We start from the raw sequence: 56,374 nt of genomic DNA, 5'->3' as shown, positions 1-56,374 counted from the left end.
GAAAAAAACATATGAAAATGATAAAGTATCAAAATTTGATTGTAATCAACTGTTGACTTATCTGCAAAAGAATATTAAGTCTAGATACTCTATTTCAGTGGTAATATCAAATTATTTATCAAAATATAATATACCAATAGAAAATTTCAGAGTCATTAATAGAATATCAGGAAAATGTTGTGAAGCCTATCCTTTTCCAGGGTCAACATTTTCTGAAATATATCAGATGAATAGTGAATATGAAAATGAATACATTATTTTTAATGATTCCAAATTCAGATAATTTTTGGGAAAGAAATTTCCTTTATTTGTGTTAGATAATGAAGTGAAAGAGGATAATGGAAAAGAAATTGTGCAGGTTCACTTTATAGAAAAATTTACGTTTAAAAAGTATATTGAAGATGGAAGAAATGTGTTTGAGAAGACAATAGAGGCATTTCAAGAGGGTGATGAAACATTATTTCCTAAAGTAAGTCAAAAATTAAATTTCCATGTTCGTCCTAAAGCAATAAATGCAAGTGACACATTTGAGTTTTCTAATGGAAATAATATAACAAAAAGAACATTTTGGGCGAATAAAGATTTAATAAATGAACTTATTGCAAGTTATATTAATGAAGAAAATATATGAAAATATTAGTTCACATTTTAAATACAGGCTATTGAATATGACAACAGTAAATATTATTTAAATATCATATCATGTAATTTATAATATAGTTTATAAATGTTCCTTTAGTATGAGATGAACAATACTTATTTGTTATAGCAAATATATTTAATATGTTTATTTATTGGTTGTTTTTATGAATTTTTACATAAGGAAGTTTGGAATAAAATACTTTTTAATATTTGAGTTCATATTTACAAATATCCAAAATATTGGTGTGGATATGTTGTAGCTTACTATCAATGGATTTCACAAAAAAGTTTTAAGAAAATCTTTGATGTTGTTTCTGCCAGAGAAATAGTTGATATGTATTATTCATTGCATAAAGCAGTTATTCAAAAATTTTTGGATATTATGTCTTACATCTTTGATAAATATCATCAGCCAACGCATTTGCAGCAGATTAGAAAAGCACAAGTATTGTCACAGTTAAAACTTGCTTTGAAATCTGGAGTATCTTTAAATGTAATTCTAGTTTATGAACAAAGAGAAAAGGTTATTAACAACGCAAGTGTAGTGAATATTAAAAAATTAACCAATGCGTTACATTGCTATATTGCAGACTTGATAGAAGAACTACCATATGGACAATGAAGAGTTGGATTATAAAAACAAAGAAAGACAAGAAGTGATAGAAGATATTACAAAAATACAATGTGATGCCAGGTATTGTTATAGTAATTGCTATATATGAGACTTTTGTTATAAAAAAATATAAGATAAAAAATAAGGTGCATATGATTAGCACCTTTTTCATATAGATGATAGAATAGAAATGTAAAATAAATAGGAGGAATAAAAATATGAAATTGTACAAATGTATGCATTGTGGAAATGTAGTTGAAAAAGTATTAGATAAAGGAGTACCAGTTGTTTGTTGTGGTGAACCGATGGTAGAATTAGTTGCCAATACAACTGATGCAGCAACTGAAAAACATGTTCCTGTATTATCAATTGAAGGCGATGTTTTAACAGCTAAAGTTGGAGAAGTGGCTCATCCAATGACAGAAGAACATTTGATCACTGCAATCTTTGCAGTAGTTGGAAATAAAGTTTTACGTGCTGATTTAACAGCTGATGATGAACCAGTTGCAACTTTTGCATTAGGTGGTTATAAAGGAACTGTTGAAGTTTATGAATATTGTAATTTACATGGATTATGGAAAGCAGAAATTGAAGCTTAATTCATAAATTAAGGGGCAGATACAAATCTGTCCTTTTTATATGCAATAAAAAATTTATAAGTATTGTTATAGTATTCATTTCTTTTGCAAGTTTTCATTTTAAATAAAATATTCCTCATCATGTAAAATTTAAGTAACAGGTATTTTGTTATATTCTCTAATGGTTTTAAGAATAATGTCATGTATTTATTATATTTATGTTTCATGATTACCTTCTTTTGATTTAAATTATTATGATAATTCCTACAATAGCATCCTTTATTTTACAAAAATACTCTGAAGACTTTTATTAATAATAAATTGATTTCAATATTTTTATAGCAATTCTTGTAATATGATATGAGTATAGAAAGGTGGTAAGAATAGTTTTTATAAGAATACTGAACATTATTTAAATGCCTGTTATAAGGTACTTATGAATTTTCAAGATAAAAAAATTCAAAAATCTCTTCAAAGTATTCAAAAAGAACTACTGCAAGTTGAACAAAAACTTTTATGGAAAGATTATTGCGGATGCTTTTAATTGAAGTTATGATAGGAAATACTGATGAAAAAGAATTTGATAAGAAAATCTATAATTTGTTATAAAAGACTATTTCTAGTCTCAAAGAACTCAAAAAGATGGAGAAAACTAGGAATTAGAAATATCTGTTTTAGAAATAAAATTTCATAATCATATATTTAATAATGAAAAGTTAAGAATTCTTGATGGTGCTGGTTATGGTATATGGAAAGATATGCATTATCTGCTAGATATGTATTATGATAATGAACCAGAAGATTTTGAAGCGATTTTAGCAAGTCAAGGTATGGATTTTGAAGAATTTTGTGATGATGAAGAATTTGATATAGATGTATTCAATGAAATGATTTTAGAAGATTATTATGTTATAAGAATTACCTATGAAAATAATTTTGAAGATGATTTTGATGAATACTAACTATCATGAAAAGAAACCCATTATTTAAAATAGTGGGTTTTAGTCTTACTGTTCTTCCATAAAATCAATAATTTCATATTTAGATGGAGAGTTATCTAAATGATGAAAAGGAATATTTTGATAGAATTGTGATATATGATGATGATAGCGATCAAAGAGAGTTAAGAGATAGCCAAGATAAAGTTGTGGATCATGAGGCTCTTTTTTTATATTCTGCTGATAGAAATAATCACATTGTGTTTCTTGTCCTAATTGTTCATAACATTCTGCTTCAATGCTTAAAATTAAACTTAATATATGATGATTATTAGAGAAGTTAATCATTTCTTTTATATCTGAAATAATAGTAAGAAGTTCTTTCGTCTGATGGATATGATTTAAATCCTCATCTACTTCAATTAGCCAGTCCTCAAATAGATATTGAGCTTTTTCATTATTAAAAATATCTTGATAATCATGATAATGAAATGTTTGGATATGATTTTTGATATGTAACCAGAAACTTTGATGACAGTATAAAAGTGTTTCATGAGAACTCATGTTAATAGCGTGAAATGTATCTGTTAATTTTGTTGTTAAATCAATGTGTGGAATGTTTTGATTATTGTTTATAAGGCTATAAAGCTGATTTTTGTAGTCTTGGATATATGAATCCTTTTCGTTATTATTATGGAGTACCATTTCATAATAAACATCATTTATTTTTTCTAATGCTTGTTTATTGGCACCTAAAGCATAGTAAATCTCCGCAACGTATTCTGGATTGTGTGTTAGAATCTGTTGCTTAATGGTTAGAAATGTTTGTTCTTTATTCAGTTTTTTCATAGTTATATTCTCCTTCATGCAATAAAGATATTCGCAAAGGCCTTTGTTAATTCTATTATATAAAGCGCTTACATAAATCTCAAGGATATAGCCAGTATTTGTTTGATTTGCAAGGATAATGTCTAATATTTATAGTCACAATTTATAAAATAATGTCAAGAATTGCGAAGTATGTCTAACCTTGTCTGGATTTCTATTGCATATGAATAGTCAGATAATATGAAACATGATAATATAAAGAAAAGAATATCTCTATTATGAATGGGAAGAATTTGATTTAAGTATAAAATATGATGTAGTTTATATTAGTCATACTGAAAAGGAGAAACATATGAAAAGTTTAAAAGCAATGATTACAGGTCTTTTTTTAGTAGGGTGTACATCTTCTGTTACATATGAAACAATTTCAGCAAAAGATGCTAAAGAAATGATGGGAACACAAGATGTTGTTATTTTGGATGTAAGAGAAGAAAGTGAATATCAGCAAGGTCATATCAGAGAGGCTCAATTAATACCTTTATCACAGATTCAAGAAAACAATCAGGAACTTCCTGATAAAGATCAAACTGTATTGGTTTATTGTCGAAGTGGGAGTCGTAGTGCAAAAGCAGCACAAAAATTAGTTAAACTAGGCTATACACATGTATATGATTTTGGTGGAATTAACGATTGGCCATATGAAATAGAAAAATAAGAATAAAAATGTAATAAATACCCATAATGAAATGGGAGATGATAAAAATGCATTTTTATAAAAACAAAAATGATAACTTTTTTCTACAATTTGATGAAGAAGTTCAAGATAGTGAAGAATTACTTCATGTTCTTGTAGAAAAACATGAAGGCGATGAAACAAAACACCAACCAATTATCACAAAAGAAAAACAACAAGTGAAAGTAAAAGTTGGTGATGTCATGCATCCAATGACACAAGAACATCATATCTCTATGATTTTCTTAAAAACCAAACAAGGTGGACAATACAAAATGTTGTCATATTTAGATACACCTATTGTTACATTTGAACTGTCAGAAGATGATGAAGCATTAGAAGTCTATGGATATTGTAATCTTCATGGTTTATGGAAAGAAGTTGCTTAGAACATACTTTTACTTGTATGTTCTTTTTAATATGTTAAAATATGGAAGAGGAGGAATTAAGAATGAAAAAATTAAACATACAAGAGTTTGATGAAGTCTATGCATTGTTTGAAAAGGCATTTATACCAGCTGAATTAAGACCATATGAAAAAATGCTTCCTTTATTAGAAAAAGGTGAGTTTGATGTTTATGGTTATTATCAAAATAACAAATTAACTGGAGCATTGCTTATTTGGGAATTTGATGATTTTGTATATTTGGAAAACTTTGCTGTGGATGAATCTGTACGTGGACAAGGTATTGGAAGTATTCTTTTAGATGAAATGAAAACTTTATTTCCTCATAAACTTCTTATATTGGAAGTGGAAGAACCAACAGATGATATCTCAAAACGTCGCATTGGTTTCTATGAAAGAAATGGTTATGTTTTAAATCCTTTTCATTATATTCAGCCTACATTAAGGTCAAATGCAACAGAAGTGAATCTGATGTTGATGAGTTATCCGGAATCCATCAATGTTTATTCATTTGACCAAATAAAAAAACAAATATTTAGAGTTGTTTATCAACAAATGGTATAAGGAGTATTATGAAAGCATTAGAAGAAAAAATATTAAAAGAAGGTATTGTTAAAGAAGGAAATGTCTTGAAAGTAGATAGTTTTTTAAATCATCAAATAGATGTTTCTTTTCTAGAAAAAATGGGAGAAGAATTTAAAGAATTATTTAAAGATAAAAAAATCACAAAAATATTAACAATTGAAGCAAGTGGTATTGGTGTTGCTGTTATGGCATCAAGACATTTTGGTTATGTTCCTGTTGTTTTTGCAAAGAAAGCAAAAACATCAAATATATCAGATGAACTTTATCATACCCGTATAGATTCTTATACACATCAAAAAACAAACGATGTTGTTGTTTCAAAGCAATATTTAAATCAAGATGATCATGTTTTAATTATTGATGATTTCTTAGCGAATGGATGTGCTATTTTTGGTTTGATTGATTTGGTTCAACAAGCTGGTGGTGTTGTTGAAGGTGTTGGAATTGTGATTGAAAAAGGGTATCAAGAGGGTGGCCATAAAATAAGAGAAGCTGGATATCATTTAGAATCATTGGCAATCATTGAAAGTATGAATGACCAAACAAGTGAAATCACTTTTAGAAAGTAAAGAGGGATAAAATGTATTGTCCAAATTGTGGGAAAGAAATTAAAGAGGGTAGTCAATTTTGTAGTTTTTGTGGTAGTAAAATAGTTTTGCCAAGAAATCATTGTCCTAATTGTGGTGCAGAGATTGAAGGAAATATGGAGACATGTTTAACTTGTGGCTACCATATCATACCTGAAAGAAATAAACCGATAGTTTATAAATCAAAAGTTGTAGCAATTTTATTAGGCATCATTTTAGGTGGCTTAGGTGTTCATAATTTTTATTTAGGTTACTCATCTAAAGGATTTATACAAATAGTTTTATTCTTTATGGGAATTTTGACCTTTGGTCTTACAACATTTGTTTCTGTTGTTTGGGGTATTATTGATGCACTTTTGATATTAACAGGTTCAATTGAGAGAGACGGTGACGACAATCTCTTACAATAAAAGAAGTTTATGAATCTATATCCTATAGAATGGACACGAAATAAAAAAGCGTGTCATCTATAGGGTATTTTTGTATACTTAAAGAAAAGATGTGTTAAAAATGGGAAGAAATTATTTTACTGATGAACAAATAGATGAATTCAAAAAATAAGTATATGACTTCTTTTATTGATTAAATATGAAATCTATTGATAAAGAGATGAGAATATTGTATTCTTATGTATAACATATGTGATTGAAAAGGGGAGAATTTATGAGTAAAGTTGTTAAATTTGGTGGATCTTCTTTAGCAGATGCCAAGCAATTTAAAAAAGTATATCAAATTATTAAAGAAGATAAGGAAAGAAAATTTGTTGTACCAAGTGCACCAGGAAAAAGATTTAAAGAAGATACAAAAGTGACTGATTTATTATATAAGGCTTATCGTGCTCAAAACAAATCTGAATTCAATGCAACATTTGAAGAAATCAAAGAAAGATATCAAGATATTATTGATGGGTTAAAATTAAATATCTCTTTAGATGAAGATTTTGAAATCATGAAAAAAGCATTTGAAGATCAAATTGGTGAAGATTATGCAGCTAGCCGTGGAGAATATTTAAATGGGAAAGTTCTAGCTCATTATCTTGAATTTCAGTTTATAGATCCTAAAGATGTTATTTTTATTGATGAACATGGGAATTATGATATTGAAAAGACAGATCCTATTTTATCTGCTGCCTTAGCCAATGTTGAAAATGCAGTTATACCTGGATTCTATGGGTCATTAAATGATGGTTCGGGGATTATTAAAGCATTCTCACGTGGTGGTTCTGATGTTACTGGTTCAATTGTTGCTAAAAATGGAAAAGTAGATTTATACGAAAACTGGACTGATGTCTCTGGCTTTTTAATTGCTGATCCACGTATTGTGAAGGAGCCTGATGTGATTGAAACAATTACGTATAAAGAGTTAAGAGAATTATCTTATATGGGAGCTTCTGTTCTTCATGAAAATTCTGTTTTCCCAGTACGTAGTGAAGGGATCCCTATTAATATAAAAAATACAAATCATCCCGAAGATCCAGGAACTTTAATTGTTGAAAGCACATGTCATAAACCTGCCCATGTTATTACTGGGATTGCAGGAACAAAAGGTTTTGCAACTGTTATGATTGAAAAAGATATGATGAACTCTGAGATTGGATTTGGGCGTAAAGTATTAGAAGTTTTTGAAGCACATGATTTGTCTTTTGAACATATGCCTTCTGGTATTGATACAATGACAATTATTGTGAATACTGATGAATTTATTGATAAAGAACAAGATGTTTTGGCAGGACTCCATCGTGCAGTTCAACCAGATTCGATTGAACTTGAATCAGATTTGGCATTAATTGCTGTCGTTGGTCGTGGTATGAAAGCAAGTCGAGGAACAGCTGCGAGAGTGTTCAATGCCCTTGCTAAAGAAAATATTAACATCAAGATGATTGATCAGGGATCAAGTGAGTTAAATATTATTATTGGTGTTAGAAATTGTTATTTTGAACCAGCTATTAAAGCAATTTATAATGAATTTATTGATTAATCACCATATGGTGATTTTTCTTTTTGACAGAGTTTATTCATGATAAGATGCAAGTAAAACTTAAAGAGTAGAAATTAAATAGATTCGTTAAGATGTTAACTCTGTTCCCACTGATTTTAGGTATGAGAAGAAGGAATTTTGACTCGTCAATAAAGTGATTTCTTTTCATATATCTAAGTTTTTTATCTATAATAGAACAAAAGGTGTTATAATGCTATCAAGGAGGAGTTATATGAGAATACTAATGTTAGCACCTTTACAAAAAGAGAACTTTGAGAAGATTGAAATGAGTTTTTTGGAAGATGAATTTATTTATGGTGATGGGCATACTGTGACTCAGGATATGATAGATAACTGTGATGTGATTGTTGGAAATGTTGCTGATCATGTCAATTTGAATCGAGATAATATACAATTAATGATGTTACATAGTGCTGGGAGTGATGGCTATGTCAAAGCAGGTTTACTGCATCCTCACACAAAATTAACAAATGCGAGTGGTACGTATGGAAAAGCTATTGCTGAGCATACATTAGGTTTGATTCTTACATTAAATAAGAATATTAAGACTTATATCCATCATATGGATGAACACTTATGGCAGAGTGTTTCCACTGGAAAAGAGCTTTATCAGAGTACAGTTGCAATTATTGGATTAGGAGATTTAGGATATGAATTAGCAAAGCGTTTAAAAGCATTTGATTGTCATATTATAGGTGTTAAAAGAACTTTATCGCCGCTCCCTCCATGTATTGATGAACTGTATACAACAAGTCATATTGATGAAGTTTTACCGCAAGCTGATTTTGTTATTTTAGCATTACCGCAAACCAGAGAAACAATTCATATGTTTGATAAAAAACGTTTGTTATTGATGAAGAGTGATGCTGTTCTTATCAATATTGGCAGAGGAAGTGCAATATGTACAAATGATTTAATTGAAGTTTTGGAAACTGGACATTTTTATGGGGTTGGCTTAGATGTTGTTGAAGAAGAGCCATTAAATCAAGAACATGACTTATGGGATTTGAAGAATGTATTGATAACACCTCATGCTTCAGGTGGATATGCTTGGAAAAGTGCAAGAGATTATTTCACTGATCTTGTTATTCGTAATCTACAGCATTTTAAAAAAGGTGAGGAATTAGAGAATGAGGTTGATTTTGTAACGGGATATCGTAAGGTTATAAAGTATAAATAAGAGTGAAGGGGTTATCATAAAGATAACTTCTTTTTTCATATGCTTTGACAAATCAGAAAGAATGTATATAATGTTAGTATACCCCTTAGGGGTGGGAGGTATTGTTATGAAACGAAAGTATGATATTATTGGTATGACTTGTAGTGCGTGTAGTGCACATATTGATAAAGCCATTCGACATATTGATGGTATTCAAAGTGTGAATGTCAATCTTTTAAGCAATTTTATGGTTGTGGAGTTTGATGAAGACAAAGTCAATGATGCTTTGATTATGAAAACTGTTGAAGAGGCGGGTTATAAGGCTATGCCAGAGAAAACAGAGGTTCAACAGACAACTCAAAATGAGAGTATTGATGAGAAAAAGAAGTCATTGATTTTATCATTTGTATTCTTGATTCCACTATTCTATATTTCAATGGGACATATGATGGGAGCACCACTTCCAGATATTTTACTTGGACATGAAAATATGATGGTCTTTGCATTGACACAATTATTTTTAACATTACCCATCATGTATATCAATCGTGGTTATTTCCAAAGAGGATTCAAGTCATTATGGCATAAGAGTCCCAATATGGATACTTTGATTGCCATAGGTTCAGCTGCAGCAGCTATTTATAGTATTTATGCTATCTTTATGATGGGCTATGATTTAGGTCATGGCAATATGAATGAGGCTCATCAGTATATGATGCAACTTTATTTTGAGTCAGCTGGGATGATTTTAACATTAATATCATTGGGAAAATATTTAGAATCTCGTTCTAAAAAGAAAACATCAGAAGCGATAGAAAAATTAATGAATTTAATGCCTTCAACTGCAACTGTTTTGATAGATGGACAAGAAGTTGTTGTGGCCATTGAAGATGTCCAAATTGGAGATATTGTTATTGTGAAGTCAGGACAAAGCATTCCTGTTGATGGTGTGATTATAAAGGGACAGACATCGATTGATGAATCTATGATTACAGGTGAAAGTTTACCTGTTGATAAATCTGTTGATGATAAAGTTATTGGAGCAACAATGAATGTAGAAGGTTATATTCAGGTGAAGGTAACTCATACAAGTGGTGATACAACTCTTTCAAAAATTATTCAGCTGGTTGAAGATGCGAGTTCATCGAAAGCTCCGATTGCAAAATTAGCTGATCAAATTAGTGGTATCTTTGTTCCTATTGTCATGGTGATTTCGTTATTGACTTTTATTGGATGGATAACGCTTGGCGCTCAAACATTTCATTTTGCCTTAACATGTGCAATTGCTGTCTTGGTTATTTCTTGTCCATGTGCTTTAGGGCTTGCCACACCAACGGCTATTATGGTTGGAACTGGAAAAGGTGCTCAATTAGGGATACTCATCAAATCAGCAGAAAATTTAGAACTTTTATCAAAGGCTGATAGTATTGTTTTGGATAAAACAGGAACAATAACCAAAGGAAAACCTCAAGTAACGGATATCTATCCACAACATATAAGTGAAACAGAATTGTTGAAAACAGCAGCTGCTATTGAAAATGCATCACAACATCCGCTTGCTAAAGCCATTGTTGAATATGTTCAACAAATGGATTTGACATTTCAAACAGTTGATTCATTTGAAATGGTGCAAGGGCAAGGGTTAATAGGAAAACTCAATGGTAAGACTCTTTTGTCTGGAAACAAACGGATGATGGAAGAACATGGTATTGATTTATCAGATGTTTATGAAACATCACAAAAGTTGGCTAGTTTTGGAAAAACACCTCTTTACTATGCATTAGATGAACAATTGATAGGTATGATTGTTGTGAGTGATGTTTTAAAGGAAACAAGTCAGCAGGCTATTCAATCATTAAAAGATATGAATTTATCTGTTTATATGTTAACAGGAGATAATGCTTTGACAGCCAAAGCGATTGGTGATAAATTAGGAATAGAAGTTATTGCTGAAGTTTTGCCTCAAGATAAAGAAAAACATATCAGAGATTTACAAGCGCAGGGGCGTACTGTCATTATGGTTGGCGATGGAATTAATGATGCGCCAGCTTTGATGAGAGCTGATGTTGGAATTGCGATGACATCTGGTACTGATATTGCTATAGATTCAGCAGATTTGGTTTTAATGAAAAATGATTTACAAGATGTTGTTCATTCCATTGAACTCAGTCATGCTGTTATTAGAAATATTAAAGAGAATCTTTTCTGGGCGTTCTTCTATAATGTCATTGGAATTCCAATTGCAGCAGGACTATTTTATCCATTCTTTGGCTGGTTGTTAGATCCAATGTTTGGAGCAGCAGCCATGAGTTTAAGTTCAGTCTTTGTAGTTAGTAATGCTTTAAGATTAAGATTTTTTAAACCGAAACAAACGATCAGAAAAAAGGAGAGAAAGATGATGAAAAAAATGAATATTGAAGGAATGATGTGTGCTCATTGTCAAGCACATGTTGAAAAAGCATTAAATGGTATTGATGGTGTGAAAGCCACTGTTGATTTGAAAAACAATTGTGCAAATATCGAATTAGATCATGATGTTGAAGAAACAGTTTTAACAAAAGCAGTTGAAGATGCTGGATATAAAGTCGTAGGGTTTGAATAATGAAAGCTGATAAGTCACAAGTCACACGTTTGTTAAAAACCGCAAGAGGACAAATTGATGGTATTTTGAAGATGATTGAAGAAGATCGCTATTGTGTCGATGTTTCTAATCAAATCATGGCGACTCAAGCCATCTTAAAGCGTGCCAATAAAGAGATTATAGGGGCTCATATGAAACATTGTGTACATGATGCAATGGATTCTGAAGATGCTGATAAAAAAATTGAGGAAATGATAGGTGTTATTGATCAATTAATGAAATAGAGGCTGGGTTTAATACTCATCCTCTATTTTTTCAGTTTCATATAAGATGTCTTCTTCACGAATCATTTTGTCATAGATATCACTGCGATGTCCAATTGTCATGATATAAATGCGTTTGTTTTCATCATCAATTTCACAGATAATACGATAATTCCCAACACGGTATGACCAGTATCTTTGCAATTGACCAGATAAAGATTTTCCGTATTGACGAGGAACTATACAATTTTTAAGATTATGAATTATCCATGTATCTATCTTTTTTTGCTGATATGAATCTATTTTACTAAATTCCTTCTCTGCATTTTTTGTAAAAATACATTGATATTTCATAAATGATACATTTCCTGTATTTCTTCTAATGAATAAGTCACAGGATCTTTTAAAAATTCAGCATAAGCCTTATCTGCTAGTTTAGTCATTTCCTCATCTTCAATTGCTTCCCAAATTAAATGATGAATAAACCTTGTTATATCTTGCTTTTTTTCTTTACAAATTAATTTTAGTTTTTCTTCTTGAATCGTATCTAATATAATTGTTGTCATTATTTTCACCTCGCAAATATTATATCATTATCATTGCTAAAAGCAATAATAATTATCTTTTTATTATAAGCAAAAAGGTGTATAATAGAGAGACTATGGAGGTGTTAAAATGGAAAATGGAGTATTGATGCAATATTTTGAATGGTATTTAAGTCCAGAACCACATTTATGGACTTTATTAAAAAAAGATGCCTTGCATTTAAAAGAAATAGGAATAACAGCTGTTTGGATGCCTCCGGCTTTTAAAGGAATTGGTGGAATTCATGATGTAGGTTATGGCGTATATGATATTTATGATTTAGGTGAATTTGATCAAAAGGGAACCATTCGTACAAAGTATGGGACAAAAGAAGAATATAGAGATGCAATTTGTGCTTTACATGAAGTTGGTATACAGGCTTATGGAGATATTGTTCTCAATCATAAAATGGGTGCTGATGCAAATGAATTTGTAAAAGCTTATGAAGTCAATCAAAATAATAAAAATGAAGTGACAAGTGGTGAAGAAACAATCGAAGTTCCTACTGTTTTTACATTTCCAAAAAGACAACAAGTTTATAGTGATTTTACATGGAACTGGACATGTTTTGATGGAATAGATTATGATATTTTGTCAAAACGTCATGCAACCTTTTTATTTAAAGATAAACATTGGGATACTCAAGTAGATGGTGAAAATGGCAATTTTGATTATTTAATGGGAGCTGATATTGATTTTTCTAATCCTCATGTTGTTGCTGAATTAGAAGATTGGGCACAGTGGTATTTGGAAGTCACTGGACTTGATGGTTTTCGTTTAGATGCAGTGAAACATATCGGAGCCCATTTTTATAAAGACTTGATTCGTCAGTTGAGGCAACATTATCAAAAGGAACTCTTTACAGTTGGGGAATATTGGCATGGTGATGTCCGTCGCTTGTGCAATTATTTAAATGAAGTGGAGGGAGAAGTCTCTTTATTTGATGTGCCTTTACATTATCATTTCTATGAGGCTTCATATGCCAATGGGAATTATGATATGGCTAAGATTTTTGACGGAACATTGGTTCAGATAGCAAATGATAAAGCTGTGACTTTTGTTGATAATCATGATACTCAGCCATCTCAAGGATTACAATCATGGGTTGCTGATTGGTTTAAACCTCTTGCTTACGCTTTAATACTGTTAAGAAAAGATGGTTATCCTTGCATATTTTATGGTGATTATTATGGAATCCCATATAGTCAGATTTCTGGGAAATCAGAGTTGTTAGATTGTTTATTGTTTTTAAGAAAGAATTATGCCTTAGGATTACAACGAGATTATTTTGATGATAGCAGTATTATAGGTTGGGTTCGTGATGGTCTGCAAAAGAGTGGCTTAGTTTGCCTGATGAGCGATAGTGTTGGAGGCTGTAAAACTATGTATGTTGGTCTTCAATATGCTGGGACATATTGGTATGATGCGCTTGGGAATTATAAGGCACATATTCAAATTGATGGGCAGGGAAATGGTGTCTTTATAGTCAATGGTGGGAGTGTCAGTGTATATATTCAAGCAAATGAATAAATGTAATGAAGACCTTTTGAAGAAGGTCTTTTTCTTCTTCAAATAGTGTTTTTAGAAAATGAAAAAATTTTTTTAATAGAGAATGATAGAATAAGTTCCAATAAAGGAGATGGTAAATATGTTTAAAAAGGGGGTTATTTATACTATGCTATAGCATGTCAAGTTGCAGGACTATGGGTTTTTATTTAAAAATAAGGCTTTTGTTGTTTAAGTACTAACTGTAGATATTGTTGATGAAAGGTTTGTAAATAGTGCTTATGATATTTCTTCGATGTTGGCAAAAGGTCTTTTAGCCTTAATGCTTGTATATATTATCTATGGCGTTGTTATCGTAATTGCAACTCTCATTGTCTGTCGCTTTCAAATGTATGAACATAAATATAGATAAAAGACCAAGAGTGGGGAGAACTCCTGGTCTTCATTCTATTGAAGATTATAATTGAATAGATACATATAAAATTGTGATACATAATGTAAGCAAAAGACTGGCTTCAAATATAGCTGATATCACTTTGTTTTGACGTTGGCTGATGCCATGTTTCTTTGCTTCTTGAAGAAGCTGATATGTTGTAATCAGTGTTATAGCATTGAGAACACTTAATAATGAACCAACTAGGGAAAGTAGAGAAAAAGCAAGTGCTGCGAATGTGTATTCATTATATTGTTTGATTTGACGTTCCATATAACCACCTTCTTCACTTATATTATATAAAATAGAAAGAAAATAACTATCAAGAATGAATGAAAATTATGTTAAGATATGGTTAATAGAATAAAAAAATATAAACAAACAGTATATAACAGTTGACAACAGTTCTATACTGTTATATACTGTTTGTGAACAGAGGAGGAAAAATATGAAAATCATTATTAACAATTCGTCAATGGTACCTATATATGAGCAAATTATCGAACAAATCAAAGCCATGATCATTAATGGTATATTAAAAGAAAATGATATATTACCATCTGTTCGTTCTTTGTCTAAAGAACTAAAAATTAGTGCTCTAACAGTCAAGAAAGCGTACGATTATCTTGAAGAAGAAGGATTTACTGTGACTGTACATGGAAAAGGAACCTATGTTGGTGCAGCTAATCAGGAAATGTTAAAAGAAGAACAAAGAAAAGAAGTGGAATCTGATTTGGAGAAGGCCATCCAAAAAGGATTAAGAAGCGGAATGAGTAAAGAAGAAATGAAAGAATTATTTCATTTAATTATGGAGGAATAAATTATGCTAAAACTTACAAATGTAAAAAAGCATTATCAACAATTTACACTTGATTGTTCCCTTGAAGTCAAAAGTGGGTGTATTACAGGTTTGATTGGACAAAATGGAGCAGGGAAAAGTACAACATTTAAGGCTATCCTGAATTTGATTCAAAAGGATAGTGGAGTTATTGAATTGTTTGGAAAAGATGTTCAAAAACTTGATATGAAAGATAAAGAGAAAATTGGTGTTGTTTTATCTGATTCAGGATTTAGTGGTTATCTAACAATTGGAGATATTGTTCCTGTTTTATCAAATTTATATAAGAAATTTAATAAGGTTAAATTTTTAGAAAGATGTCAGCAATTTGGATTGCCAAAAGACAAAAAAATCAAAGAATTTTCAACAGGAATGCAAGCAAAATTAAAGGTTCTGGTGGCTCTGTCACATGATGCACAGTTTCTTATCTTAGATGAACCAACAGCTGGATTGGATGTTTTGGCAAGAGATGAACTGCTTGATGTTTTGAGGAAATATATGGAGGAAGATGAATCACGCTCTATTCTCATCAGTTCTCACATTTCTAGTGATTTAGAAGGATTATGTGATGATTTATATATGATTCATAATGGACATGTTATTATGCATGAAGAAACTGATGTTTTATTAAGTGATTATGCAATCTTAAAATTAGATCAAAATCAATATCAAAAACTAGACAGACAATATATATTAAGAATAAAGAAAGAACCATTTGGTTATAGTTGCTTAACAAATCAAAAGCAGTATTATCTTGATAATTATCCAAGTATTGTTGTTGAAAAAGGAAATATTGATGATGTTATTATGTTAATGATTAAGGGGGAAAAATAATGAAAGGATTATTAATCAAGGATTTAATGTTATTAAAAAATCAAAAGAGCTTTATATTTATGATTATAGTTTTCTCAGTTATGTTTCTTTTCATGAATTATAATCCTACTTTTATCGTGAGTTATTCGACTATTATTGGGTCCTTATTTGTAGTAAGTTCTATTAGCTATGATGAATATGACAATGGATATTCATTCTTGATGGCATTACCAGTTACACGTCGTCTCTATGTCAACTCTAAATATATATTGGCTATAATATTAGGGATTGGTTTTTGGTTTGTATCTACAGTTTTAACTTGTATTTATAATTATGCAACTCAGCCTGACATCAATATTCCTGAATTATTAATGACATGTACAATTATGTTAGGTTTGATGGCGTTATTTATTTCATTAATGGTACCAGTACAATTAAAGTTTGGGCAAAATAAAGGAAATATTGCATTGGTAGTGGTTGTAGGATGTTCTGTTGCAATTGGATTCATTCTCATTCAATTAGCTGAATTCTTAAATATTGATTTAGCACCTTTATTAGTTAATATTAATGCTTTAGGTCCTTCAGGATTAGCAGTTATTGTGATTGGAATTGGTATTGTACTTTTGCTTATATCATATATGTTAAGTTGCCATATCATGGACAAAAAAGAATTTTAAATAAGATAAAGATGTACCCTTTGAATGTACATCTTTTGTGTTATAATAGAGTTGCAAAGATAAAAACACATTGAGAATCCGTTGGTAGTCGGATCACTGCTTGCAGTCAGTAACCTTCCTCCTTGGTCGTCCATTCTTTGTGCATGATAAACAAAGGAGGACAAAATTATGGGTCAAATTTCATTATCTTTTCGTGTGTATTTTGATGATGGTGTTTGGGTAGGTCTTTTTGAGGAGACAAATCAAGGCTTTTTACAGGTGTGTAAAGTTATCCTTGGAACTGAACCACAGACTGAAGAGTTACTCCAAATGATTCAAAAGCAATATATACATTTGAAATGGAGTCCAAGTGTTGTTGTTAAAGCTAAAGAGCGTAAACAGAATCCTAAACGGTTACAAAGAATGGTTAAACATCAAATGCAAACATTGGGGTTAGGAACAAAATCGCAACAAGCTTTACAGTTACTTCATGAACAGATGAAGGAAACAAAAAAGCAAAAGACAAAAGATAATCAACTTTTTATCAAGCAAGAAAAATTTGCTATCCAACAACGCAAAAGAAAAGAAAAGCACAGGGGACATTAGTCCCCTTGTGATTTCTTATAAAGTCAAGAAAATAATGATGTAGCAATACTTTCCCTAATCAATTCATAAAGAAATGATTGAAATTAAACATCATTATTGTATAATAGAAGTACTTTAAAGGAAGTAAACACTTCCTTTTCTTATGAGAAAAGAGGGATTTTATGAGTATACTCAATGTCGAACATGTGAGTCATGATTTTGGTGGAAGAACAATATTAGAAGATGCAAGTTTTCGTTTGCTTAATGGAGAACATATTGGACTTGTTGGTGCTAATGGAGAAGGGAAAACAACTTTTTTAAATATTATTACTGGGAAATTAGCACCAGATGAAGGAAAAATAGAATGGTGTAAAAGAATAACTACTGGCTATTTAGATCAACATACAACTCTACAACCAGGTCAAACAATATATGAAGTCTTACAAAATGCATTTAGGCATTATTTTGATCTAGAACAAGAAATGCTATCAATATATGAAGAGATGGCAACTGCGGATGCAGATGCAATGACCAAACTGATGGAAGATGTAGGAGAAATACAAGAAATATTGGAACATGGTGGTTTTTATACAATTGATGTGAAAATCAAAGAGATTGCCAGTGGTTTAGGATTGAATGAAATTGGATTAGATAAGAAGGTAGATGAATTATCTGGAGGACAGCGTTCAAAGGTCTTGCTTACTAAATTGTTGTTAGAGAATCCTATGATTTTAATTCTTGATGAACCAACAAACTATTTAGATGAACATCATATTCAATGGTTAACAAACTTTCTTATTAATTATGAGAATGCTTTTATTTTGGTCAGTCATGATACAACATTCTTAAATAATGTCATTAATGTTATTTATCATTTAGATAATGGAGAATTAACAAGATATAAGGGCGATTATAATTATTACTTACAACAAGCTGAATTAAAGAAAAAACAACAAGAAAATGCCTATCAAAAACAACAAAAAGAGATTGCTGAATTAGAAGATTTTATAGCTAGAAACAAAGCCCGAGTAGCCACTCGTAATATGGCTCATTCAAGACAGAAGAAATTAGATAAAATGGATATTATCAATAAGCCTAAAGAAAAAATAAAACCTACTTTTTCTTTCTTGGAAGCCAGAACACCAGGGAAAGTTTTGTTTGAATGTCAAAATCTTGTGATTGGTTATGATTCACCTTTAACGCAACCTATGGATATGATTTTTGAACGTTCTCAAAAAGTCGCTATTAAAGGTGTTAATGGGTTAGGCAAAACAACTTTATTAAAAACATTAATTGGAATGCTGAAACCATATAGTGGTATCGTTATTCAAGATCTATTTGTTCAAATTGGTTTCTTCAAGCAAGAAGAGGCTGCTTTAAAGAGAACAGCGCTTGATTATATATGGGATGAGTTTCCTGATCGTACCAATGGTGAAATTCGAGGTATGTTAGCGAAATGTGGATTAACGACAGATCATATTGAATCTTTAATGATGGTTTTATCAGGTGGTGAAAATGCGAAAGCAAGATTATGCAAGATTATGAATCGCGAAGCCAATGTTCTGGTACTTGATGAACCTACCAATCATTTAGATGTGGATGCGAAAGAATCATTGCAACAAGCCTTAATTGCTTTTAAAGGGGCTGTTATTCTTGTGAGTCATGAACCTGAATTTTATCTTCCTATTGTTGATAAGGTTATTAACCTAGAGGAATGTTCAACAAAGATTGTTTAGAGATGATTTTCTCAAATCATCTTTTTAAATACAAAAAAAGAAGACCAACAATCTTCCTCTTTCATTAAGATTTTTTCTTTTTCTTAATAATAACAACAACGATGATAATCAAAACAAGCATCACCACAGCACAAATTCCAGCAGTTGGTAATAATTGCGGTTTAGCAAAAGCCTTTGTCCAGATTGCGATTTTTCTAATCAAAATAGCTAAGGCATATCCAGAAGTTCCTGCGCCTATAAGCGTTAAAAAAGCTTTGAACCATTTTGGAAATACTTCTGTAAAAAGAATAGCTGTTATTAAACAAATTAGTGCAATGAATGCACAAATAACAAAATGCATAGAGTAACCTCCTTTATATACAACATTTAAAATAACATATATTGGGCTATATTGCAATATAATTGTGTTGTCGAAATGAGATTAATTGTGTAAATTTATAGTTAAATATGGAATTTCAAATATGAATATGATAAACTATAAAAGCAAGAGAAAAGAGGTAGACTATGAGATTTCATCGTGGGAAAAGATATACATATTATAGTTCATATTCGAGTTCAAGAAAATCAAGAATTCGTTGGGATAGAATCGCTATCATAACAGCTGGAGTTGCCCTTATACTGGCAGCATTGATTTGGTTTAATTTTAGTCGTATTCAATTGTTAGTAAAAGGTTATTCATTTTCTCAACAAAATGATATTTTATCATTGAGTGGAGATGAAGTTGATGAGGTTTTATCACATGATAAAATGGAACATATTCAAGACTGGATTAAAGAAAGTGAAGAAGTTAAATATTATGATGAGTATGAACACTATTTGTCTTTACATAAAGATTTAAAAGTTAAGGCTGTTGTGACAACGGTCAATGATATTTTTAATAATTATGCCAATCAATTAAAGGCTTTAAGTTATACTGATAATCAGATTTGGGAAGTTTTAAAAACTGCTCGTATAGATGATTTAAAATATCTTATTAACAAATCATATAAATATGCACAAGTTCAACCTTATATGCAGGTGAAGGGTTTTGTCTTTACTGATATGGATAAATATATGAAGGTTTATGAAGATAAGAAGAATTATAATTATGCTGTATTATCAACAACATATCCATTTATTATTTCTAAGAATAAAGCTACAAAAATATATACGATTCAAGATCCAAAAAATATTTTGAATTTGGTTAAAAAAGGTTTTCAATTACCATCATCATATGAGCCAGATGATTTGGTGAAACCAGATATGCCAGTTGCACCTGATTGTGATAATCCATCTCTTCGTAAAGAGGCTGCTGATGCTTTAACGCAGATGTATAAAGATGCCAAAGACTTAGGATATAATTTGGTAGTGAATAGTGCATATCGTTCATATAGTGCTCAAAAGAAAACTTATGATGATTATTTTAAGAAATATGATGAAGTTACAGCAGCAAGCCTTGTTGCTGAACCTGGTGCAAGTGAACATCAGACTGGATTAGGTGTTGATTTAACAAGTCAAAGTGTTATTAGTGGAGAAAGATTGGTATTTGGTGATACTGATGAATACAAGTGGTGTGTTAAAAATTCCTATAAATATGGATTTATATTAAGGTTTGAGGAAGATAAAGCAGATATTACAGGGATTGGTAAAGAACCATGGCATTTTAGATATGTGGGCAAAGATGCAGCACAAAAAATATTCCAGAACAAATGGACATTAGAGGAATACTGTCTCTATGAAGGTATTATTCCATCAATTAAGGAGAATCAATAATCTAGGGGGAACCCTAGATTATTTTTAGGAGATTATATGAAAACATTAATCACAACATTAAATTCGAAGTTTATTCATACTTCATTATCATTACGTTTATTATATGTAGCAAGTTATCATGAACATGATGTTGATTTTAAGGAATATACAATTAAAGACTCTTTGGAACATATCGTTGAAGATATTTTGAGAATGCAGTGTCAGATTGTTGCTTTTTCTAGTTATATATGGAATATCGAATATATTCAAAAAATATGTGCTATGCTAAAGAGAAGGCAACCAAATATCATTATTATTTTAGGTGGTCCAGAAGTGACATATGAAGCAGACTATTTTTTAAAGAATTATCAAATTGATTATGTTATTTGTGGTGAGGGTGAGGTTGCTTTCCCAGCATTACTTAAGGCTATTGAAAATCATGAAAAGATAGATATAACAGGAGTTCAATATCTAGGGCATATAAGTGAAGATGTAGCCTGTGTGCCACTTTCTTATGTTGAAAGTTTAGATTCTCCCTATATCTTACCTCAAGATCAAGACAATATGTCAAAACGTATTCTCTATTTTGAATCAAGTCGAGGTTGTCCTTTTCAATGTCAATATTGCTTATCTTCATTAGAGAAAGGTTTACGTTTTTTTAGTGAAAGTTATTTAAAAAAACAATTGAAATTAATTTGTCAAAGTGGTGTTAAAACAGTAAAGTTTTTAGATCGTAGTTTTAATGCTGATGCTCATCATGCAATTATGATATTGGATTATATATTTAAACACTATCAATCAGGTCAACAATTTCAGTTTGAAATTAATGCTGATGTATTGAATCAAAAAATCATTGATTTTATTAGTGAAAATGCACCAAAAGGTTTGCTAAGATTTGAGATAGGAATTCAGTCTACCTATGAACCGACGAATCAAGCAGTGAAGAGAATGCAAAATTTTGAAAGGCTAAGTGAAGTTGTTCAACAATTGATGTCAGATGGGAAATGTGATCTGCATTTAGACCTTATTGCTGGGCTTCCTTATGAATCTTATGAACGCTTTGCAAAATCATTTGATGATGTGTTCGCATTTCGTGCAAAAGAACTTCAGTTAGGTTTCTTAAAACTGTTAAGAGGAACATCTTTAAGAAATGATGCTAATGAATATGGATATATTTATCAGAAAGAATCCCCTTATGAAATGATTGAAAACAAATGGCTATCTCAAACGGATGTCCATAACATTCATATTGCTGAGGATATGCTAGAAAAGTATTGGAATAGTGGACGCTTTGTCAGAACAATGAATGCTGTTATGGATGAACAGAAATCTGCGTTTTATTTCTTTTATCATCTTGGTTGTTTCTATGAAAAACAGGGATATAAGAAAATGGGGTATCAATTAGATGAGTTATTTTCATATTTGGATCGATATTTACAAAGGGAAGATTATCATGAATTACTCATTCAGGATTATTTATCACAATTCAAGGTAAAACCAAAGAAATGGTATCTTCCAACTTTAACACCCCAAGAAAGAAAAGAAGTGATAAAAGACTTGGTTGAAAGATACCAATTAGATAGAGAATTGTTATTTAGATATGCGATTGTTGAGAAGATAACTCAAGGTTATCTGGTGGTAATTTATAAAGACTATCAATGTAAGATGGATATTTATAAATAATATAAGTGATTATTAATCCAGCTATAAATGAAAAAATCATATCCTGCATTGTATCATGAACACCGGTTGTATAATGACGAGAAGCATCATAGTTAAAAAGCAAAAGTCCGCTGTATTCAAAGACTTCCCAAAGAAATGCAATTGCCGTTTCCACACAGTTCATCATAATCATCAGCAATGGTTTTTCTTTGATATACTTTTTAAGGATAATGTATGCAATAATCACAAAAATAGCTCCAGATAAAAAATGCATAAATTTATCATAATAGGGTAAATTGTAAAATCCGCAAGTTGTTCCTAAAACTTGAGTTAAATAAATATATGCCACATATTCAGTCTTATAAAGAATATGTGGAATCCAGTGGACAACGAGTAATAAAGCGATAGAAATAAAGAGACTGTACTGAAAAAATGTGAGAGTCCGAAAAATTAAAGTTAAAATTGTAAGTACTAATAGAGATTTATATAATGTTTTCATATTTATATTATAGATAATAAATGGAAAACTATTCATATGAAGGAGTGGAATTATGTTAACAATGGTTGAATATGTCCATCAAAGGATACAAACTTATCCTCAACAATTAATAGGTGTAGATATGACAATGGGAAATGGACATGATACTTTGTTTTTGTTACAACATTGTCAAAAAGTTTATGCGTTTGATATCCAAAGACAAGCAATAGAGAAAACTCAGAAGCTGATTGGTTATAATAGAGATGTACAGCTTATTTTGGATGGACATCAAAATATTGATTGTTATCTTGAGTCGTTTGATATTGGTATATTTAATTTGGGATATTTGCCATTAACTGATCATCATGTGACGACTCTTTTGAAAACTACAAAAATAGCTGTTGAAAAAGCAATAAGAATGATGAATGTTGCTTTGTTTATAGTTGTTTATCCTGGGCATCAGGAAGGTTATGAGGAGAGTCTATGGATTGATGATTATGTAAAACAATTAGATACTCATCAATATAATGTATCATGTTATTGTATGTTAAATAAAAAGAATTCTCCATATGTTATCGAAATAGAGAAAAAAGTCAAATAAACTTTTTTCTTTTTTTCTTTAAAAATCTGAGGATAGCACAAAATAAATAGAAAGATGAGGTGAAATTATGAGTCGACATAGAAATCGTTTGGTTGTACCACAAGCACGTGATGCGGTAGATCAAATGAAATATGAAATTGCTAATGAAGCAATGAATCAGTCACAGGGAGAAAATTTAGCTGAATTCAGTGGTTCAATTGGAGGAGAGATGACAAAAAGATTGGTTGCTTTGGGGGAACAACAACTAAAAAAACAAAAATAAAGGACACATTGTGTCCTTTATTAACAAAGTATATATTTGAAGTCTTCTTTATCAACAGAGTAGATGAGATCTTCAGGTGCATCTTTACAGAAATGGAAAACTTGGCCGTCTTCAATTTTTCCATTCCAAGTTGCCACAACAATAATATTTTCACTTAATTCTTTTAAGAAAGCCAAAAGGTCTATACTGCTGTCTTTTGCATAAAGAATCTTTTTATTATCTAATAATAAAACTTTTTGATGATAAGTTGACAAGAAATTTTGCATTTCACGCATAAGTTGATTATTAGGTGTATGAGTAAAAATCTTATCGAGATCAAGAATAGGAATACCAGTCTCTTCACTGTACTTTCTAATTAATTTAGATTTTCCACTGCCAGGTTGACCTATAATTAATAGTAACTTATGCTTAGCATCTTGTAATTCATCTACTTTTTTACTAATATCCATGGGTAGCATCTCCTTTTTATAATGTTTTGTTAAATTTATTATAACATTAATTGTAAGCGTTTTCTATCGATATGTGTAGAAAAATCAAAATTATAAAGAACGGGCACAAAGAATCATTAAACCAAGTAAAATGTATTCTTGGATATCTTCAACTTTGATAATATCAGGAACATACTGTGCAGGGACATATCTTTCTAATTCTTTTTTTAATTCATGAACTTGTGGAATTAAAACACAAGACAGAATAATAGCATCAGGACTAATAACACTGATAATAGACAGAATTGTCTTTGCAACGAGTTCAATTGCTCCTTCTGGAGTTTTATTGAGAATCAGTTTATCATTAGACAGATTCAAAGGAAGGTATTGAACTTCGCCAGCAAGATGTAATCTTCCTTTAATGAGCTGACCATTAATAATTGTACCTGCTCCAGCATAGAAACTGGTTGGTTGAAATAAAAATGTAATTGAAGAATAACGATCTTGAGATGCATAATAACCAACTGCTGCAGTGTTGACATCATTTGTAATAATGAAAGATTGCTGATATCTTTGTGTAAGTATGTTATATAAATCAATATCACCAAATCCATTTACATTTGATGAGGAAACAAATCCATCATTGATAATACCTGGAGTAGATATTCCAATCACATTTAAATCTTTATACTTTAAAAAGACAGTATCTAAAACATCGAAGATATCTTGAATAACAACATTACTTTTAATAATTTCATTATCTAATAAAATATCATTTTGTTCACCATATACACGATAAGCTATATGAACGCGATTACTATTTCTAAAAAGAGATAGAGTCAAAATTTTAACATCATTATGAACTGCCTTAAATAGAGAAATCGGAGCTGTTGGTTCAATTTGAGATGCTTTGCGTTGATCCATAGCATCTCGTATGATTCCTAAAGTTTTTCCGACATCATATTTAGCAAAGACTTGAGGAGGTATTTTAATAACAACTTGATCTTTTAAAATTTCTTGTACTTTGGCATGCATGTAAGAAATTTGAGGTGCTAGCATAATGACATCATAATCCCCACCAACGTTATATAGTTGATTGTAGCCAATGGCTGAAACCTCAAAATTAAGGTACAATAATTTTGCTGCTTCATTCATCTTTTCAGCAAAAAAAGATGTTGTCATACCACCACTGCAACTTAAAAGAATTTTAGTGATTGGGCGATGAATTAATTTATGTATACTTTCTAACATTTCATGAAATAATTCTATAGCATGTTTCATGGTTTTCATTTGGAAATGCAAATAGAATTCTATTTCATTTGTAAATGTATTGGTAACACTTAATTCAATAATATTCATTGTATTAAATGTAACTTCGCTATAACTATAGTTTGTTTCAATGACAATAATATTTGCATTGTGTGAGTCTAAACGAATCTTGTAATTGGCTTGATCTTGCATTAGTATCCATTCCTTAAATATCATTGTATGAATATCTCTTAAAAACTCATCCATAAAATCACCTCTTATAGATTATTATAAGATGAATATATGCTTTTTCAATCGAATTTACTGTTTTGGAAAAACTTTTTCATTGAATATAGAAATCAAAGATAAAAATTGAGAAAAGATCTTCATTTCATTGAGAATGATTGATAATTTTGAATATGAAGAGTATGTCTTTGAGTGGAGAGATCTTCACTCCTATTTGAGGTTACATTAATATATGCAACCTCATATGATATGATTTGTTTATGGAATGAAGATGAATGTGCCTGGTGTAAGATATATGATAAGGAGATGCATGATATAAGAAGCTATTTATCAAAGTCAATGAAGTCTAGAATTGAATATGAAGCCAAAATAGTGAAAGTAGAAATGTTGGGACATTGCTTAGAAAATAAAAAGCGAGTTAGACTCAGGATTAAACTACAAGCTTATGAAGGATGAATATTTAATAGTTCATATAGAGGAACTAAAGATGGATTTAAGGAGAATCATGTGTATATAGTTGATAGAATTTTATTTGATATATACGATTAAGTAACTCATTAACCATTAAGGATGTGTAGATACTTTGATAATAGTAATCAGCCTTTATATCGTAAAGGAAAACATCAAAATATATGGATTCTAAAGAAAAACTAAAAATAATAGTAGGTGATGACTCTGCTTTTAAGGATATATTTGGTCATCTCTTATTATTAAAAATATTCATAACAATTTAGAAGTTTTGTTACAGATATGCTATAATCTATTCGAGTATGGAGGTAAAGTATGAAAATAATAGCATTTACTGGGGCAGGAATATCCAAACAGTCTCATATACCAACTTTTATGGAAAGACCAGATGTAAGAGAAAAATTATTTAGAAGTTATGCAAAGAGGCATCCTGAAGAATATAATGAAGTTATTCAACAATTAAAGGCGAATATGAATGGAGCAAAGCCCAATGATGCTCATTTGGTGTTGGCTGAATACAAGATTCCTATCATAACAATGAATATTGATGGGTTACATCAATTGGCAGGAAGTGATGCTTTAGAATTACATGGAGGTTTACCAGAAGATGATGAAATGGATAGAGCTTACTCACTCTATAACAAACCTGTTTTATATGGAGATCCAGCACCTCAATATCAAAAAGCGTATGAAATGATTTTTAATTTGCAGGAAAATGATATATTGCTTGTTATAGGATGCTCATATCATACAGCTATTGCCTGCGAGCTTAGGGACGTTGCAAAATCAAGAGGTGTAAAAATTATTGAAATTCAAGAAGATGCTGCTCATAAAGTCAGACAAGTTTTGAATCAACTTATAGAAAGATAGGTGAATATATGGAGCAAATTATAATAAAGCCACATCATTTTATGGATATTTTAAAATTATATGGGTCTGGTATAAATATTTTCGTATCAGATGAAAAAATGGGGCATGATTTTTATAAGGTTGCCAATAGGATTCTTAAAGATCGTAATGTTCAATTACGTTTGACAACTGCTGCTGATGATATCTGTCAACCTTGCATCATGTGTCAAAATCAAATTTGTATTGACAGAGTCAATATAGCAGATTATCATTCTAAAGATGATTACAATCGAACGCTTGATAAACGTTTATTAGAATTAATGAATCTCAATACACAATCAACTTATAGTGCGCTTGAATTATGCCGGCTTATGCTTAAATATCATCATTTTATTTTTGATGTTTGGAATGAAGAAGGACAGACTTTAAATCAAAAAAGGCATGATTTATTTGTTTTAGGAGCTCAGAAATATATAAAATAAAAATCAAGGTTAGACCTTGATTTTTTGATTCCTTAATAATGTTTCCCTTTTTTTAATATAATGCTGAAGCTGGTGATGAATTTCTTTGCGTGATTGTGATGTTATATATTCAGCACTAATCATGGAAAAAATCATAGATATTCCAACAGAAACAGGCATTAAGTAAAGAAAAAATAAATCTTCAGTGAAGAAATAAAATGCAAATAAGACAAGTACAAATAATAAAGCTTTCTTCAAACTTCTTAATCCCAAGAAATATGCATACATTTCTTTACGAATATTCTGATATGTTTCTTGGAGTACTGTAATAATTTCTGAACATCTCTCTAATGTTAATTCATAGTCATTTATATTTGTTTGAACATCAATTTTAAAAGGCATAATACCCACCTCCTTTAATATTCGTACCTATTATAACATGCTTTTAAAAAAAATAAAGAGATTTACATGAATTCGTGAAGAGTGTATACTAAATATCAGGTGAGAGTATGAAGGCATGGAAACATTTTAAGACAATTACAAAGCATAAAATAAAGGTTGGACAGTTGTGTTTTCGCATTGGTTTATACAAGCAAGGGATATTACATGATATGTCAAAATATTCACTTTGTGAATTTTTGACAGGAGCTCGTTATTATCAAGGGACAAAGTCTCCTAATGCTGTTGAAAGGACTGAGAAAGGCTATTCAATGGCTTGGCTTCATCATAAAGGAAGAAATAAGCATCACTGGGAATTTTGGGTTGATTTTACTCATAGAGGATGTCAGCCAGCAGAAATACCAGTCCAATACATATTTGAAATGTTTTGTGACCGTGTTGCTGCAAGTATGATTTATCAAGGGGCTAATTATCGTGACCAATTTCCATTGATTTATTATCAACGAGGAAAACATAGTTATATTATGCATCCTCATTCACGTGCATTACTAGAAGAACTATTGGTTTATTTGGATCAAAATGGTTTAGAACAGACACTTCAATATATAAAGAAAAGAAAGCGAGACTATCATCTTTAGTCTCGCTTTGCGCATGATTCTCTTTCAATGAGAAAGCATGGCATTTGAACACGAATCGGAGAAATATTTTCATTACGTCGAAATGAGTCAAATAACATACGTGCCCCCATATATCCCATATCAAATGTAGGGGCGAAGATGGTTGTTAGAGGTGGAGATGTATAGTTGGCAGTATCAATATTGTCAAAGCCAATAATGGAAACATCTTGTGGAACCTGATAACCATTTTGAGTTAATGCACGTAAAGCTCCAATAGCAATAGGATCGCTAGCTGCAAAAATAGCAGTAGGAACCTTTTTATTTTGAATAAGTTCATTCATCATTGTAAATCCTGATTCAATTGAAAATGCATCTTCCATAATGTAATCATTGTAATTCATTTGGTATTGATCACAGAAACGTTTGAAATATTTTTTTCTCACATCAGGATAACGTTTTTGGTCAATCCATTCTAAACCACCAAGATATCCAATATTTTGATGGTGAAGTTGATGAAAATAATCAATAACAAGGCGAATAGCATTTTTAAAGTCCAAAACAATACATCCTTCATGAATAGGATCTACATTCATATCTAAGTAAATAATATTTGGACAAACTTTTTTGAGTGTATCCATATCTTTTTGACTATACTTACCAATACAAACGAGACCTTCAACGCCTTCTAATGAAGAAAGATAATCTACATCTGTTTGAAAAACTCTCTTAATACTTATTTTATTTTGAAAACAAAACTCTTCAACACCTTGACGAATTGATAAATAATAAGGATCATCTGTTTCTTGAATTGGTGACATCCATTGAACAATACCAATAGTCATAATTGTATCATCAAATTTTTTCTTCTTTTTTTCATATCCTAATTCTTTTGCAGCATCAAAAACTCTTTGTCTTGTTTCTTGAGGGACATTTAAAGTCGCATCATTATTTAATATTCTTGAAACACTCGCACTGGATACACCAGCTTTTAATGCAATATCTTTTATTGTAGCCATAAAGTCACTCCTTTTTTCTATTCTATCATTTACTAAACTCAAAATCAATCTTTACTAAAATAATAACTTATCATATCGTAAGGACTTTTATCATATAGTGATAAGGGTGATTTTATGAAAAAGATATTTTTTGTAATTTGTGTTTTCTTTATGTCTATAACACCAATTCGTGCAATGGATTTTTCAGGTAAGGCATATATTGTCATGGATACTTTTAATAAGACAGTGTTAGAAGCAAAGAATGAACATTATGTTCAAAGTGTCGCTTCTATCTCTAAAATTATGACAGCCATTGTAGCCATTGAAAATGGAAACTTAGATGATGAATATGAAATTGGTGAAGAAGTGAATCAAGCTTGGGGAAGTGGGGTCTATATACATATTGGAGACCACATTAATTTAAGAGATTTATTACATGGATTACTGCTTAGAAGTGGTAATGATGCGGCAAATGTTATTGCTAAAAATATTGGTGGTGATATTCCTCATTTTGTTGAAATGATGAATAAAAAAGCGAAGGATATTGGTATGAATGATAGTGTGTTTTCAAATGCTACTGGCTTGGATGAAGAGGATGCTGGAAATCGTTCGAGTGCCTATGATATGGCTTTGTTAATGTCTTATTGTAGTCAAAATCCTATCTTTAATGATATTGTTATGAAACAAACATATAAAAGAGAAGATGGTGGGGGAACATGGCATAATAAAAATCGTTTGCTTGAAGAATATGAATATTGTGTTGGAGGGAAAACTGGCTTTACCAAGAAAGCGCGTCGTACATTGGTTACAAGAGCTATAAAAAATGATGTTTCGTTAGTTATTGTGACATTGAATTGTGGGAATGATTTTGAATTTCATAAGGCAAAGTATGAGGAATGTTTTGGAAAATATCAGAATATGCTTGTTCTTCCAAAAGGAATTTATCAGTATCATGGTCATTCATTTTTGATTGATGAGGATTTATATTATTGTGGTCAGGAAACTTCAAAAGCATCGTTGCAGGGGGATAATGATTCATTAAAGGTTTATGTTTCACAGAATCAAATCTATGAAGTCAAAAGAGAAATGGGTGTTCAAACAATCTTAAGGTACTGGTTTATCTTGTTAGGAGAATTTGTCAATGGCTAGAGTCTGGAAATGGAGTGTTGTTATTTTCTTGCTAACAGGGTTATTGTTGCATCGTGAAGAAGCCATGATGAATGCTTTGATGGATACACCATATCAGGTTTTTGATTTGGTTATGACAGTCATTTTATCAGCTTGTCTATGGGGTGGTTTTTTAAATATTATTGAGCATACAGGTTTTATGGATTACTTTGGGGTTGTGTTTAAACCTTTATTGAGGCTTATTTATGGACCGGTTATCTATCAGGAACATGTGTATGCTTATGTCTCATCAAATATTGTAGCCAACCTTTTGGGGTTAGGCTCATTAGCGACTTTGAGTGGAATTAAAGCTTTTCAAAGACTCAATGAACTGAATCCATCATCTACTCGTCCCTCTCGACAAATGTTAACACTGGTTATTATCAATACTGCTGGTTTATGTCTATTTCCATCTTCACTGATTATGTTAAGAAAACAATTTGGGTCAACTGATCTTTATGCATTTTATCCATATATGTTAATTATCTCTATAACAATTATCATCATTGGCTTGGTTCTTCAAAGGGTGATAGATCATGAATAGAGCTATTATTATTTTCTTGATTATTGTTTTTATTGATGGACTTATGAAAAGGTGTAATCTTTTTGAATTGTTTATTGATGGAGTGAAAGATGCTTTGACTTTAGTGAAACCAATCTTTACAACTTTAATGGCCTTTATGTTATTTGTTGGATTGTTACGAAGCAGTGGCACAATAGATGTTTTAAGTTCATTGTTTCAACCTTTGATACAAGCAATTGGGATTCCGATTGATGTCTTTGTTTTAGGGATGTTGAGACCAATTAGTGCTAATGCCTCTTTATCTTTTTTGTACTCTATTTATGAAGTTTTTGGGGTTGATCATCCTTTAAGTTTATTATCAACCTTGATTCAAAGTGGTAGTGATACCACAATGTATGTCATTACTCTTTATTTTTCTTCTATAAAAATGAAAAATACGCGTTACGCTTTATGGGTTGGATTAACAATGGACTTCTTATCAGTTCTCTTTGCGATTATGATTTATTTAAAAATGTTTGTTTAATTTTTGAATATGTGTATAATGGTATGGGAAGGGACGTGATACTATGGAAAGACTACAAAAGGCAATTGCTGCAAGTGGATATACTTCACGTAGAAAAGCAGAAGATTTAATTGCGGCTGGAAGAGTCAAAGTCAATGGTGAGGTCATAAGTGAATTAGGGTTCAAAGTCAAAAAGGGCGATATGATCATGATTGATGATAAAGCTTTAAAAGGAGAAAATAAAGTTTACTATGTTTTCTATAAACCAAAGGGTTGTATATGTTCATTAAGTGATGAATTAGGAAGATCTACAGTTATAGATTATTTTCCTGAAGTTGAAGAACGTATTTATCCAGTTGGAAGATTGGATTATGACACAACAGGTGTCTTGCTAATGAGTAATGATGGCGAGTTTGCAAATCTTATGATGCATCCTTCATCGCATTTGGAAAAAGTTTATGAAGTGTCAGTAAGTGGATTGGTACAAGGAGAAACATTGCATAAATTAGAAAAAGGTGTCTATTTAGAAGGAACAAAAACTTTACCTTGTAAAATCAAAGTCACTCATAAAGATATTGAACACAAAACAACTATTTTAATGATTAAGCTCGTTGAAGGGAAAAACAGACAAGTTAAGAAGATGTTTGAAGCGATGGGACATAAAGTCAAAAGATTACATCGTCTTCAAGTGGGAACGATTAATTTAAAAGGATTAACACCAGGACATTATCGTCTTTTAAAACCACAGGAAGTTAAAGAGTTAAAAACCATGGCTATGGCTAAAAAAACTTCAGTGAAAAAAAGATAATTGTATAATTGTAGAATGTCTTGCATGAGACATTCTTTTCTTGTCAATATTTGTATGATAAAGTTTATTGAAGAAAAATGAGATATGGTTATAATGATAGACAAGGAGGTATTGATATGCGTAGTGTTGTTTTAGATGAGGAAAAGGCGAATCTATGTGGAATCTGTGGTGCAAAAGAACCATTTATAGAATATAAAGAGATTGAAGGGGTTCATTTTATTTGGTGTAATAAATGTAATACAATTACTTTTTTTAAACAGCCCCAAAGTCTTGAAAAGAAACAATTGATTGAAAATGAAATGAATTTTTACAAACCAACTGATAAAAAATAAAATGATTCTGTATCAGAGTGGAGAGGAAGTTATTCAATGACTTCCTTTTTCTTATATCCTCATTTAATATGAAAAAATGCTTTTTATTTCTAGGGTTCATATAAAAATTAATATTGAATAATAACTTTAAGTATGTGAAAAATAAAAAGGACCATAACAATAATGTTACGGTCTCACTATTTTATTCATTAACTATAGCAGCTACTGGACAAGATTCCATTGCTTCTTTAGCAGAATCTTCTAATTCAGCAGGAACTTCACCAATGATGTTTTCAGCCAATCCATCATCATTTAAATCAAAAACTTCTGGACATACTGCAGTACAAGCTCCGCATCCAATACAACTTTCATTTACTTTATACATTTTTTATTCCTCCTATTTATTTCTATCATCATTATAAACTAATTATAATTATTTTTAAAGATTATTTTATAATTTTTATAGTTATGTTATAATGGGGAAGGTGATAAAATATGGAAAAACAAACAAGAATCAATAAATATAAAGATTTAAGAGAAGAAATGAAAGAAGAAGTAGCCATTGATCGTCGTGTTGTTACAACATCAACAGATGAAGATGATGATTTTTTAGCATTTCTTCCCCATGCAGAAAAACCTAAATTGGATGATACTTTAATGGAACCATTATCTTATGAAACGTTAAATAAAGATAATGAAGATGTGAAATCAGCGTTGAATGAAGCTAAAGTCAATGTAGGGAAAGAACAGTATAATACACGTTTAGATATCTTAAGCAAGATTAAACAAGATGATAGTGATTATATTCCTGCTCATGAATATCGTACGCAAGACTTTTCACAGGGACATGTTGTGAAGGAAGAGCCACAGAAAAAAATGTCTTTGTTAGAAAAGTTAGCGGCTATGTCTCCTGAGGAGGATGCCGAAGAACTTAAGAGATATGAAGAAGATCTCACAATTGCGGATTTGATGAAAGATCAAAAGAAAAAAAAGAAAGCAAAACCAGTTGTTGAAGAGACACTTAAAGCACCAGTTCAAGAAAAACCAAAACGTCAACGTCAAAGAGTTATTGAAGAACCGGTTGTCTATGATGAAGATGATGAACATGAAGATAGTAAAGTTGTTACTATTTTGAATTATGTGATTATTGTGTTTATTGTTATCTTTATTGTTTTGGCAGGTTTTATTGTGAAACAGTTATTGTTTTAAAACTAAGGGGAAACCTTAGTTTTTTAAGGAGGAAATGAAGATGAAGAAAATTTCAATTGCAATAGATGGTCCAGCAGCAGCAGGTAAGTCTACCATTGCTAAGTTAGTTGCTAGAAACTTAAATTATACGTACATAGATACTGGAGCAATGTATCGCTGTGTTGCTTATTGTGCATTAAAGAATCATGTTAATTTTGATGATGAAACTGGAGTAAGCGCATTGTTAAAAAATATTGATATTCGGATGTTGCCAGATGGAACTATTCATTTAAATCAAGAAGATGTGACATCATTAATTAGAGAAAATGAAGTATCTATGGGTGCAAGTTTGGTTTCTAAATATCAGGCAGTTAGAGAGTTTCTTGTTGATAAACAACGAGAGATGGCTCAAGGTGGAGGCGTTATTTTAGATGGCAGAGATATTGGCACTGTTGTTTTGAAGGATGCTGAACTTAAAATATATCAGATTGCAAGTATTGAATGTCGTGCAATGCGTAGACATAAGGAAAATATGGAAAGAGGTATTGCTTCTGATTTAGAAGCTATTAAGGCTGAAATTGCATTGCGTGATGAACAAGATATGACAAGAGAAATCTCGCCACTTAAAAAGGCAGATGATGCTATTGAAATTGATACTTCAGATATGACTTTAGATGAAGTTGTTGCTCATGTGATGAATTTGGTTGCTCAAAGAGTATAAAAAAGAAAGGAAGTGAATGTTTATGATTCAGGGAGTTGTGGCGATTGTTGGTCGTGCAAATGTTGGGAAATCGACGATATTTAATCGTATTGTTGGAGAAAGAGTGTCTATTGTGGAAGATATACCAGGTGTCACACGTGATCGTATTTATGCAAATGCATCATGGTTAACACGTGATTTTCGTCTCATAGATACTGGCGGTATTGAACTAGAAGATGCTTCATTTACAGAACAAATTAAAATGCAAGCTGAAATTGCAATTGAAGAAGCTGATGTTATTTTATTTGTTGTGAATGGTCGTGAAGGTATAACAAGAGAAGATGCCTTTGTTGCAAGAATGCTGCAAAAATCTAAAAAGCCAATTGTCTTGGCTGTCAATAAGATTGATGATCAGGTCTATAAAGATAATATTTATGATTTTTATAATTTAGGTGTTGGTGATCCTATTGCTGTTTCAGGGAGTCATGGAATTGGAATTGGTGATATCTTAGACCAAATTATTCATCTCATGCCAGAGAGTGAAGACCATCGTGAAGAGGATGAAATTCGTTTTTCAATAATTGGGAGACCTAATGTAGGGAAATCATCATTAACCAATGCATTATTAGGAGAAGAACGTGTTATTGTATCTGATATTGAAGGAACAACACGTGATGCTATTGATACAGCATTTGAAAAAGATGGTCAGAAATATCGGGTTATTGATACAGCGGGAATGCGTAAAAAAGGAAAAGTCTATGAAAATATTGAAAAGTATTCTATATTAAGGGCTTTATCTGCGGTAGAAAAAAGTGATGTCGTTTTGGTTGTCATTGATGGTGAGCGTGGTGTTGTTGAACAGGATAAGCATGTTGCTGGGAATGCTCATGAAGCAGGACGTGGTGTTATTTTGGTCGTGAATAAATGGGATTTGGTTCAAAAAGATGGCAAAACAATGCAAAAGATGGAAAAAGAGTTGCGTGAACAGTTTAAGTATTTAGATTATGCGCCAATTGTATTTACATCTGCAAAAGAAAAAAAACGTATTGATTTGTTATTTCCATTGATTCAAGAAGTTTATGCCAATAATCGAAAACGTGTCACAACAAGTGTATTAAATGATGTTTTGATTGATGCTCAAGCTATGAATCCAACGACAACATTTAATGGTGGACGTTTAAAAATTTATTATGTGAATCAAGTAAGTGTCTGTCCACCAACATTTGTCTTATTTACGAATGACCCAATGTATTTGCATTTTAGTTATAAACGTTATTTAGAAAACAGATTACGTGAAGCCTTTGGATTTGAAGGTACACCTATTCATATTATTGCAAGAAAGAGGGATTAAAATGAGTAAAATTGCCATTCTAGGAACTGGAAGCTGGGCAACTGGACTTGCTCGTGTACTTAATGATAATGGTCATGAAATCATGATGTATGGTATTGACCAAAGTGAAATTGATGATATTAATATTAGACACTGCAATTATAAATATTTTAAAGATGTGCAATTGGAAAAAGGGATAGTTGCTTCTTTGTCTTTGGAAAAGACATTGGCAGATGCTTCTTATATCTTAATAACAATTCCTACCCAATTTGTTAAAGATACACTGCTTAAAGTCAAATCTTTATTAAAAGAAAAGGTGACTGTTATTAATGCTGCTAAAGGTTTTGATATGAATACCAATATGCGCATGTCTGAGACAATTAGAGATGTTTTTACTGATTCTGAAATTAATCCAGTTGTTTCACTGATTGGTCCTTCACATGCTGAAGAGGTTGTTGAAAGAATATTGACTGCTGTTTGTTCAGTATCTTTAGATGAGAAAACTGCACAAGATGTACAAAAATTATTTTCTAATCAATATTTTAGAGTATATACATCTAATGATGAAATTGGTGCTGAGTATGGAGCAGCATATAAAAATGTTATTGCAGTAGCATCTGGTATTATTGCTGGTTTGGGATATGGTGATAATACAAGAGCGGCATTAATAACAAGGGGTTTGTATGAAATGAGTTTATATGGCGTTGTGAAAGGTGGACAGCGTGAAACGTATTTTGGATTAACTGGAATTGGTGATTTGATTGTCACATGTTCATCTGTTCATTCACGCAATTATCAGGCTGGACTTGAAATTGGTGAAAGCAATCGGGCAATTGATTTTATGGCTCACAATACGAAAACATGCGAAGGTGTAAGAACATGTAAGGTTATTCATGATGATGTTTCACAAAACAATTATGGTATTGAAACGCCTATTGTGGATGCTGTCTATCGTGTTCTTTATGAGAATGCTGATCCTAAGGCAACTGTTGCTGAATTAATGGCAAGAGATTTAAAGTCTGAACAATTATAAAAGAGTTGCATATATTATCCTAGGTGATCAAATTGGATAAACAAGATAAATTATTAGATAAAGTTTCTAGTAAAACACATGTTTCTAAATCAGATATTCTGTCTTTGGCAAATGATCTTCAAACAAAAGATTTAAATAACCAAGACAATATTAAAGATTTCGTCAATAAAATTTCAAAATTGACAAATAAACAAGTGCGACCAGAACAAATGAATAAGATTATTAATATCATTCAAAACAATCAAGTGCCAACTGATATTGATAAATTTATGTAGAGTCCTCATGGACTCTTTTTGTTTGAATTTGGTTGAAATAGGTGTATAATAAGATTATGAAATGAGGTGAAAGGATGAATACATTTTCTTGCTAAAACAAATGCATAATAAAGAAGAAAAAAGTAACCTTTTTTGTTATGCCTGCAAGAAGATAGACATCCTTTCATTTATATATACTTTTTTGTATATTTTATTGTGCGACAAGTCTATTTTCTTGTCGCTTTTATTTATACAAAGGAGGTATGTGTATGGCACTTATACAAGTGAAAAATTTAAGTTTTTGTTATGATGGAAGTTATGAATATATTTTTGATGATGTTTCTTTTGTGTTCGATTCGTCTTTTAAGACAGCTTTAATTGGTAGAAATGCAAGAGGAAAAACAACTTTTTTAAAACTGTTAAGGGGTGAATATGAATATCATGGTGAGATTATTAAGAGTGAGGATTGTGAATATTTTCCTTATTCTATTGAGGATATTAAGCAATATACTATTGATATTTGTTATGAAATAGATGCTCATCTTCAACAGTGGGAATTAGAAAGAGAATTGAATTTTTTAGAAGTTGATAGTGATGATGTTTTTTATCGACCATTTGAGACGTTGTCTAAAGGTGAACAGACAAAGGTTTTGTTAGCTGTATTGTTTTTAAAACATAATGCTTTTTTATTGATTGATGAACCAACTAATCATTTAGATCAATCTTCTCGAGAAATTGTTGCACGTTATTTGAAACGACAAACAGGATTTCTTTTGGTCAGTCATGATCGTCATTTTATTGATATGTGTTGTGATCATATTATTGCTATTAATCCTACATCTATAGAAGTCATGAATGGGAATTTTTCAACGTGGTATTTTGAAAAACAGAAGAGAGATGAATGGGAATTAGCTCAAAACAGTAAGTTAAAAAAAGATATTATGAAGATGGAAATATCTCGTAGAAGAACTGCAAATTGGTCTGACCAGGTAGAAAAGTCTAAAATTGGTGCTGCTGATAAGGGCTATGTTGGACATATGGCAGCAAAAATGATGAAAAGGTCTAAGAATATAGAGAAGCGTAGAAATAAGGCTATAGAAGAGAAAAAGGAGCTTTTAAAGGATATTGAAGAATATGATGACTTAAAAATCTTTCCTGAGCGTTACTTTCAACCCATTCTTATCTCCTTTTCACATATGTCTTTATTCTATGAAAACAAAATTTTATTTGAGGATTTGAGTTTTGTAATCATGAATCAGGATCGGGTCCTTTTAAAAGGGAAGAATGGTTGTGGTAAATCAAGTGTGATTTCATTCATATTGAATCAAGGTGTTCAATGTCAAGGTGATTATATGATAGGGAGCCGGTTGAAAATATCCTATGTTCCTCAAGATTGTTCTCATATTATAGGGGATATGGATGATTTTATTTGTTCTTATCATGTTGATATAACACTGGTCAAAACAATCTTAAGAAAACTTGGATTTTCTCGTTTACATTTTGAAAGAAGATTAGAAGAACTCTCAGAGGGACAGAAGAAGAAAATGATGATTGCTATCTCTTTGGCCACTTCAGCTCATCTTTATATATGGGACGAACCTTTAAATTATATTGATATTTTTTCAAGAATACAGATTGAAAAACTGATATTAGAATATCAGCCAACATTATTATTTGTAGAACATGATACTTTTTTCCAAGAATCAATAGCAACCAAAATTATTGATTTTGATGAACTTATTTGACAAAAGAATATGTAACCTTTACAATAAGAAAGAGAAATAGAAGGGGATTGTATATGAAAAATTTAGTCGTTACAGATAAAGATATTTCTAATCAGTTGTTTAAGAATTCAGTCATTGTCAATCTAAACAACATCAATTATTCTTCGTGTACAGGCGGGCTTGAATGTTTAAAATGTGAAGGTGCATGTTATTTTAAAGATGATATGAGTATTATTTCTAAATGGATGAATGATTGTCAATTAATTGTTTATATTACTAGAATTAAATATGGATGTTTTGATGTGCCATTTAAAAAAATGTTGGAACGTCTGGTCGTAAATCATGAACCTTACTATTCTATGGTTGATGGAGAGACTTGTCATCTTGGGATTAGTCAGTTAAAAAAGAAATTGTTGGTTATTAGTTATGGTGATGCTACTGATGATGAAAAAAAGATGTTTAAAGATTTGTTAGATGAATCTACACTTGGTTACACTTATTCATCAGTAGATGCTTATTTCTGTGAAGAATATGAATTAGAAGATACGCTTCAAACATTTGGAGGTGTTGATCATGGCTAAAATTCTTTTGATAAGTTCTGGACTTAAGCATGCTCAAGATTTTGTTGAACCTTTTTTAAAACGTTTAGAAGTTTATCTAAATTCTAAAGCGGATTGTGATTGTATAGATGTCAGAAGGGCTGAAACATTTGATGAAAGAACCTTTTTTGAATATGATCAGGTTGTCTTCTTATTTTCAACTGCAATGAATTCAATTCCTTCATCAACATTAGAGATTTTTCAAAAATTAGAATTACAATCAAAAAACCATACTGAAATCTATGCTTTAATTGCATGTGATGAGTATGAAGCAGAAAAATGTAATTTATCAGAACGTATTATTCAAAAATGGTGTCAAAGAGAAGACTTAAAGTTTCAAGGATCTTTGAAAATAGGTTCTGCATTCTTTATTATGAAGAGTGCATCTAAATTTGTTGTCTCAAATTATATTAAAGATTTTGCCACTGCTATTGGAAAACATGAATCTGTTGATTTGAAAGTGTCTATGTTAACGGATAAGATTTTTATGAAAACAGCAAATAAGTATTGGAATAAGGAAATTCGTAAGAAATACAAAGAAAAAATGAAGAAGTAAGAAAAAAACTCAGTTTATTATGAACTGTCTTGTCAAATAGGTAGTGTAAGAAATACAACACTGACTAGAGAAAGGCATATATCATTAATAAATTGAGTTTTTAAATATAAAATTTTAACTTGTTATAGGGAATAAGTCATTGATTTAAATTTTCTTGGATTCTAAATTGAATGATTTCTTTAATTAATTCAATTGGTAAATCTTGATGAAGAGCAAAACGAATCGTGTTTTTGTTATTGGTGGAATAATCAGAAAGTCTTTCTTTGAAATGTTCAATAGCTGATGGGGAGCAATAAAAACCAAGATGCTTTTTATTCATTGCAAATTGAACAAGAAAGCCTTTGTAATAATAAGTTGGAACACCCCATGATAGTTTCTCTTTTCCATCTGGAATGAGTTCTTGTATTATTGCTCTTAATTGATAAAGTTTTTTTTGAGAATGAGAATCATATTGTTGAATATAAATGTCAATATCATCCATGCTGCAGTATCTCCTTAATATAATCAACAGGTAACCCCATACGTTTTGCTGCGTCTTCATAAGATAAACCTTGGCTCAAAAAACGCTTAAGAACTTTTTTCATGCTTTCACCAACTTCAATCATATGTCCGTCAGGATCATAAAATCGAACGACTCTTTGACCCCATGCATATTCTTTGAGGGGATGAACAAGCGGAATATTACGAGCGTTTAATATATTCATAAAGTCATCAATATCTTCAGTATCGAAGCATAATTCATAGGCATGATTTTGAGTCACAATTTCACCACTGTTTTTTCTAATAATATCTTTCCAGATTTCGTAAGATTGAAGAACAATTCCTGCTGATAGTGTTACGCTGCCATGAAAATCCAATAAAACTCTTAGACCTAAAACATGTTTATAAAAATGTTTTGATACATTTAAATCTTTAACAATTAATAATGTATTTTTGTATTTCACTGGAACTCACCTCGTAGAACTATTTTATCATAAAAGTGAATCTGTGAACATATTTAATACTAAAGAGGAAAGAAAATCTCTTTAATGTCACATATGTTCTAAATAACAATTATTTTCATATATTGATGTGTAAGAAGGAGGAAGTATATGCAAACAATCGATATACTTAAAGACATAGGTAAAAGATGTGATGGGGATATTTATTTAGGAGTTGTTGGACCAGTCAGAGTTGGGAAATCTTCATTTATTAAACGTTTTATGGAAATGGCGGTTATTCCTTATATTGATGATCCAGATGCAAGAATTCGTGCAACTGATGAGCTTCCACAATCTGGAGAAGGAAAAATGATTATGACTGTGGAACCAAAATTTGTGCCTAATCAGGCAGCACGTATTTTTGTAGAAGAAAATCTCGGTGTAAATATTCGTTTGGTGGATTGCGTTGGTTATGTGATTGATGGTGCAAAAGGATATCAAGATGAACAGGGAATACGTTATGTGAAAACGCCATGGTATTTAGAAGCGATTCCATTTGATGAAGCCGCTAAAATTGGGACACAAAAAGTTATTCAAGATCATTCAACAATTGGTATTGTAATGACGTGTGATGGTTCTATCTGTGAAATTCCAGCAGCAGATTATGTTCAAGCTACTGATGATGTAATTCAGGAACTTAAAGAAATTGGAAAGCCATTTGTCATTGTGGTTAATTCTAAAGATCCAAGGAGCATTCAATGTACACAATTGGTAGAAGATTTAAAACAAAAACATGATGTTCCAGTTGTAGCGTTAAAAGTCAATGAAATGACAAGTGATGATATTACACATTTATTAAAAGAAGCTTTATTTGAATTTCCAATCAATGAAGTTCAAATTGAAGTTCCTCGTTGGATAGCGTTGATGGATTCAACACATTGGTTAAAACAAACTTTAGATGAATCATTAGAACAATCTTTACAGGAAATCAGTCGTTTTAGAGATGTTGAGAAGATTGCTTCAAGTATGAGTGAATTTGATTTTATTGATAAAGCATATTTATCTTCAATTGATACATCATCTTCATCTGCCTGTTTAAGAATTAAAGAGAGAAAAGGCCTTTATAATGAAATTCTAAATGAAATTCTTGGACAAGATCGTTTTGACTCAGCAATGTTTTTAAAACAAATGCAGGAATTAATGCAGATGAGTAAAGAGTATCAAGCATATCAAAGTGCTATCAAGATGGTTAAACAGACAGGTTATGGCTATGCGTTGCCAATTATGGATGATATTGAATTGAGCGATCCTGAAGTTATTAAACAGGGACCACGTTATGGTATGAAACTTGTTTCAACAGCTTCTACAATTCATATGATTAAAGTTGATATAGAATCTACGTTTGAACCAATAATTGGCTCAAAAGAGCAGGCTGAAGCATTTATTCAATATTTACAAAGCCATGGTGAAAGTAATAAAGAAGCTATATTTGATTGTGATGTCTTTGGACGTAAATTAGGTGATTTAATTAATGAAGGTATGCGTGTGAAATTAGCTTCTATGAATGAAACCGCTTGTATTCGTGTGCATGATATTCTGAGTAAAATTGTGAATAAAGGTAAGACAAATGTAATTGCAATAGTTTTATAAATTTGTTGTTGCAAGGGTGAATTTGAAATGTTATACTACTACTTAGATTTAAGTAGGAGGCAATTTACAAATGAACAAAAAAGAACTTATTGACATCGTTTCACAAAAGAAAGATTTAACGAAAAAAGATGCTGAAGCGTTAGTGGATACAGTTTTCGATACAATGATTGAAAGTATTTTAGAAGGAGATAAAGTTTTAATCTCAGGATTTGGAACTTTCAAAGTCAATAGTCGAAAAGAACGTAAAGGTGTAAGTCCAAAAACAAAAGAAATGATGATCATTCCAGCAAGTAAAACTGTTTCATTTAAACCAAGTAATAGATTAAAAGATGCAATGAATTAAAATTGCATCTTTTCTTTATATTCTGTTCATAATTGTTGTATAATATAAATATATGAGGTGATGAAAGATGATGCCATTTTTTTATGGTTTTTATGGAAATTCTTATTATTTGTTTGGAACAATACTTGTATTGATTGCGGCTGTGCTAGCAATTTGGGCACAAATGAAAGTTCAATCAACATATTCACGCTATAAAAAGATTCCTAACAGTAAAGGAATTACAGGTGCACAGATTGCAAGAGAGATTTTAGATAGTGAAGGACTTTATGATATTCAGATTTTTGAAGTCAAAGGAAATTTAAGTGATCATTATAATCCTGGTAAAAAGACTATCAATTTGTCTACAGATATCTATCAAGGAACATCTATTGCAGCTTTAGCAGTAGCGGCCCATGAATGTGGTCATGCAATTCAGTATAAAGAAAAATATGTACCAATAACGCTTAGAAATGCTATTCTACCAATTGCCAATGTTGGTCAATATTTAGGATGGATTGCTATTTTTATTGGACTCGCTTTGAGTAATACGAATCTGGCTTGGATTGGATTTGCTGCAATGTGTGGAATTTTAGCGTTTCAAGTTGTCACTTTACCTGTAGAGTTTAATGCTTCAAGTCGTGCATTAACGATTTTAAGAACGCGTTATTTAAGTGATGGTGAGTATGGTGGAGCCAAAAGCATGTTGTCAGCAGCAGCAATGACTTATGTTGCAGCTATGATTTCTACATTAATGAGTATGCTTAGAATTTTCCTGGTTATTTTAGGAAGTTCAAGGAGAGATTAAAGACCGTAAGGTCTTTTCATTTTCACTTTTCATTTGGGAGTGATTGTTATATAATAGAAACACTGGAGGTGCATTTAATGAAGAAACATTTATTTAGATTATCGGTTATTGTTTTAGTTATAGTTTTGGCTGTTGTTTCTTTCTATATGTTATATGTCCATGTACCTTATTATAATTATCATCATGGTTTAGATGAAATTAGAAATGAAATTTGTGAAAAAAACAATTATGAATATTTAGATTATTTTAATGAGTATCATGGTAAAGAAACATATTATATATTAAAAGTTAAAATAAATGATATGGAAGCGTATGTTGCTTATAATCAAAAACAGGAACTTGTTGATACTTATCAGGGGGATATTGCGTCACAAGATGTTGTAAAGCAGGCGATTGCAACAAGATATAAGGAACAAAAGGTACAAATGAATGAATTAGATGTTGCTTATGAAAATAATAAGTTTGTTTATTATGGAAAATATCAAACAAAAGACACTTTGTGGTATGTATATTATGGTTTAAATGATGGTGAATTTGTAAAAATGGTGAAGCTTGGAGATTGATTGTATGGATGAATTATTAAATAGTCAATGTATTGATTTTAGGAAATTATTAATATTGAAAGCAAAATCATTGAAAATAACAGATCAGGAGTGTTTTTTACTTTTAGTTATTATGACAATGAATGATATTGGAATGAAGCCTATTACACCTTCTCAAATTGGTCAACTTTGTTCTTTATCGTTGCAACAAATTGATAAAACGTTAATTTCACTTGTTGATAAGCATTTTATAGCAAGAAAAAGAGGGACGTTGGATTTATTACCAATTCAAAAAATGCTTTTGAATCAAAGTGTTGAAGAAGAAAAGGATGTTGATTTGCTCTCGATTTTTGAAAATGCATTTGGAAGAAGCTTAAATCAAATGGAACTGGAGATTATTAATACTTTTAAAAGATCGGGTTATGATGATCAGATGATTTTAGATGCTTTAAATGAATCAGTGAAAGCAGGAGTTATTAATTTTAGATATATAGAAAAGATTCTTGATAACTGGTCTAGATATGGTGTAAAAAAACGTTATGCACCAAGTACTCCAACTGTTAGACAAGATGTAGATCAAAATATAAAGGATTATAAATGGTGGGCGGAAGATGAATAAAGAAAAAGTAACACGTATATTAAATGAATTTGATCGTATGTTTCCAGATGCTGCATGTGAACTTGTCCATGATAATGAATTGGAATTACTTATTGCAGTTATGTTATCAGCTCAAACAACAGATGCAAGTGTTAATAAATTAACAAAAACTTTATTTCAAAAATATCATACAGTAGAGGATTATGCTCATGCACCAATAGAACAATTAGAAAATGATTTGCGTAGCATTGGTTTGTATCGTAATAAGGCGAAAAATGTCAAAGCAATGGCACAGCAATTGATTGTGGAATTTGGTGGGCAAGTTCCATGTGACCATGATGCATTACAAACATTGCCTGGGGTTGGCCGTAAAACGGCAAATGTAGTTGTTTCAGAAGGATTTAAGGTTCCGGCTATTGCGGTTGATACTCATGTCGAACGTATCTCAAAAAGGCTAGGATTTGCTTTGAAAAAGGATTCTGTATTAACAGTAGAAAAGAAGTTGATGAAAGCTGTTCCTAAAGAACGTTGGATTAAAACTCATCATCAAATGATATTTTTTGGCAGGTATCATTGTAAATCAATGAATCCAATGTGTCAGGATTGCCATTTGATAGATATTTGTAAAGAACCCAAAAGAAAAAAATTTATAATTAATGAGTCAGCTTAGTCTGACTTTTTTTGACAGATAATTTATCATAATAGTGCAATACAATTAAAAAACTCATAGAAATGACTATCTTAATATGTAAGAAATCTAACAATTAACAGACAGTCATTACTATGAATCATTAAATTGGAGAAGGTAAATAATTAGATAATTTATATTTAATGAAGAATCAACCTAGAAAATGTTTCAATTATTTTGCAAAATCATAGATAGAAAAAAGAACATCAACAGTGATGTTCTTTCTTCTTTTATGCAGCTGGCGTTGTAGCTTCCGGTGTTGTAAACTCATAAGGAGCTAATGTGTTTGTCTGTCCAGCACTTGTTGTTTCTGTCATTGTAATTGTATATTTTGTGGCAGGTGTCAAAGAACTGAAAGTAACTTGACCAGAAGTCGATATTGTTTTTGCTTCACCGCCATTAATAGAAAGACTTACGCTATTACCTGTAGGAATATTCATTTGTAATACAAGTGTAGTTGATGTTAGACTTACTTGTGAATAGGTTGTTCCAATAGTATTTCCCTCAACCGTTACAGTTTGGGTTAATTTATTTGAAGTTCCACTACTGCTTTCAAATGCATAGTATCCTGTAACTGTATAGGTATTACCAGGTGTAGGTGTAAAGTTCAAAGTTGCTGTATTTGTACTCAGTTTTTGACTATGAACAATTTTTCCTGTTGCATCTGCAACTTCAGCAACATAAACAACTTTTCCATAAATTTGATTGATATCACCTAAGTATGGAACTGTATACTTTCCAAATTTTTTCGTTGGTGTTGCATCCTGAGTCATTGAGACAGGATCGTATTCCGCAAAATTAACATTGATTTTTCCTTCAACAAGAGATGCGGTAAAACTTGCTAATTCTTTTAATGAAGCACCACTTGCAGAACCACTTGGTGTATTTGATTTTTTAAACCATCCAGAGACAACACGGTCACTTGGAACACCATCACCTGGAGCTACATATGGATAAATACCAGAGATACATGATGCTTTGACAACCCCAGAAGGTTTTGAAGGATAAGAATTCTTCAATCCACCTTTATGAACAGTTTTAGCAATAATGGCAGCAATTTTATTTGCGTCTGAATTGCTTTTTAAAACTTGAGGATTTTTACTATCATAACCTGTCCAGACACTCCATGCATAATCTGGTGAAAATGCTGCCATCCAACCATCTCTATTTTCACCAGCAAGTTTTTTGTTTGACAAATCATTCGGGAAGTTAGAAGTACCAGACTTTGCCCCAATGTTATAACCAAGGTTTAATGCGTTATACATTGCACTTCCACCTTCTTTAACATAACTTGTCATGATATCACGAATCATAAACGCTGATTCTGCTGAGAGTGCTTTTTGTTTTTTGGAATTATAATCTGCTTCTAAATCAATGACTTCACCAGTAGATAATAATTCAATTTTTGTAACTGCATGAGGAGGAATATATGTTCCGCCATTAGCAATGGCGGCGTATGCGGCTGCTTCTTCTTCGGTTGAAACACCAGTACTCCATCCACCAATTGCATATTGTGGACCTAATTTTTCTTCGTACATATCAAAGCCAAAACCTTCAAGATAACTTTTCATTTTGGCATCACCAATACCATTGCCAACGCTATTGCCATAAGCATCTTTCCCAGTAATCACTTCCTGATAAGTCTGGATGGCTGCCAAGTTCCAAGAATTTTTTAAAGCATCTTTAATAGAAAGATCCCCATGAATTTTACCATCATGGTTACCAGGAGCATACTTGCCAGCAATATAAGGAACATCATGAACATAATGAGCAGTTGAATAGTTTAAGAATTCAAATGCAGCAGCATAGGCGATAATTGGTTTTAAAGATGAACCAGGTTGATTTCGTTGACCATATCGTAAATTAGGATCGCTTTTGGCTTTTTCTTTATCGGCTGCGTAAGCATAACTCGTTCCCATTGGGGTATAATCACGGTCTGAAAGAACTCCTACAATGCGGCCAGTTGATGCTTCTAAAACAGTCGCACCTGCTTTAATATTTTTATCTTGATATGTATAATCAATACCGTTTGAAATGTCGTCTAGTTTTTCCTGTAATTCAGTATTGATAGATGTTGTGATTTTCATTGGCGTATCATTTGGATCATAGCCAGTTCTTTCATAAACTTCACGAACGACCTTATCAGCATAAGCTTGATATTTACCGCCAGATGAAATAGGATTATATTTTAATGTATTTTCAACTGGTATAGCTTTTGTTGATTCACATTCTTCAGCTGTAATATATCCATGAAGTTCCATTAAATCTAAAATAATATCTCTACGTTTTTGAGCTTTGTCTAAATTTTTAAATGGATCAAAACTATTTGGGGAATTTAATGTTCCAGCTAATAAAGCGGCTTCTGGTAATGTTAAATTTTGCACTGATTTATCAAAATAGTATCTTGATGCAGCATAAATACCAATGGCTTTATTCCCATATCCAAAATAAATTTTATTCAGATATAATTCTAAAATTTCCTCTTTTGTTGTTTGTGAAGTTGCCTCAATTGCAAGAATGATTTCTCCTGCTTTTCTTTCAATTGTCTGTTCTTCTTTTGGATAATAAGATTTTTTAATTACCTGCTGAGTAATTGTTGAACCTCCACCAGTAATACCACCTGCGACAATATTTCCTAATAAAGCTTTGACAATACGTGGTAAATCAAATCCGTTGTGTTCGAAGAATCGTGAATCTTCTGCTGCGACAACAGCATCGATCATAACTTGGGGAATGTCATCATAAGAAACGTTTTTTCTGACTCCACCTTGACCAAGTGAAAAATACTGATTGTCATTTTCATCTACAAGAAATGATGATTCTTCATTTAATAATTTTTCTTTTGAAAAACCTTCAACCTGTTTAAAAATTCCAAATCCTAAGTAAATAGTTGCTGATGTGACAAGCAAAGCAACTACCACGAGACATGTGATAATAATCTTTTTTCTTTGTTTCTTTTGTTTTTGAATTTGTTGAGGAGACTTTGCTGGTCTCTTTTTCAATTTCAGTTTTTTCATCATTCGTCCTCCTTAAAATACACCTCATCTATGACATTGAGATAATCAAGTCGGGGTTGATACCCTTGAGGAATGATATGCCCCAAAGATTTGATTCTGTCATAGGTCATTGACTTTCTATGAGAATGATAATAATCGCAAATCACATGACTTGCATCAATTAAGTATACCTCATTTAGGCTTGTAAATGCAATAATAATAAAAGCAATTCCACCATGATTGATGATTCTTTGCAAATGATCAATTTGATGTTGAGAGATATTTCCAAATGGAAATGTCTTTGCTTTTGTTTCTTTTGCTTCAAAGTCAACATATTTCTCACGGTAGAGACCATTATAATCAGTTGTAGAAGGTGTTTTGTAATAGGCTTCAACAATTTTAGCTGATTCTCTACGAGGATAGTCAACTTTAACAATCTGAACGGGAGTTGGCTTTTTGTAAATAACTGCCCGATTGTGAATGAGATAATATTCGTTAGATAAAGAAATATCCTCTTCTAGTGACATCCCACGATGTGCAGTATAATGCTTCTGGGAAGTTGAATTGATTGTTAAAATAGGATTTTTCTTCATATTTGGATAGTTAACCATAACTTCTTCCTTTCATTCATTATCTCTTATATTATAACATATATTTTTCACATCTTGTCTAAATTGTGTATAGAATTTGTGTAATTTTACTTTTTTTTAAAAATAACTTGCATTTACAAAGTATTTTTGTGAAAATATGAGGGAGGTAGGTGGATGTATAATGGCTAACAAGATTCAATTAAGTCCTAAAAAAATATTAAACAAACAATTTCAAATAGATTTCAAGGGTTATAGTGCAACAGAAGTTGATTATTTTTTAGATTCTATAGTTGAAGATTATGAAACGTTTGCAAGTATGCTAAATGACTCTTACGATCAAATTGAAAATCTTCAAAAAGAAAATGAAGCATTAAAGATGAAACTTTCTCATTTGGAAAAGGAACGTTTGTTACAACAAGATAACATTCGTGCAATGGAGGAAAACCTTTCTTCAAATGTGGATTTATTAAAAAGAATATCAAGTTTGGAAAAAGAAGTTTATCAAGGCAAGGAATAACCTTGTCTTTTTGTTTGCATTTTTTTGAAAATATAGTACAATAAGTATGCTCATGAGAACCAATTGCTACAACAGTAGAGGAAAGTCCGGGCATCCACAATCTGCGATGATTGTAGTGTTTGTACTGCGTCTAATAAATGCAGGTAGCTTTTTGCTAACGACAGATGGAAGACCTAAACCTTCTGGCAAGGTTGTGAAATCATAAAGTGCCACAGAAACAAATGCGTTTTGAAAAGAACGAATGAAAAGAGGTAAACTCTGCAAGGATGAAACCCAAATTTTGGTAGGGGAATCTAGTTTTGAAGAATTGAATTCAAGACAGAATGCATTATGCATAGATAAATAATTGGTTGAAAAACAGAACTCGGCTTATCAGAATGAGCATATTTTGTCGATGAAAATCGGCTTTTTTTGTTAAAAAAATGTGATGATTGAAAAAAATATTTAAAAAATTCATAACAAGGACATAAATTCATAAAATAATAGTGTTGGTGTTGTAAAAATAGACAATTTATGATTTAATAATATTATTATTGGGTTTATTGCGTATTGATTATACAGGAGGTGCTTTTATGGAAAATATAGGTGCAGATATTCGTCGTCAAAGAGAAGCAAAACATTTAACAATAGAAGAACTTTCTCAAAGGACGAAGATTTCTGTTGCAGTTTTACATGATATTGAAGATGGAAAATTTGATCGTTATAAAGGCGATGAAGCTTATGTTAAAATGTATTTGAAAAAAATATCAAATGTCTTAAGTTTAGATGCTGATATGATGACTCAACAATATATAGATTTAACACAAGAAATTCAAATGGCAGAGATGCAGGATAAAGAAGAATATGAACATAAACACAATGAGGAAGTTGTTAAAAAAGGAAAGAAGTTTTCTTTTGAAGCACCACAACTGACAAGAAAGCCATCCGTTTATGAAGATAAATCACATGTGACAATTGTGAGGGCAGCAATTATTCTGGTTTTGGTATGCTTGGTTATTGTTGTGATTTGGTATGGCTTCTATTCTACACGTTCACAAAGCAAGGATCCATCATTTCAGCCACAGAATCCACCAACAGTTGAAGGTGATGTTAATACTGATCCAAATGATGATAATAACACCAACCTTGGTCAAAATAATACGCCAACAAATACCAATGTTGAAATTACCAGAAATGATCGTTTGGACTTTCGTTTTAAACTTCCATCTGGAACAGACAAGTTTACATTTAAAATAGAGTTTGGAAACAAATCATGGGCACAATTAAGTGTAAATGGGACTCAATACGATGGTTTTGATTCTCGTATTTATGGTCCTAATGCTGATGGTACACCTGAAACAGTTGAACTTGAATTTACTGTTGCTGATTTTGAAAATTTAACATTGAAAAATGGATATAGTGCGGGACATCACTATTATATTAATGGACAAGAAATTCCATTGACTGAAGATGATGTTTCATATAGTGTCTCAACTTTAAAATTAACATTAGAGAAGGAATAAGATGAATTTACCTAATAAATTAACAACTGTACGTTTGGTTAGTGTCCCATTGTTTGTCATTATTTATTTAATACCTTATCAATCGTTAGGCATATCAATGCCTACTTTTGATATTTTATCAACACAATTATCATTATTAGATATTATTTTGTTTGTTATCTTTGGATTATCGGCATTGACTGATTATCTAGATGGTTATTTGGCAAGAAAGAACAATCTTGTGACAACATTTGGAAAGTTTATTGATCCAATTGCTGATAAGTTAATTGTAAATACAGCATTATTGTTATTAGCATCATCAAATCATATCACGATAGTGATTCCAATTATTATGATTGCAAGAGATACAATTGTTGATGCTATTCGTCTGGTGGCGAGTCAAAAGAATGTGGTTTTGGCTGCCAGTCTACTTGGAAAAGCAAAGACGATGACTCAAATGCTTGCTATTGCAATTTTATTGTTAAATAATGTTATCTTTAGTGCCATTGGTATTCCAATGGACCAGATCATGATTTGGTTAGCCACAATGATATCTGTTATTAGTGGTATCGATTACTTTATGAAGAATCGTCAATATATTATGGAGAGTATGTAAAATGGATGAATTGGCTGAAATATTAATTGAAAGAGATATTTCGATAAGTAGTGTAGAGAGTTTTACAGTTGGTGGATTTGCTAACAGGATTGGTAGTATCAGTGGTATTTCAGCTGTATATCGTGGCAGTTTGGTAAGTTATCAAACGCGAATTAAGCGTGATGTCTTGCATATAGATGAGAAAATCATTGAAAAGTTTGGTGTTGTTTCAAAAGAAATTGCTGGCTTAATGGCAATTCATGGACAAAGAATGTTTGAAAGTGATTTGTGTATTTCTTTTACTGGAAATGCTGGACCTACTGCAATGGAAGGAAAACCGGTTGGCTTGATTTATATCGGTATTGCCTACGCAGGGGAGATTCATACCTTTTGTTTTGAACTTGCTGGAACAAGAGATGATATTAAAAAACAGGCTATTTTGTTAGGAATTGAAAAAATATTAAATATTTTAAAGAAAAACTGAATATAAAAAGTGAATATAGAAGTAAGGAGGTCATTTCTTATGGCAGAAAAAACAAAGGCAAAAAAGGCAGAAGCCGTTGATGGAAAGAAAGAAAAAGCATTGGCTGATGCAATTACACAGATTGAAAAACAATTTGGAAAAGGTTCAGTTATGAAACTAGGAGATCGTGTTGCTGTTGATATTGATGTGATTCCAACAGGATCATTAACTTTGGATGCAGCATTAGGTATTGGTGGTTATCCTAAAGGACGTATTATTGAAATTTATGGTCCTGAATCAAGTGGGAAAACAACTTTGACATTACATGCTATTGCTGAAGTTCAAAAACAAGGTGGGCGTGCAGCATTTATTGATGCTGAACATGCAATTGACCCTGTTTATGCAAAAAATTTAGGAGTAAATGTTGATGAGTTGATTTTATCTCAACCTGATAGTGGTGAACAAGGTTTGGCTATTGCTGAAACTTTAGTAAAGAGTGATGCTATCGATTTGGTTGTTGTCGATTCAGTTGCAGCGTTGGTTCCACAAGTGGAATTAGATGGTGAAATGAGTGATAATTCAGTAGGGCTTCAGGCACGTTTGATGTCAAAAGCAATGCGTCGTTTATCTGGACTTATGAACAAGACATCTTGCACAATTATTTTTATCAATCAGTTACGTGAAAAGATTGGTGTTATGTATGGAAATCCTGAAACAACAACTGGTGGACGTGCTTTGAAATTTTATTCATCAGTGCGTATTGAAATTAGAAAAAGTGAAGCTATTAAAAATGGTTCAGAAGTTGTTGGAAATAAAGTCAATGTGAAGGTTGTCAAAAATAAGGTTGCGCCACCATTTAGAAATACAAGTTTTGATATCGTTTATGGTAAAGGTATTGCTAGAGATGGTGAAGTGATTGATTTGGCAGTTGATAATGATATTATTGATAAGTCTGGTGCTTGGTATGCATATCAAGGTGAAAAGATTGGTCAAGGTCGTGAAAATGTAAAGATTTTCTTAGCTGAACATCCTGAAATCATGACAGAAATTGAAAATAAGGTGAAGGATGTTTTATTTCCTCATGAAGAAACAAAATAATACAGAAAAATGAAATAATGGAATGGCTTTTGGAAGCCATTCCATTATTTTGATATTTTATTGTCATTTTCACAAAAATACGGTATAATAGATTTGTGTGTGAAACGCACTATAAGAAATTTATCATAGGAAATAGGAGGAATATTATGCCAAGATTGGATGACCCTCTCACTATTTTAACCTATGTTCTAGCAGTTGCAATTGGATTTTTATTGTATTTTGCATTGACAAAAATTAAAGTGTCAAAAGCAAATGTAGATGCAACAAAGATTGTTGAAGAAGCAACTGCCAAAGCTGATAATATAGTAAAGGAAGCAATTCTTGATGCAAAAACACAGGCTTACGAATATAAGCTTGATGCTGAAAAGGATATCAAGGAGCAACGCTTAGAAGTTACTAAATTTGAAAATAAACTATTGCAAAGGGAGCAAAACATCGATCGTAGAGATATTGCTTTACAAGGGAAAGAAGATGTTTTGGATGATAAAGCTAGGCAATTAGAAAAGAAAAGTGAAGAACTAGGTAAATTGGAGGCTCAATTAAAGGAACAAATTGATGCGAAAATTGTGGAATTAGAAAAAATTGCTGCAATGAGCGCCAATGAAGCAAAGGAAGAATTGTTTAAATTAGTAGAACAGAAAATGTCTAAAGAAGTGACTGCTTTTATCAAGGAGCAAGAAGATGAGGCAAAATCAAAAGCTTCTCTTTATGCGAAGGATATCATAGCAGCTGCAATTAATCGTTATTCACAGGAAGAAACAATTGAGCGAACTGTTAATGTGGTAGCTCTACCAAGTGAAGAGATGAAAGGACGTATTATTGGACGTGAAGGTCGTAATATAAAAGCGATTGAAAATGCAACAGGTGTTGAGCTGATTATTGATGATACACCAGAAGCGATTACAATTTCTTGCTTTGATCCAGTCAGAAGAGAGATTGCTCGTCTGTCATTAGAAACTTTAATTCGTGATGGAAGAATTCAACCAGGTCGTATTGAAGAAGTTGTTCAAAAAACGAAAAACGAGCTAAATGAAGTGATTCAAAAAACAGGAGAAGATGCTATTTTTGAATTAGGTTTATCTCGTGTGAATAAAGAAATTGTGATGATGCTTGGAAAATTAAAATATCGTACAAGTTATGGTCAAAATGGTCTTCAGCATTCATTGGAAGTTGCTCATTTTGCTGGTATGATGGCAGCAGAACTTGGATTAAACCAGCAACTTGCTCGTCGAGCAGGATTATTGCATGATTTAGGAAAAGCAGTTGACCATGAAATGGAAGGTAGCCATGTAGAACTCGGTGCTAAATTCGCTAAGAAATATGGTGAAAATGCTACGGTTATTAATGCTATTGAATCTCATCATGGGGATGTTGAACCAACAAGTGTTATTTCTATTCTTGTTGCAGCTGCTGATACATTATCTGCAGCTAGACCAGGAAGTCGTAGTGAAACTATTGAAAATTATATTCAAAGACTTGAGAAATTAGAAGAAATTTCAAAGAGTTTTCAAGGTGTTGATAAAGTCTTTGCAATTCAAGCAGGACGTGAAGTCCGTGTTGTTGTAAAACCTGATAAGGTTGATGATTTGGCAAGTCACAAATTGGCAAGAGAAATCAGGGATAAGATTGAAAATGAATTAACTTATCCTGGGCATATTAAAGTGACTGTTATTCGAGAAATTCGTGCGAATGAAATTGCTAAATAAAAGATAGGTTTTTAAACCTATCTTTTTTTAAAGGAAGGAAGATATAAATGAATATTCTTTTTATAGGAGATGTGTTTTCTTCGATTGGTAGAGAAATGATTGATATGTATTTACCGAAAGTAAAAGAAAAATATCAAGTTGATATGGTTATTGCGAATGTTGAAAATGCAACACATGGAAAAGGACTTATGAAAAAACATTATGAAGAGTTTTTGTTTCAAGGTATTTCTTTGATGACAATGGGAAATCATACTTTTTCAAAAAAAGAATTGCTTGATTATATAGATGAAGCTGATCGTTTGATTGTTCCCTATAATCAACCAAGAGCATTGCCTGGGGTAGGAAGTCGTGAGATTTCTATTAAAGGTAAGCGCGTGAGAGTGACTAATTTATTAGGATTAACATTTATGGATGGGAAATCGCAAAATCCATTTGAGGCTATTGATGACATCTTAAAAGATGATCAAAGTGATATTCATATTGTTGATTTTCATGCTGAGGCTACAAGTGAAAAAATAGCGATGGGATATTATTTAGATGGTCAGGTTTCGGCAGTTCTAGGTACACATACACATGTCCCAACAGCTGATGAAAAGATTTTAGATAAGGGAACAGCTTATCAAAGTGATGTAGGAATGACTGGCCCATATGTCAGTGTGATTGGCTGTGATAAAGAGACAATTATCAAGCGTATGAAAACAGGGTTGATGACACCTTTTCAACCTGCTGAAGGTGAAGGTCAGTTTTTAGCGACATTACTTTGTTTTGACCAGGAAAATCAATGTGAAAAAATAGAGAGAATTTGTATTGACCCATATCATTTTCTATAATCATAATTTATCCTCTTTGCTCATATATTAAGGCAAGGAGGAATTTTTATGGAAATGATTAGAGTATCTTCATCGTCAAAACCTAGCAAGGTAGCAGGGGCTTTAACAAGTCTACTACGAGAACACAAAAGTGTTCAAATACAAGTAATTGGAGCGGCATCGTTGAATCAGGCAATGAAAGCTATTGCAATTGCTAGAGGTTATATTGCTCCAGGTGGCTATGAAATATATTGTATTCCATCATTCTATGATTTAACTATTGATGATCAGGTTATTACATCTTTACGATTAAATGTAGAAATGCATTAAAAGGACTTTCTTTTTTGTGCAAAAATGGGTATAATATATATCGAGAAATACAAGGAGGAAA

69 protein-coding genes and 1 other RNA gene (1 of these 70 cut by a window edge) are annotated in these 56,374 nt (G+C 31.4%); 55 read left to right on the top strand and 15 right to left on the bottom strand.

Annotation, left to right across the window (positions count from 1 at the left end; all coding sequences use genetic code 11):
• From AC5M21_RS00350 to AC5M21_RS00330, 5 genes are all read left to right on the top strand, one after another.
• A protein-coding gene (locus AC5M21_RS00350) for an AIPR family protein (RefSeq protein ID WP_017144245.1) crosses the window boundary here: on the top strand, positions 1-283 show its 3' end. It extends 1,577 nt beyond the left edge of the window; only the last 283 of its 1,860 coding nucleotides appear in the window; its start codon lies off the left edge, out of view; the stop codon is at positions 281-283.
• 3 nt (positions 284-286) lie between these two features.
• Complete coding sequence (locus AC5M21_RS00345) at positions 287-631, top strand: PDDEXK family nuclease (RefSeq protein WP_008788774.1); 345 nt, start codon at positions 287-289, stop codon at positions 629-631.
• Between the two features lie 345 nt (positions 632-976).
• Entirely contained in the window at positions 977-1,264 is a 288-nt protein-coding gene (locus AC5M21_RS00340) for a helix-turn-helix domain-containing protein (protein WP_008788775.1), read from the top strand.
• 209 nt (positions 1,265-1,473) lie between these two features.
• Positions 1,474-1,854: a desulfoferrodoxin family protein gene (locus tag AC5M21_RS00335; RefSeq protein WP_008788776.1), complete on the top strand. Its 381-nt coding sequence runs from the start codon at positions 1,474-1,476 to the stop codon at positions 1,852-1,854.
• Positions 1,855-2,591: 737 nt separating this feature from the next.
• On the top strand, positions 2,592-2,795 hold the full coding sequence (locus tag AC5M21_RS00330; protein ID WP_008788777.1) for a hypothetical protein: 204 nt from the start codon (positions 2,592-2,594) through the stop codon (positions 2,793-2,795).
• 45 nt (positions 2,796-2,840) lie between these two features.
• On the opposite strand, the gene AC5M21_RS00325 is transcribed toward AC5M21_RS00330, so the two are convergent.
• Positions 2,841-3,620 (bottom strand): hypothetical protein, encoded by a 780-nt coding sequence (locus AC5M21_RS00325; RefSeq protein WP_008788778.1) that lies wholly within the window; start codon positions 3,618-3,620, stop codon positions 2,841-2,843.
• Positions 3,621-3,951: 331 nt separating this feature from the next.
• On the opposite strand from AC5M21_RS00325, the gene AC5M21_RS00320 reads away from it, so the two are divergent.
• From AC5M21_RS00320 to AC5M21_RS00280, 9 genes are all read left to right on the top strand, one after another.
• Complete coding sequence (locus tag AC5M21_RS00320; RefSeq protein WP_008788779.1) at positions 3,952-4,314, top strand: rhodanese-like domain-containing protein; 363 nt, start codon at positions 3,952-3,954, stop codon at positions 4,312-4,314.
• Positions 4,315-4,361: 47 nt separating this feature from the next.
• Positions 4,362-4,721, top strand: a complete 360-nt coding sequence (locus AC5M21_RS00315) for a desulfoferrodoxin family protein (RefSeq protein WP_017144248.1) — start codon at positions 4,362-4,364, stop codon at positions 4,719-4,721.
• Positions 4,722-4,783: 62 nt separating this feature from the next.
• A complete protein-coding gene (locus tag AC5M21_RS00310; RefSeq protein ID WP_008788781.1) occupies positions 4,784-5,302 on the top strand; it encodes a GNAT family N-acetyltransferase in 519 nt (172 codons plus the stop codon).
• Between the two features lie 8 nt (positions 5,303-5,310).
• Positions 5,311-5,892: a xanthine phosphoribosyltransferase gene (locus AC5M21_RS00305; protein ID WP_008788782.1), complete on the top strand. Its 582-nt coding sequence runs from the start codon at positions 5,311-5,313 to the stop codon at positions 5,890-5,892.
• 11 nt (positions 5,893-5,903) lie between these two features.
• Positions 5,904-6,320: a zinc ribbon domain-containing protein gene (locus tag AC5M21_RS00300; protein WP_008788783.1), complete on the top strand. Its 417-nt coding sequence runs from the start codon at positions 5,904-5,906 to the stop codon at positions 6,318-6,320.
• Positions 6,321-6,573: 253 nt separating this feature from the next.
• A complete protein-coding gene (locus AC5M21_RS00295) occupies positions 6,574-7,887 on the top strand; it encodes an aspartate kinase (protein WP_008788784.1) in 1,314 nt (437 codons plus the stop codon).
• 232 nt (positions 7,888-8,119) lie between these two features.
• Entirely contained in the window at positions 8,120-9,088 is a 969-nt protein-coding gene (locus AC5M21_RS00290) for a D-2-hydroxyacid dehydrogenase (protein ID WP_117599109.1), read from the top strand.
• Positions 9,089-9,194: 106 nt separating this feature from the next.
• On the top strand, positions 9,195-11,669 hold the full coding sequence (locus tag AC5M21_RS00285) for a heavy metal translocating P-type ATPase (RefSeq protein ID WP_017144249.1): 2,475 nt from the start codon (positions 9,195-9,197) through the stop codon (positions 11,667-11,669).
• Positions 11,669-11,932: a metal-sensing transcriptional repressor gene (locus AC5M21_RS00280; RefSeq protein WP_008788787.1), complete on the top strand. Its 264-nt coding sequence runs from the start codon at positions 11,669-11,671 to the stop codon at positions 11,930-11,932. The genes AC5M21_RS00285 and AC5M21_RS00280 overlap by 1 nt, the downstream gene beginning before the upstream one ends.
• Before the next feature lie 9 nt (positions 11,933-11,941).
• Here AC5M21_RS00280 and AC5M21_RS00275 read toward each other — a convergent pair whose 3' ends face one another.
• Together AC5M21_RS00275 and AC5M21_RS00270 are read right to left on the bottom strand one after the other, a co-directional pair.
• Positions 11,942-12,265 carry a type II toxin-antitoxin system RelE family toxin gene (locus AC5M21_RS00275; protein ID WP_008788788.1) on the bottom strand — a complete coding sequence of 108 codons (324 nt, stop codon included), beginning with the start codon at positions 12,263-12,265 and terminating at the stop codon, positions 11,942-11,944.
• Positions 12,262-12,477 (bottom strand): DUF6290 family protein, encoded by a 216-nt coding sequence (locus AC5M21_RS00270; protein WP_008788789.1) that lies wholly within the window; start codon positions 12,475-12,477, stop codon positions 12,262-12,264. The genes AC5M21_RS00275 and AC5M21_RS00270 overlap by 4 nt, the downstream gene beginning before the upstream one ends.
• Positions 12,478-12,586: 109 nt before the next feature.
• Here AC5M21_RS00270 and AC5M21_RS00265 point away from each other — a divergent pair, with 109 nt between their 5' ends.
• Positions 12,587-14,026 carry an alpha-amylase gene (locus tag AC5M21_RS00265; RefSeq protein ID WP_117599108.1) on the top strand — a complete coding sequence of 480 codons (1,440 nt, stop codon included), beginning with the start codon at positions 12,587-12,589 and terminating at the stop codon, positions 14,024-14,026.
• A 433-nt stretch (positions 14,027-14,459) separates the two neighbouring features.
• Here the strand turns inward: AC5M21_RS00265 and AC5M21_RS00260 are convergent, their stop codons facing one another.
• Entirely contained in the window at positions 14,460-14,708 is a 249-nt protein-coding gene (locus AC5M21_RS00260; protein ID WP_008788791.1) for a hypothetical protein, read from the bottom strand.
• A gap of 175 nt (positions 14,709-14,883) precedes the next feature.
• On the opposite strand from AC5M21_RS00260, the gene AC5M21_RS00255 reads away from it, so the two are divergent.
• The 5 genes from AC5M21_RS00255 to AC5M21_RS00235 all read left to right on the top strand — a co-directional run bounded on the left by AC5M21_RS00255 (position 14,884) and on the right by AC5M21_RS00235 (position 19,063).
• Positions 14,884-15,255 carry a GntR family transcriptional regulator gene (locus AC5M21_RS00255; protein ID WP_008788792.1) on the top strand — a complete coding sequence of 124 codons (372 nt, stop codon included), beginning with the start codon at positions 14,884-14,886 and terminating at the stop codon, positions 15,253-15,255.
• A gap of 3 nt (positions 15,256-15,258) precedes the next feature.
• Positions 15,259-16,107: an ABC transporter ATP-binding protein gene (locus AC5M21_RS00250; RefSeq protein WP_008788793.1), complete on the top strand. Its 849-nt coding sequence runs from the start codon at positions 15,259-15,261 to the stop codon at positions 16,105-16,107.
• Positions 16,107-16,763, top strand: coding sequence for an ABC-2 transporter permease (locus AC5M21_RS00245; RefSeq protein WP_008788794.1), 657 nt, complete (start codon positions 16,107-16,109; stop codon positions 16,761-16,763). The genes AC5M21_RS00250 and AC5M21_RS00245 overlap by 1 nt, the downstream gene beginning before the upstream one ends.
• 168 nt (positions 16,764-16,931) lie before the next feature.
• A complete protein-coding gene (locus tag AC5M21_RS00240; protein ID WP_008788795.1) occupies positions 16,932-17,348 on the top strand; it encodes a YjdF family protein in 417 nt (138 codons plus the stop codon).
• 161 nt (positions 17,349-17,509) lie between these two features.
• Complete coding sequence (locus AC5M21_RS00235; protein WP_278666193.1) at positions 17,510-19,063, top strand: ABC-F family ATP-binding cassette domain-containing protein; 1,554 nt, start codon at positions 17,510-17,512, stop codon at positions 19,061-19,063.
• A gap of 64 nt (positions 19,064-19,127) precedes the next feature.
• On the opposite strand, the gene AC5M21_RS00230 is transcribed toward AC5M21_RS00235, so the two are convergent.
• The gene (locus AC5M21_RS00230; RefSeq protein WP_008788797.1) at positions 19,128-19,403 is read right to left on the bottom strand and encodes a hypothetical protein; all 276 of its coding nucleotides are present in this window, start codon (positions 19,401-19,403) and stop codon (positions 19,128-19,130) included.
• A gap of 164 nt (positions 19,404-19,567) precedes the next feature.
• On the opposite strand from AC5M21_RS00230, the gene AC5M21_RS00225 reads away from it, so the two are divergent.
• The gene (locus tag AC5M21_RS00225) at positions 19,568-20,815 is read left to right on the top strand and encodes a M15 family metallopeptidase (protein WP_008788798.1); all 1,248 of its coding nucleotides are present in this window, start codon (positions 19,568-19,570) and stop codon (positions 20,813-20,815) included.
• Positions 20,816-20,851: 36 nt separating this feature from the next.
• The gene (locus AC5M21_RS00220; RefSeq protein ID WP_117599106.1) at positions 20,852-22,477 is read left to right on the top strand and encodes a B12-binding domain-containing radical SAM protein; all 1,626 of its coding nucleotides are present in this window, start codon (positions 20,852-20,854) and stop codon (positions 22,475-22,477) included.
• Here AC5M21_RS00220 and AC5M21_RS00215 read toward each other — a convergent pair.
• Positions 22,389-22,955: a DUF2238 domain-containing protein gene (locus tag AC5M21_RS00215; RefSeq protein WP_157832396.1), complete on the bottom strand. Its 567-nt coding sequence runs from the start codon at positions 22,953-22,955 to the stop codon at positions 22,389-22,391. The two genes, AC5M21_RS00220 and AC5M21_RS00215, sit on opposite strands and share 89 nt — an antisense overlap.
• 52 nt (positions 22,956-23,007) lie before the next feature.
• Between AC5M21_RS00215 and mnmM the strand changes: the two genes are divergently transcribed.
• Both mnmM and AC5M21_RS00205 read left to right on the top strand, forming a co-directional pair.
• Positions 23,008-23,535 (top strand): tRNA 5-(aminomethyl)-2-thiouridylate-methyltransferase MnmM, encoded by a 528-nt coding sequence (gene mnmM, locus AC5M21_RS00210; RefSeq protein ID WP_117599105.1) that lies wholly within the window; start codon positions 23,008-23,010, stop codon positions 23,533-23,535.
• Positions 23,536-23,602: 67 nt separating this feature from the next.
• Entirely contained in the window at positions 23,603-23,797 is a 195-nt protein-coding gene (locus tag AC5M21_RS00205) for an alpha/beta-type small acid-soluble spore protein (RefSeq protein WP_117599104.1), read from the top strand.
• Positions 23,798-23,817: 20 nt separating this feature from the next.
• Here the strand turns inward: AC5M21_RS00205 and brxF are convergent, their stop codons facing one another.
• Positions 23,818-24,246, bottom strand: a complete 429-nt coding sequence (brxF, locus tag AC5M21_RS00200; protein WP_117599103.1) for a BREX-3 system P-loop-containing protein BrxF — start codon at positions 24,244-24,246, stop codon at positions 23,818-23,820.
• 90 nt (positions 24,247-24,336) lie between these two features.
• On the bottom strand, positions 24,337-25,740 hold the full coding sequence (locus AC5M21_RS00195; protein WP_117599102.1) for an ROK family protein: 1,404 nt from the start codon (positions 25,738-25,740) through the stop codon (positions 24,337-24,339).
• Between the two features lie 762 nt (positions 25,741-26,502).
• Here AC5M21_RS00195 and AC5M21_RS00190 point away from each other — a divergent pair.
• Together AC5M21_RS00190 and AC5M21_RS00185 are read left to right on the top strand one after the other, a co-directional pair.
• A complete protein-coding gene (locus AC5M21_RS00190) occupies positions 26,503-27,057 on the top strand; it encodes a Sir2 family NAD-dependent protein deacetylase (protein ID WP_117599100.1) in 555 nt (184 codons plus the stop codon).
• 8 nt (positions 27,058-27,065) lie between these two features.
• Positions 27,066-27,518 carry a DUF1284 domain-containing protein gene (locus AC5M21_RS00185; RefSeq protein WP_117599099.1) on the top strand — a complete coding sequence of 151 codons (453 nt, stop codon included), beginning with the start codon at positions 27,066-27,068 and terminating at the stop codon, positions 27,516-27,518.
• A 9-nt stretch (positions 27,519-27,527) separates the two neighbouring features.
• Here AC5M21_RS00185 and AC5M21_RS00180 read toward each other — a convergent pair whose 3' ends face one another.
• The gene (locus AC5M21_RS00180) at positions 27,528-27,899 is read right to left on the bottom strand and encodes a hypothetical protein (protein WP_117599098.1); all 372 of its coding nucleotides are present in this window, start codon (positions 27,897-27,899) and stop codon (positions 27,528-27,530) included.
• A 107-nt stretch (positions 27,900-28,006) separates the two neighbouring features.
• Between AC5M21_RS00180 and AC5M21_RS00175 the strand changes: the two genes are divergently transcribed.
• Positions 28,007-28,534, top strand: coding sequence for a DUF5662 family protein (locus AC5M21_RS00175; RefSeq protein ID WP_117599097.1), 528 nt, complete (start codon positions 28,007-28,009; stop codon positions 28,532-28,534).
• On the opposite strand, the gene AC5M21_RS00170 is transcribed toward AC5M21_RS00175, so the two are convergent.
• Positions 28,531-29,529, bottom strand: a complete 999-nt coding sequence (locus AC5M21_RS00170) for a LacI family DNA-binding transcriptional regulator (RefSeq protein ID WP_117599096.1) — start codon at positions 29,527-29,529, stop codon at positions 28,531-28,533. The genes AC5M21_RS00175 and AC5M21_RS00170 overlap by 4 nt on opposite strands.
• A gap of 114 nt (positions 29,530-29,643) precedes the next feature.
• Here AC5M21_RS00170 and AC5M21_RS00165 point away from each other — a divergent pair, with 114 nt between their 5' ends.
• From AC5M21_RS00165 to AC5M21_RS00145, 5 genes are all read left to right on the top strand, one after another.
• Positions 29,644-30,657, top strand: a complete 1,014-nt coding sequence (locus AC5M21_RS00165) for a D-alanyl-D-alanine carboxypeptidase family protein (RefSeq protein WP_117599095.1) — start codon at positions 29,644-29,646, stop codon at positions 30,655-30,657.
• Positions 30,650-31,219, top strand: coding sequence for a hypothetical protein (locus AC5M21_RS00160; protein WP_117599094.1), 570 nt, complete (start codon positions 30,650-30,652; stop codon positions 31,217-31,219). The genes AC5M21_RS00165 and AC5M21_RS00160 overlap by 8 nt, the downstream gene beginning before the upstream one ends.
• Positions 31,212-31,721, top strand: a complete 510-nt coding sequence (locus tag AC5M21_RS00155) for a spore maturation protein B (RefSeq protein WP_117599093.1) — start codon at positions 31,212-31,214, stop codon at positions 31,719-31,721. The genes AC5M21_RS00160 and AC5M21_RS00155 overlap by 8 nt, the downstream gene beginning before the upstream one ends.
• A 43-nt stretch (positions 31,722-31,764) precedes the next feature.
• Positions 31,765-32,508 carry a pseudouridine synthase gene (locus AC5M21_RS00150; RefSeq protein ID WP_117599092.1) on the top strand — a complete coding sequence of 248 codons (744 nt, stop codon included), beginning with the start codon at positions 31,765-31,767 and terminating at the stop codon, positions 32,506-32,508.
• A gap of 116 nt (positions 32,509-32,624) precedes the next feature.
• Entirely contained in the window at positions 32,625-32,840 is a 216-nt protein-coding gene (locus tag AC5M21_RS00145) for a hypothetical protein (RefSeq protein WP_117599091.1), read from the top strand.
• 181 nt (positions 32,841-33,021) lie between these two features.
• Here the strand turns inward: AC5M21_RS00145 and AC5M21_RS00140 are convergent, their stop codons facing one another.
• Positions 33,022-33,204 (bottom strand): ferredoxin, encoded by a 183-nt coding sequence (locus AC5M21_RS00140; protein WP_008788817.1) that lies wholly within the window; start codon positions 33,202-33,204, stop codon positions 33,022-33,024.
• Between the two features lie 110 nt (positions 33,205-33,314).
• On the opposite strand from AC5M21_RS00140, the gene AC5M21_RS00135 reads away from it, so the two are divergent.
• The 8 genes from AC5M21_RS00135 to AC5M21_RS00100 all read left to right on the top strand — a co-directional run bounded on the left by AC5M21_RS00135 (position 33,315) and on the right by AC5M21_RS00100 (position 40,203).
• Positions 33,315-34,028: a hypothetical protein gene (locus AC5M21_RS00135; RefSeq protein ID WP_302280747.1), complete on the top strand. Its 714-nt coding sequence runs from the start codon at positions 33,315-33,317 to the stop codon at positions 34,026-34,028.
• A gap of 40 nt (positions 34,029-34,068) precedes the next feature.
• Complete coding sequence (cmk, locus tag AC5M21_RS00130; RefSeq protein WP_117769183.1) at positions 34,069-34,728, top strand: (d)CMP kinase; 660 nt, start codon at positions 34,069-34,071, stop codon at positions 34,726-34,728.
• Between the two features lie 22 nt (positions 34,729-34,750).
• Entirely contained in the window at positions 34,751-36,058 is a 1,308-nt protein-coding gene (der, locus tag AC5M21_RS00125) for a ribosome biogenesis GTPase Der (RefSeq protein WP_008788820.1), read from the top strand.
• A gap of 1 nt (position 36,059) precedes the next feature.
• Entirely contained in the window at positions 36,060-37,070 is a 1,011-nt protein-coding gene (locus AC5M21_RS00120; RefSeq protein ID WP_008788821.1) for an NAD(P)H-dependent glycerol-3-phosphate dehydrogenase, read from the top strand.
• A 32-nt stretch (positions 37,071-37,102) separates the two neighbouring features.
• Positions 37,103-37,345, top strand: coding sequence for a stage VI sporulation protein F (locus AC5M21_RS00115; protein ID WP_008788822.1), 243 nt, complete (start codon positions 37,103-37,105; stop codon positions 37,343-37,345).
• 248 nt (positions 37,346-37,593) lie between these two features.
• Positions 37,594-39,069 carry a ribosomal protection-like ABC-F family protein gene (gene abc-f, locus AC5M21_RS00110; RefSeq protein WP_117599090.1) on the top strand — a complete coding sequence of 492 codons (1,476 nt, stop codon included), beginning with the start codon at positions 37,594-37,596 and terminating at the stop codon, positions 39,067-39,069.
• A gap of 53 nt (positions 39,070-39,122) precedes the next feature.
• Complete coding sequence (locus tag AC5M21_RS00105; RefSeq protein WP_008788824.1) at positions 39,123-39,629, top strand: hypothetical protein; 507 nt, start codon at positions 39,123-39,125, stop codon at positions 39,627-39,629.
• Complete coding sequence (locus AC5M21_RS00100; protein WP_008788825.1) at positions 39,622-40,203, top strand: hypothetical protein; 582 nt, start codon at positions 39,622-39,624, stop codon at positions 40,201-40,203. Before AC5M21_RS00105 ends, AC5M21_RS00100 begins: the two co-directional genes overlap by 8 nt.
• Positions 40,204-40,339: 136 nt before the next feature.
• On the opposite strand, the gene AC5M21_RS00095 is transcribed toward AC5M21_RS00100, so the two are convergent.
• Together AC5M21_RS00095 and AC5M21_RS00090 are read right to left on the bottom strand one after the other, a co-directional pair.
• The gene (locus AC5M21_RS00095; RefSeq protein ID WP_008788826.1) at positions 40,340-40,684 is read right to left on the bottom strand and encodes an iron chaperone; all 345 of its coding nucleotides are present in this window, start codon (positions 40,682-40,684) and stop codon (positions 40,340-40,342) included.
• Positions 40,677-41,147, bottom strand: a complete 471-nt coding sequence (locus AC5M21_RS00090; protein ID WP_302280883.1) for a VOC family protein — start codon at positions 41,145-41,147, stop codon at positions 40,677-40,679. The genes AC5M21_RS00095 and AC5M21_RS00090 overlap by 8 nt, the downstream gene beginning before the upstream one ends.
• A gap of 147 nt (positions 41,148-41,294) precedes the next feature.
• Here AC5M21_RS00090 and spoIVA point away from each other — a divergent pair, with 147 nt between their 5' ends.
• From spoIVA to nth, 6 genes are all read left to right on the top strand, one after another.
• Positions 41,295-42,773 (top strand): stage IV sporulation protein A, encoded by a 1,479-nt coding sequence (gene spoIVA, locus AC5M21_RS00085; protein WP_008788828.1) that lies wholly within the window; start codon positions 41,295-41,297, stop codon positions 42,771-42,773.
• 70 nt (positions 42,774-42,843) lie between these two features.
• Positions 42,844-43,116, top strand: coding sequence for an HU family DNA-binding protein (locus AC5M21_RS00080; RefSeq protein WP_008788829.1), 273 nt, complete (start codon positions 42,844-42,846; stop codon positions 43,114-43,116).
• Between the two features lie 67 nt (positions 43,117-43,183).
• Positions 43,184-43,900 (top strand): zinc metallopeptidase, encoded by a 717-nt coding sequence (locus AC5M21_RS00075; RefSeq protein WP_008788830.1) that lies wholly within the window; start codon positions 43,184-43,186, stop codon positions 43,898-43,900.
• A gap of 77 nt (positions 43,901-43,977) precedes the next feature.
• Positions 43,978-44,463, top strand: a complete 486-nt coding sequence (locus AC5M21_RS00070; RefSeq protein ID WP_008788831.1) for a hypothetical protein — start codon at positions 43,978-43,980, stop codon at positions 44,461-44,463.
• A 4-nt stretch (positions 44,464-44,467) separates the two neighbouring features.
• Positions 44,468-45,061: a DnaD domain-containing protein gene (locus AC5M21_RS00065; protein ID WP_008788832.1), complete on the top strand. Its 594-nt coding sequence runs from the start codon at positions 44,468-44,470 to the stop codon at positions 45,059-45,061.
• Positions 45,054-45,710 carry an endonuclease III gene (nth, locus tag AC5M21_RS00060; protein WP_008788833.1) on the top strand — a complete coding sequence of 219 codons (657 nt, stop codon included), beginning with the start codon at positions 45,054-45,056 and terminating at the stop codon, positions 45,708-45,710. Before AC5M21_RS00065 ends, nth begins: the two co-directional genes overlap by 8 nt.
• Positions 45,711-45,958: 248 nt before the next feature.
• Here the strand turns inward: nth and AC5M21_RS00055 are convergent, their stop codons facing one another.
• Both AC5M21_RS00055 and recU read right to left on the bottom strand, forming a co-directional pair.
• Positions 45,959-48,745: a transglycosylase domain-containing protein gene (locus tag AC5M21_RS00055; RefSeq protein ID WP_302280884.1), complete on the bottom strand. Its 2,787-nt coding sequence runs from the start codon at positions 48,743-48,745 to the stop codon at positions 45,959-45,961.
• Positions 48,745-49,335, bottom strand: coding sequence for a Holliday junction resolvase RecU (gene recU / locus AC5M21_RS00050; RefSeq protein WP_302280885.1), 591 nt, complete (start codon positions 49,333-49,335; stop codon positions 48,745-48,747). Before recU ends, AC5M21_RS00055 begins: the two co-directional genes overlap by 1 nt.
• A 160-nt stretch (positions 49,336-49,495) precedes the next feature.
• Here recU and AC5M21_RS00045 point away from each other — a divergent pair, with 160 nt between their 5' ends.
• The 9 genes from AC5M21_RS00045 (at position 49,496) to AC5M21_RS00005 (ending at position 56,313) form a co-directional block, all read left to right on the top strand.
• Complete coding sequence (locus AC5M21_RS00045) at positions 49,496-49,831, top strand: DivIVA domain-containing protein (RefSeq protein WP_008788836.1); 336 nt, start codon at positions 49,496-49,498, stop codon at positions 49,829-49,831.
• A gap of 50 nt (positions 49,832-49,881) precedes the next feature.
• An RNA gene (gene rnpB / locus AC5M21_RS00040) (RNase P RNA component class B) lies at positions 49,882-50,206 on the top strand.
• A gap of 197 nt (positions 50,207-50,403) precedes the next feature.
• The gene (locus AC5M21_RS00035) at positions 50,404-51,333 is read left to right on the top strand and encodes a helix-turn-helix domain-containing protein (protein WP_117599077.1); all 930 of its coding nucleotides are present in this window, start codon (positions 50,404-50,406) and stop codon (positions 51,331-51,333) included.
• Between the two features lies 1 nt (position 51,334).
• Positions 51,335-51,928: a CDP-diacylglycerol--glycerol-3-phosphate 3-phosphatidyltransferase gene (gene pgsA / locus AC5M21_RS00030; protein ID WP_008788838.1), complete on the top strand. Its 594-nt coding sequence runs from the start codon at positions 51,335-51,337 to the stop codon at positions 51,926-51,928.
• Position 51,929: 1 nt separating this feature from the next.
• A complete protein-coding gene (locus tag AC5M21_RS00025; RefSeq protein ID WP_008788839.1) occupies positions 51,930-52,391 on the top strand; it encodes a CinA family protein in 462 nt (153 codons plus the stop codon).
• Positions 52,392-52,430: 39 nt separating this feature from the next.
• Positions 52,431-53,468 carry a recombinase RecA gene (gene recA, locus AC5M21_RS00020; RefSeq protein ID WP_008788840.1) on the top strand — a complete coding sequence of 346 codons (1,038 nt, stop codon included), beginning with the start codon at positions 52,431-52,433 and terminating at the stop codon, positions 53,466-53,468.
• Between the two features lie 146 nt (positions 53,469-53,614).
• Positions 53,615-55,174, top strand: a complete 1,560-nt coding sequence (gene rny, locus AC5M21_RS00015) for a ribonuclease Y (protein ID WP_008788841.1) — start codon at positions 53,615-53,617, stop codon at positions 55,172-55,174.
• A gap of 47 nt (positions 55,175-55,221) precedes the next feature.
• Positions 55,222-56,004, top strand: coding sequence for a TIGR00282 family metallophosphoesterase (locus AC5M21_RS00010; RefSeq protein WP_008788842.1), 783 nt, complete (start codon positions 55,222-55,224; stop codon positions 56,002-56,004).
• Between the two features lie 48 nt (positions 56,005-56,052).
• Positions 56,053-56,313, top strand: coding sequence for a stage V sporulation protein S (locus AC5M21_RS00005; RefSeq protein ID WP_008788843.1), 261 nt, complete (start codon positions 56,053-56,055; stop codon positions 56,311-56,313).
• The last annotated feature ends 61 nt before the right edge of the window (positions 56,314-56,374 follow it).

This window comes from Coprobacillus sp. (genome assembly GCF_984815275.1).
The sequence above is the reverse complement of the archived record's forward strand: the minus strand, read 5'-3'. Positions and strand labels throughout refer to the sequence as shown.

Coding starts and splice junctions, on each gene's coding strand:
- AC5M21_RS00340 (WP_008788775.1), top strand. CDS start 977: ATGTATTATTCATTGCATAAAGCAGTTATTCAAAAATTTTTGGATATT.
- AC5M21_RS00335 (WP_008788776.1), top strand. CDS start 1,474: ATGAAATTGTACAAATGTATGCATTGTGGAAATGTAGTTGAAAAAGTA.
- AC5M21_RS00330 (WP_008788777.1), top strand. CDS start 2,592: ATGCATTATCTGCTAGATATGTATTATGATAATGAACCAGAAGATTTT.
- AC5M21_RS00325 (WP_008788778.1), bottom strand. CDS start 3,620: ATGAAAAAACTGAATAAAGAACAAACATTTCTAACCATTAAGCAACAG.
- AC5M21_RS00320 (WP_008788779.1), top strand. CDS start 3,952: ATGAAAAGTTTAAAAGCAATGATTACAGGTCTTTTTTTAGTAGGGTGT.
- AC5M21_RS00315 (WP_017144248.1), top strand. CDS start 4,362: ATGCATTTTTATAAAAACAAAAATGATAACTTTTTTCTACAATTTGAT.
- AC5M21_RS00310 (WP_008788781.1), top strand. CDS start 4,784: ATGAAAAAATTAAACATACAAGAGTTTGATGAAGTCTATGCATTGTTT.
- AC5M21_RS00305 (WP_008788782.1), top strand. CDS start 5,311: ATGAAAGCATTAGAAGAAAAAATATTAAAAGAAGGTATTGTTAAAGAA.
- AC5M21_RS00300 (WP_008788783.1), top strand. CDS start 5,904: ATGTATTGTCCAAATTGTGGGAAAGAAATTAAAGAGGGTAGTCAATTT.
- AC5M21_RS00295 (WP_008788784.1), top strand. CDS start 6,574: ATGAGTAAAGTTGTTAAATTTGGTGGATCTTCTTTAGCAGATGCCAAG.
- AC5M21_RS00290 (WP_117599109.1), top strand. CDS start 8,120: ATGAGAATACTAATGTTAGCACCTTTACAAAAAGAGAACTTTGAGAAG.
- AC5M21_RS00285 (WP_017144249.1), top strand. CDS start 9,195: ATGAAACGAAAGTATGATATTATTGGTATGACTTGTAGTGCGTGTAGT.
- AC5M21_RS00280 (WP_008788787.1), top strand. CDS start 11,669: ATGAAAGCTGATAAGTCACAAGTCACACGTTTGTTAAAAACCGCAAGA.
- AC5M21_RS00275 (WP_008788788.1), bottom strand. CDS start 12,265: ATGAAATATCAATGTATTTTTACAAAAAATGCAGAGAAGGAATTTAGT.
- AC5M21_RS00270 (WP_008788789.1), bottom strand. CDS start 12,477: ATGACAACAATTATATTAGATACGATTCAAGAAGAAAAACTAAAATTA.
- AC5M21_RS00265 (WP_117599108.1), top strand. CDS start 12,587: ATGGAAAATGGAGTATTGATGCAATATTTTGAATGGTATTTAAGTCCA.
- AC5M21_RS00260 (WP_008788791.1), bottom strand. CDS start 14,708: ATGGAACGTCAAATCAAACAATATAATGAATACACATTCGCAGCACTT.
- AC5M21_RS00255 (WP_008788792.1), top strand. CDS start 14,884: ATGAAAATCATTATTAACAATTCGTCAATGGTACCTATATATGAGCAA.
- AC5M21_RS00250 (WP_008788793.1), top strand. CDS start 15,259: ATGCTAAAACTTACAAATGTAAAAAAGCATTATCAACAATTTACACTT.
- AC5M21_RS00245 (WP_008788794.1), top strand. CDS start 16,107: ATGAAAGGATTATTAATCAAGGATTTAATGTTATTAAAAAATCAAAAG.
- AC5M21_RS00240 (WP_008788795.1), top strand. CDS start 16,932: ATGGGTCAAATTTCATTATCTTTTCGTGTGTATTTTGATGATGGTGTT.
- AC5M21_RS00235 (WP_278666193.1), top strand. CDS start 17,510: ATGAGTATACTCAATGTCGAACATGTGAGTCATGATTTTGGTGGAAGA.
- AC5M21_RS00230 (WP_008788797.1), bottom strand. CDS start 19,403: ATGCATTTTGTTATTTGTGCATTCATTGCACTAATTTGTTTAATAACA.
- AC5M21_RS00225 (WP_008788798.1), top strand. CDS start 19,568: ATGAGATTTCATCGTGGGAAAAGATATACATATTATAGTTCATATTCG.
- AC5M21_RS00220 (WP_117599106.1), top strand. CDS start 20,852: ATGAAAACATTAATCACAACATTAAATTCGAAGTTTATTCATACTTCA.
- AC5M21_RS00215 (WP_157832396.1), bottom strand. CDS start 22,955: ATGAAAACATTATATAAATCTCTATTAGTACTTACAATTTTAACTTTA.
- mnmM (WP_117599105.1), top strand. CDS start 23,008: ATGTTAACAATGGTTGAATATGTCCATCAAAGGATACAAACTTATCCT.
- AC5M21_RS00205 (WP_117599104.1), top strand. CDS start 23,603: ATGAGTCGACATAGAAATCGTTTGGTTGTACCACAAGCACGTGATGCG.
- brxF (WP_117599103.1), bottom strand. CDS start 24,246: ATGGATATTAGTAAAAAAGTAGATGAATTACAAGATGCTAAGCATAAG.
- AC5M21_RS00195 (WP_117599102.1), bottom strand. CDS start 25,740: ATGGATGAGTTTTTAAGAGATATTCATACAATGATATTTAAGGAATGG.
- AC5M21_RS00190 (WP_117599100.1), top strand. CDS start 26,503: ATGAAAATAATAGCATTTACTGGGGCAGGAATATCCAAACAGTCTCAT.
- AC5M21_RS00185 (WP_117599099.1), top strand. CDS start 27,066: ATGGAGCAAATTATAATAAAGCCACATCATTTTATGGATATTTTAAAA.
- AC5M21_RS00180 (WP_117599098.1), bottom strand. CDS start 27,899: ATGCCTTTTAAAATTGATGTTCAAACAAATATAAATGACTATGAATTA.
- AC5M21_RS00175 (WP_117599097.1), top strand. CDS start 28,007: ATGAAGGCATGGAAACATTTTAAGACAATTACAAAGCATAAAATAAAG.
- AC5M21_RS00170 (WP_117599096.1), bottom strand. CDS start 29,529: ATGGCTACAATAAAAGATATTGCATTAAAAGCTGGTGTATCCAGTGCG.
- AC5M21_RS00165 (WP_117599095.1), top strand. CDS start 29,644: ATGAAAAAGATATTTTTTGTAATTTGTGTTTTCTTTATGTCTATAACA.
- AC5M21_RS00160 (WP_117599094.1), top strand. CDS start 30,650: ATGGCTAGAGTCTGGAAATGGAGTGTTGTTATTTTCTTGCTAACAGGG.
- AC5M21_RS00155 (WP_117599093.1), top strand. CDS start 31,212: ATGAATAGAGCTATTATTATTTTCTTGATTATTGTTTTTATTGATGGA.
- AC5M21_RS00150 (WP_117599092.1), top strand. CDS start 31,765: ATGGAAAGACTACAAAAGGCAATTGCTGCAAGTGGATATACTTCACGT.
- AC5M21_RS00145 (WP_117599091.1), top strand. CDS start 32,625: ATGCGTAGTGTTGTTTTAGATGAGGAAAAGGCGAATCTATGTGGAATC.
- AC5M21_RS00140 (WP_008788817.1), bottom strand. CDS start 33,204: ATGTATAAAGTAAATGAAAGTTGTATTGGATGCGGAGCTTGTACTGCA.
- AC5M21_RS00135 (WP_302280747.1), top strand. CDS start 33,315: ATGGAAAAACAAACAAGAATCAATAAATATAAAGATTTAAGAGAAGAA.
- cmk (WP_117769183.1), top strand. CDS start 34,069: ATGAAGAAAATTTCAATTGCAATAGATGGTCCAGCAGCAGCAGGTAAG.
- der (WP_008788820.1), top strand. CDS start 34,751: ATGATTCAGGGAGTTGTGGCGATTGTTGGTCGTGCAAATGTTGGGAAA.
- AC5M21_RS00120 (WP_008788821.1), top strand. CDS start 36,060: ATGAGTAAAATTGCCATTCTAGGAACTGGAAGCTGGGCAACTGGACTT.
- abc-f (WP_117599090.1), top strand. CDS start 37,594: ATGGCACTTATACAAGTGAAAAATTTAAGTTTTTGTTATGATGGAAGT.
- AC5M21_RS00105 (WP_008788824.1), top strand. CDS start 39,123: ATGAAAAATTTAGTCGTTACAGATAAAGATATTTCTAATCAGTTGTTT.
- AC5M21_RS00100 (WP_008788825.1), top strand. CDS start 39,622: ATGGCTAAAATTCTTTTGATAAGTTCTGGACTTAAGCATGCTCAAGAT.
- AC5M21_RS00095 (WP_008788826.1), bottom strand. CDS start 40,684: ATGGATGATATTGACATTTATATTCAACAATATGATTCTCATTCTCAA.
- spoIVA (WP_008788828.1), top strand. CDS start 41,295: ATGCAAACAATCGATATACTTAAAGACATAGGTAAAAGATGTGATGGG.
- AC5M21_RS00080 (WP_008788829.1), top strand. CDS start 42,844: ATGAACAAAAAAGAACTTATTGACATCGTTTCACAAAAGAAAGATTTA.
- AC5M21_RS00075 (WP_008788830.1), top strand. CDS start 43,184: ATGATGCCATTTTTTTATGGTTTTTATGGAAATTCTTATTATTTGTTT.
- AC5M21_RS00070 (WP_008788831.1), top strand. CDS start 43,978: ATGAAGAAACATTTATTTAGATTATCGGTTATTGTTTTAGTTATAGTT.
- AC5M21_RS00065 (WP_008788832.1), top strand. CDS start 44,468: ATGGATGAATTATTAAATAGTCAATGTATTGATTTTAGGAAATTATTA.
- nth (WP_008788833.1), top strand. CDS start 45,054: ATGAATAAAGAAAAAGTAACACGTATATTAAATGAATTTGATCGTATG.
- AC5M21_RS00055 (WP_302280884.1), bottom strand. CDS start 48,745: ATGAAAAAACTGAAATTGAAAAAGAGACCAGCAAAGTCTCCTCAACAA.
- recU (WP_302280885.1), bottom strand. CDS start 49,335: ATGGTTAACTATCCAAATATGAAGAAAAATCCTATTTTAACAATCAAT.
- AC5M21_RS00045 (WP_008788836.1), top strand. CDS start 49,496: ATGGCTAACAAGATTCAATTAAGTCCTAAAAAAATATTAAACAAACAA.
- AC5M21_RS00035 (WP_117599077.1), top strand. CDS start 50,404: ATGGAAAATATAGGTGCAGATATTCGTCGTCAAAGAGAAGCAAAACAT.
- pgsA (WP_008788838.1), top strand. CDS start 51,335: ATGAATTTACCTAATAAATTAACAACTGTACGTTTGGTTAGTGTCCCA.
- AC5M21_RS00025 (WP_008788839.1), top strand. CDS start 51,930: ATGGATGAATTGGCTGAAATATTAATTGAAAGAGATATTTCGATAAGT.
- recA (WP_008788840.1), top strand. CDS start 52,431: ATGGCAGAAAAAACAAAGGCAAAAAAGGCAGAAGCCGTTGATGGAAAG.
- rny (WP_008788841.1), top strand. CDS start 53,615: ATGCCAAGATTGGATGACCCTCTCACTATTTTAACCTATGTTCTAGCA.
- AC5M21_RS00010 (WP_008788842.1), top strand. CDS start 55,222: ATGAATATTCTTTTTATAGGAGATGTGTTTTCTTCGATTGGTAGAGAA.
- AC5M21_RS00005 (WP_008788843.1), top strand. CDS start 56,053: ATGGAAATGATTAGAGTATCTTCATCGTCAAAACCTAGCAAGGTAGCA.